Origin of the sequence: Phocaeicola sp. RTP21359st1_B8_RTP21360_211022 (assembly GCF_040911965.1) — a bacterium.
GTDB classification, from domain to species: domain Bacteria; phylum Bacteroidota; class Bacteroidia; order Bacteroidales; family Bacteroidaceae; genus Phocaeicola; species Phocaeicola vulgatus.
Genome location: NZ_JBDFXP010000026.1, coordinates 1 through 57,671, shown reverse-complemented (window position 1 = coordinate 57,671; position 57,671 = coordinate 1). Strand labels below are relative to the sequence as shown.

Genomic DNA, 57,671 nt, shown 5'->3' with positions numbered 1-57,671 from the left:
AGGGTCTCGTAAATGGCTTCTACCAATGTGGTAGTTTTACCGGTTCCGGGCGGACCGTGGACTATAGCAACATCTTTGGCATGCATCACTTTATTTACTGCTTCCTCCTGCGTATTGTTTAACCAGGGGAAACGGGTGAAGCCGAAACTGAAAGTTTCCGCCTTTTGGTTGCCATGAAAAATCTCACGTAACTCTGCCAGACGATTCCCTTTTGCCTTGAGGACTTGTCCCAACGCTTCGAACATCAACCGGTAACTGGTTTCATCAAAATAAAGCTGTACTCCCAATTGTCGCTCGGTTGCCTGTATGCTGAGCAATGCATCTGCCGAGGGGAGAACGATTACCATTCGGTCTTCGTCCACGTAGTTGACAGTTGCCGTAAAATTGAAATAATGTAATTGGCCTGATGCATTTTGCGTAAAAAAGCATACCGGACGGCCGAATTCAAATACATGTTCTATGTCTTTGTCTTCTTGCCTTTCAACTTCTACAACCAATTGATTCAATGAGTTATAATAGCTTCTGCCTGCCGATATAGGATACCAGCACATACCCCGTTTCACTTTGCGCCCGATGCCCATAGCTTCAGTCTGTTGCCTGAAAGTCTCTTTTTCGTAATCATATTCTAATTTTAGTAACAACTCTTTGCGTTGTAGTTTGTTAATTATATTAGAAAGGGGTATATGTTGGTTCATAATGATGCTTTTTTCTATAAGAATTGCAAAGATAATAATAATCCTTTAGGTAGGACTTTATGTTTTATTTTGTTAAACGTATTATAGATTACACAAGAATTCAAATATTATTCCTATATTGCCAAAAATAAAATAGATTTAAAACTGTAATAATTATAAATGGTAAAAGGTATGGTATATGACTTGGACATGTTAAAGGCCTTTTATGCTTCTTTCGAAAAGAAGATAGGTCGGGTAAGAGCCGTGTTGCAGCGTCCGCTGACATTGGCTGAGAAAATTCTGTATACACATCTTTATGATGATGCTCAACTGAAGAATTATGAACGTGGCGAGGACTATGTGAATTTCCGTCCCGACCGCGTGGCTATGCAAGACGCGACGGCGCAAATGGCATTGTTGCAATTTATCAATGCAGGAAAGGATTCCGCTGCCGTACCTTCTACTGTGCATTGTGACCATTTGATTCAGGCATATAAAGGAGCGGGCCCGGATATTGCAACGGCTACGGAAACCAACCGTGAGGTATACGATTTCTTACGAGATGTTTCTTCGCGTTTCGGTATCGGGTTTTGGAAACCGGGAGCAGGAATCATTCATCAGGTGGTACTCGAAAACTATGCTTTTCCCGGGGGAATGATGGTGGGGACGGATTCTCATACCCCCAATGCCGGAGGATTGGGAATGGTGGCAATCGGAGTCGGTGGTGCCGATGCTGTGGATGTAATGACCGGTATGGAATGGGAGTTAAAGATGCCGAAACTGATTGGAGTTCATTTGACCGGAAGCTTGAATGGATGGGCTTCGCCAAAGGATGTGATTCTGAAATTGGCCGGTATTCTGACCGTGAAAGGTGGAACGAATGCCATTATAGAATATTTTGGAGAAGGGACAGCTTCACTTTCGGCAACCGGTAAGGCTACTATCTGCAATATGGGTGCAGAGGTGGGGGCTACTACATCCTTGTTCCCCTATGACGATCGGATGGCTGTGTATCTGAAAGCTACCGGAAGAGAGTCTGTAGCAGAGATGGCCGGAAAAGTGGCAAATGATTTACGTGCCGATGCTGAGGTTGTTGCCAATCCTTCTGCTTTTTACGACCGTGTGATTGAAATTAATTTGTCCGAGTTGGAACCTTATATCAACGGGCCGTTTACACCGGATGCCGCAACACCTATTTCAGAGTTTGCCGAAAAGGTATTGGTTAATGGTTATCCGCGTAAGATGGAAGTCGGGCTGATAGGTTCATGTACCAATTCCTCTTATCAGGATTTAAGTCGGGCTGCTTCCATTGCCCGTCAGGTAGCTGAAAAACATTTGGCTGTGGCTGCTCCTTTGATTGTCAATCCGGGTTCTGAACAGATTCGAGCTACCGCCGAGCGTGACGGGATGATTGATGCTTTCCAAAAGATTGGGGCTACTATTATGGCGAATGCTTGCGGTCCGTGCATCGGACAGTGGAAACGCCATACCGATGATCCTGTCCGCAAGAACTCGATTGTCACTTCTTTCAACCGTAATTTTGCCAAACGTGCCGATGGTAATCCGAATACACATGCATTTGTGGCTTCTCCTGAATTGGTATTGGCTCTGACTATTGCCGGTGATTTATGTTTCAATCCGTTGAAAGATACGTTGATAAATCAAGAAGGCGAGAAGGTGAAATTGAGCGTTCCCGAGGGAGATGAATTGCCGTCGGCAGGTTTCACTCAAGGTAATCCCGGTTATTTGGCTCCTGCCGGTGCACAGGTAGAAATTAAGGTGAATCCTGACTCACAGCGTTTGCAGTTATTGGCTCCGTTTCCGGCATGGGATGGAAAGGATTTTACGGATATGCCTTTACTGATTAAGGCTCAAGGTAAATGTACCACAGACCATATTTCGATGGCAGGCCCGTGGCTGCGTTTCCGTGGTCATCTGGAAAATATTTCGGATAATATGCTGATGGGGGCGGTGAATGCTTTCAATGGTGAAACGAACAAGGTGTGGAACCGATTGACAAATACCTATGAGAGTGTATCGGGCGCGGCTAAGCAGTATAAAGCGCAAGGCATCGGGTCTATGGTAGTTGCGGAGGAAAATTATGGAGAAGGTTCCAGTCGTGAACATGCTGCTATGGAGCCTCGTTTTCTGAATGTAAAGGTTATTTTGGCGAAGAGTTTTGCCCGCATCCATGAAACGAATCTGAAGAAGCAGGGAATGCTGGCGGTGACTTTTATAGACAAAGCGGACTATGACAAGATTCAAGAACATGATTTGATTACCGTCAGCGGATTGGCGGACTTTGCTCCCGGAAGAAATCTGACTGTGACTTTACACCATGAAGATGGCACTCAGGATCGTTTTGAAGTACAGCATACTTATAATGAACAGCAGATAGGTTGGTTCCGTGCCGGCTCTGCTCTAAATGCAAGATAAAAGATGAAAAAGACAGTACCTTATATTACAGGAGACGGAGTGGGAGTAGAAATCACTCCCTCCATGCAAGCCATAGTGAATGCAGCCGTGAAAAAGGCATACGGCAGCGAACACGAAATAGAATGGATAGAAGTGCTGGCAGGTGAACGTGCTTTCAACGAAACAGGTTCCTGGTTGCCGGATGAGACGATGGAGGCTTTCAAGAAATATGGTGTGGGCATAAAAGGTCCGTTGACTACTCCGGTAGGAGGTGGTATCCGTTCCTTGAATGTGGCTTTGCGCCAGACGCTGGATCTGTATGTGTGTCTGCGCCCCGTACGTTGGTTCAGCGGAGTGGTATCTCCGGTGAAAGAGCCTCAGAAGGTGGATATGCATATTTTCCGCGAAAATACGGAAGATATTTATGCAGGTATAGAATGGGAAGCAGGTACGCCGGAAGCTGAGAAGTTTTATCGTTTTTTGCATGATGAAATGGGAGTGGCTAAAGTGCGCTTTCCCGAAAGTTCTTCGTTTGGCGTGAAACCGGTGTCCAAAGAAGGAACGGAACGTCTGGTACGTGCGGCATGTAAATATGCTTTGGAGCATGGCTTGCCGTCAGTGACGTTGGTGCATAAAGGAAATATCATGAAGTTTACTGAAGGCGGCTTCAAGAAATGGGGATATGAACTGGCGGAACGTGAATTCGGAGATGCCATTGCGTCAGGCAAGTTGGTGATAAAAGACTGCATAGCCGATGCATTCTTGCAGAATACGTTATTGATTCCCGAAGAATATTCGGTGGTGGCTACCTTGAATTTGAACGGAGATTACATCTCGGATCAGTTGGCTGCCATGGTAGGCGGTATCGGAATTGCTCCCGGAGCGAACATCAATTACAATACCGGTCATGCCATTTTTGAAGCAACTCACGGTACGGCTCCCAATATTGCCGGAAAGGATGTGGTGAATCCTTGTTCATTAATCCTCTCGGCTGTCATGATGTTGGAACATTTTGGCTGGAATAAGGCGGCGGAGCTGATAGTGAATGCCTTGGAATCCAGTTTTGGCGAGGGACGTGCCACACATGACCTTGCTCGTTTTATGCCCGGAGGTGTCTCGCTTGGCACGTCGGCATTTACAAAAGAAATAATAGAAAGAATAAACTCCTAAAAACTCACGGATATGAAGAAAGAATATATCATTTACAAACTCTCCGAGGAAATGAAGAATGCGACCCGGATTGAGAACGAATTGTTCAAGAAGTTTGATGTAAAGCGCGGATTGCGTAACGAAGATGGCACCGGTGTTTTGGTAGGGTTGACCAAGATAGGCAATGTAGTAGGGTATGAACGTATTCCCGGCAGAGGATTGAAGCCGATTCCCGGCAAACTTTTCTATCGTGGGTATGATTTGGAAGATTTGGCACATAGTATCATTAAGGAGAAACGTTTTGGTTTTGAGGAGGTGGCTTATCTGTTATTGTCCGGTCATTTGCCTGACAAGGAAGAGTTGGCTTCTTTCTGTGAGTTGATTAATGACAATACTCCGTTGGAACAGAAGACCAAAATGAATATCATTGAGCTGGAGGGAAATAACATTATGAACATTCTGGCCCGTAGCGTGCTTGAAATGTACCGTTTTGACCCGCAGGCGGATGATACTTCGCGTGATAACCTGATGCGTCAGAGTATTGACTTGATATCCAAGTTCCCGACCATTATTGCATACGCTTATAACATGTTGCGCCATGCCACGTATGGTCGTTCGTTGCATATCCGTCATCCGCGTGAAAAACTGTCTATCGCAGAAAACTTCCTGTATATGTTAAAAAAGGATTATACGGAACTTGATGCGCGCACGCTTGATTTGCTGTTGGTACTTCAGGCTGAACACGGAGGTGGTAATAACTCTACTTTTACCGTCCGTGTAGTTTCGTCCAGCCGTACGGATACTTATTCGGCCATAGCCGCAGGTATCGGCTCGTTGAAAGGTCCGCTTCATGGAGGGGCAAATATCCAAGTGGCGGATATGTTCCATCATTTGCAGGAAAATATCAAGGATTGGACCAATGTGGACGAAATTGATACTTACTTTACCCGTATGTTGAATAAGGAAGCGTATGATAAGTCCGGTCTGATTTATGGTATCGGCCATGCGGTCTATACGATATCCGATCCTCGTGCTATTTTGTTGAAAGAATTGGCTCGTGATTTGGCAAAAGAAAAAGGTAAGGAAGAAGAATTTGCCTTCCTGGAATTGTTGGAGGAACGTGCCATTGCTATGTTCGGAAAGATTAAGAATAACGGCAAGACGGTGTCCAGCAATATCGATTTCTATTCAGGTTTCGTATATGAAATGATTGGTCTGCCACAGGAAATATTTACACCTTTGTTTGCGATGGCTCGTATCGTGGGGTGGTGCGCACACCGCAATGAGGAGCTGAATTTTGAAGGAAAACGCATTATTCGTCCGGCATACAAGAATGTGTTGGAAGAACTGGAATATGTGCCTTTGAAACAGAGATAACGGTTTAGAGGCACCTCGGTTGGCGATAAGCTTTGGTATTATTGTTTTAGCTTGGCGGCAATGAGGTCTGTATTGTTGTAAAGAAAAGTGAGATATCTTCGTGGACAAAGTAAGATATGTTTCCGAGCAAAGTAACACCACGTACATGTTCCACGAAGATATTTTACTTTTTTCAGTGAGATATGGTCGTTCATAATACTCTATATAGAGTACCTTGAAAAATCCTTCAAATCTTTCAGCATGCTCGCAAATGCCCTGCCCGTCGGCTTTTCGGCTGAAGAATTGGGTTCGGGAATCCTTCAGCCGGGATTGGAATCCTTCAGCCAGACCGGTGTCTTTCCAGTTCTTAGGGAATTGGTTTTTCTGAAGGATATTTTCCGGCTGAAACATTTCACAATGCATATCCTTCAGCCGGAATGCCGACGGGCAGGGCGTTTGCGGAATGGCTGAAAGATCTGAAGTAAAAATAAGGCGTTTCGGCATGTAGATACCGTTATGGGAAAAAACAACAGGTCAAATTTTAAAAAGCTCTTGTTCTTTCAATGAAAACGTCTTGTTCTTTTCTGAAAAGAACAAAGCCTTTAAAAAAAAGAACAAGACGTTTGAAAGGTTAGTAACGTGTATGCCGGAAGGTTAATAACGTGTGGGATGATACGTTACTATTGAATATTTTACAATTATAATTCATTATATTGCATACTATACATATCAAAACCGTCAGCCCAATAATTGCGTTTGATTTCATTCAGTGTGAATCCTTGCTTTTCATAGAATTTATATGCTAATTGCGAGGTTCGGACTGTTATTTTTTTGATACTGGGAATAGCCTTTAAAACCTCAATTCTGTATCTTAAAAGCTTTTTACCTAAAGATTTGCCTTGATAGTCGGGATGCATAATATCCCAACTTATTTTTCCAATGGTTCTTTTTTCTGCGAAATTTATCCCGCCGCATCCAACCACTTTCCCGTCAACGAGCAAGACATAATAGAGCTCTATTCCTTTATCCAAATAATTGCTCAAATCATTAACCTCCTCTTTTGCAAAGAAGTTGGGTGTGTTTAATTTAATTAAATTCATTACAACTTCTTTATCTGTCGTCAAATATTCTCTAATTACAATTGAATTATCTTGTGTCATAGAACTTTCGTTTGAAATTTATTGGTAAAGATAGTGATAAAAACGAGAGTTAGAGCGGATAGGTTCAAGAAGGTTGAAAATAAAGGTTTTAGCGAGAATTTGACTGCAAAGATGAACCCAAGCGAAACCCTTCTCAAAGCCAATTGAAACCGGAGTTGCGTTACCATCCCGTTACTCTGTTCCGAATGGTAAAGGCGGTTTTGGGAGGATTTCAAAACGCTGAATTACAGGCACGATTCGGGAATCTTCGACTGTAAAAACGGTCGGATTTTCGGATTTTGGGCTTGCTGCCGTGAAAAAAGTCTGTTTTCCGCCTCGATTGCACTGATTCGCTGCGGTCTGCATTTCGTCGAACAGCTCTACAAGTAATAATTTTGTTTCATTAAAAATCGTAGAGTTATGAGATCGACATTCAAAGTTTTGTTTTATCTGAAATGCAATGCCCCGAAAAAGGACGGGCTTATTCCCGTCATGTGCCGTATCACGATAAACGGCAAAATAGCCCAGTTCAGTTGCAAGCTGGACGTGGAGGAGAAGTCGTGGAACGTGGAGTTAGGCCGTGTCTCCGGCCGCAGCATCGCTGCACAGGAGACCAACCGTATGCTGGATAAAATCCGTGTAGGTATCAACCAAGCCTACCAGAAGATCGCCGACCGGGATAATTATGTTACCGCCGAGAAAGTGCGCAACGCCTATCTCGGTTTGGGGATGAACCATGAAACACTACTGGCGGTATTCCGTCAGCACAACGAGGATTACGGGAAGCAGGTGGGCAAGCTCAAAAGCCCGCGCAGCTATTGGAAATACTGCACCATGTACAAACACCTCTCGGAGTTCGTCGAAAAGCGGTATAAGGTCAGCGACATCGCGTTCAAAGAGCTTACTCCGGCATTTATCACGGACTTCGAGTTGTTCCTGCGGGTAGAAAAGAATCACTGCAACAACACGGTCTGGTCTTATATGATGCCGTTCCGGAAAATAATCTATATGGCCGTCAATAACGGTTTGTTGCAGCGCGACCCGTTCTTCGCGTACAGCATCACGAAGGAGGAGACCAAACGGGGTTTTCTGACCCAAGAGGAAATCACACTCCTGATCAACGGCACATTCAAAAAGAAAAGCTACGAGCTGATCCGCGATCTGTTCATCTTCTGCACCTTTACGGGTTTGAGCTGGACGGATATGGCGAACCTGACGAAAGCCAACCTGCGCACCTCGTTCGACGGGCATCTGTGGATCGACACGAACTGCCAGAAAACAGGCGTCGAAACGAATATCCGGTTGTTGGACGTTGCCAGACACATCATCGAGAAATACGACGGCATGGCCGAAAGGGACAAACTGCTGCCAGTTCCCTGTTACGCCAACTGCAAGAACGGCATCAAAGCAATAGCGAAGAAGTGCGGTATCGAAAAGAACGTCACGTGGCATCAAAGCAGGCATATTGAATTGCCTTTGTCGCTGAATTTGAATAGATTGCAAAGATTAGTTTCTTGATAGGTAACGATTTGGAAACGAGTGAAGTTCTGTATTTTACCTCGTCTTGCATTAAATCAAAAGAACGCCTTTTTGCAATGCAAAGATAGTGATTAGAATTGATTTACAATAAACTTCATCCTGCAAAATCGCAGATTCCTGTGCATTTTTATTGTTCAAATACTGCTAACTTCACTAAAAATGAGTAACTTTGCAAACTAACAAGTATTGGTTTTGCCATGGTTATAAGAACGATAAAATTGACATCACTATTTGTCAATACGGAAAATTATAGATTTGAGCCTTTATCATCACAAAAAGAAGCAATAGATAAGATGATAGAGGATCAAGGGGATAAATTATATTCTCTTGTGGACGATATTGTAACCAATGGTCTTAGCCCCGTCGATTTGATTATTGTAACACCCAACGAAGACAGCAATAAGTATGTTGTACTTGAAGGAAATAGGCGAATAACGTCATTAAAACTATTAAATAATCCGACACTAATAGATGACAAATACTCTCCTTTAAGGAAGAAATTTCAGAAATTACAAAAAGAAAAACCTAATGCTATTTCTGAATTGAAGAATATTGCTTGTGCTGTTTTTGAAACCCCTACTGAAGCTGATATATGGATAAAACGTAAACACTCTGGAGAACTTAATGGTATCGGAACTGTCACTTGGAACGCTCAACAAAAGCAAAGATTCGAGGAGAAGACAGAAGGAAAATCATCAATTCCATTGCAAATTATCACTTTGCTGAAATCACAAGAAGAGGTTTCTGATACGATTAAGGATTCATTATCTAAATTAAACATTACCAACTTGCAACGTTTGATGTCGGATCCATATGTTAGAGAACACCTTGGCTTGGAAATTAACAATGGAATTTTAGTTTCAAAGGTTAAAGTGTCCGAAGTCATTAAGGGGCTTTTAAAAGTTGTTACAGACATTCTGAATCCGGAATTCAAAGTTTCTGATATCTATAACAGAGAAAAAAGAAAGCAATATATTGATAATTTTGACAAGAGTCAAAAGCCAGATTTGTCTAATGAAGCATCTGAACAATGGAGTGTTCAAGATATTGAAAACAATAAAGAACAAGCATCAAGAAATAGCGAGAAACAAGAAATAAAAGGGGATAAAAACAGGAAAACAAGAAACAGAGGAGCTTTAGTGCCCAAGTCTTTGAATTTACATATCAGTAACCCGAAAATTAATAAAATTTTCGAGGAGCTAAAACATGTTCAGGTCAAGACATGCCCCAATGCATCTTCAGTCCTTTTAAGAGTATTTTTAGAACTATCTGTTGATGCCTATTTGGAGAAATTTGATTTAGTAAGAAACAATGCTATTACAGCTTGTTCTTCTGGTGAAAGTTTGCAAGGGAAAGTTGGTAAAGTCTTAAATCATATGACCCAATTAGGAACAATGAGTAATGACTTATCAAAGGGCATAAGGTCTGAAATAAATGATAAAAATTCAGTTCTTTCAATCGAATCATTGAATGCATATGTTCATAACGAGTTTTTCTACCCTAAAGCAGATAATTTGATTACTGGATGGGACAACATAGAAAGTTTTTTTATCCAATTGTGGGAATCAATAAAAAATAAAGAATAATATTATGGAATTTCTATCACCTTTAAGATACCCTGGCGGTAAGGCTAAAGTTGCTGATTTCGTACAATGCTTAATCAAAGAAAACGCATTGCTCGATGGCACTTATGTTGAACCATATGTTGGAGGTGGTTCCGTTGCATTATCTTTGCTCTTTAATGAATATGTCAGCGACATACATATAAATGATAAGGATATATCTATTTATGCCTTTTGGTATAGTGCCTTAAATAACGTGGATGCTCTCTGCAAGATGATAAAGGATACTCCTTTAAATGTTGAAACTTGGTTTAAACAAAAAGAAATTCAATCCAATAAAGAGAATTCTGACTTGTTAGAATTAGGCTTTTCTACATTCTTCTTGAATAGGACTAATCGCTCAGGAATCTTGAAAGCAGGAGTCATTGGCGGTTATGACCAAACTGGAAATTATAAGATTGATGCAAGATTCAACAAAGAAGATTTGATAAAAAGGATTCAACGTATAGCAGATTATGCAGATAGAATCCATTTAACAAATGAAGATGCTGTTTCTTTAGTACAACGGTTAAAAAATGAATTACCGTATAATACGTTATTTTATTTAGACCCACCATACTATGTAAAAGGTAAAGGACTTTATCTGAATTACTATAATGATACAGATCATCAAAATATAGCTAACACTATAAGTGAGATTGCAAATTGTAAGTGGATTGTCTCTTATGATAATGTACCATTCATAACCAGCCTATATTCAAAATATAGACAGCAATGTTTTGAATTGAATTATAGTGCGAGTAATTCCGGGAAAGGTAAAGAGATAATGGTATTTTGCGATGGCATAGTTATCCCCAAACACAAACTATTTAACCATTCTACAAAGTGAAAATAACGCACATTCATATCGAAAGATTTCGAGGATTTCAAAATGAAGATTTTGAAGTAGGCTCTTTGTTAACAGCAATTGCAGGGCAAAACGGAACTCAAAAGTCAACATTACTTGGTATTATAACACAAACTTTCACTCTTAAGACAGAAGATTCTATGAGAGTTGAAAAGCCCTTGTGTGGTGGTAGTTATATTTCCGCATTCAAAGATAAGTTTAGGTTATCACCTACTTTTGATAAACCAAAAGGTCATGAATGGACTATTTCCTTTGATGCAGGAATGGATGATTTTACTGTTGAAAGTATCAAACGAACAGGAGATCCTAATGTCCGTTTTTGGAAAAAAGGAGCTAGGCAAGAAGGAGATGGATACATTTCCTTCCCCACAATCTTTTTAAGTCTAAAGCGATTAGTTCCAGTGGCAGAGGAAGCTAAAATCATTACAGATGATACATTATTAACGCAAGAAGAACTAAATGAGTTTAAGCAATTGCATAATAAAATTCTAATAGCACAAACTCCCATTTCTTCCGCAACAACAATCACATCAAAAAACAAGCAATCTATAGGTGTATCTACAGAACTATACGATTGGAATCAAAACTCTATGGGGCAAGATAATTTAGGTAAAATTATCTTGGCGTTATTTTCTTTTAAAAGATTACATGACAAATATCCCCGACAATACAAAGGCGGTATTTTGGCCATTGATGAGATGGATGCAACAATGTATCCCGCATCCCAAGTAGAGTTGTTAAAGGTTTTGCGCAAATATGCATCTAAGTTGAATTTGCAAATTTTATTTACAACTCATTCAATGTCTCTTCTTAAGGCAATGGATGATTTAGTTCAAGAAGTAACTAAAAAAGAAGAAACAGCCAATCAAGCAAAGATCCTTTACCTTAAGAAGGTTGATGATAAGATTGCAATTAAACAGGGCGTGAACTTCAAAGGCATTCAATTGGATTTAAATGTTGTTGCAGAAGGAAATAATCGCAAGAAAAATAGAATTACAGCATATACGGAAGACAAGGAAAATATCTTATTTGTAAAAGCTATTTTAAAGAGCAAGGCTTTTGTGTTGGATTTTGTGGATGTAACATTACCATGTTCAACATTAATGGAACTTGTAACCAAAAGAGTGCCTGCTTTTATATATCCATATTCTATTGTTATATTAGATGGGGATGTTAGAATGAATAAAAATGATCTCAGGAAAATCAACAATGCAGATAACATTTTGATTTTACCGGGAAATAAGTCTCCAGAAAGACTATTGGCCTCTTATTTGTATAATCTATCTGATGTAGACCCATTATGGTCTAAGATTGCAGATGGGTACACAAAACAATTCTGTTTCCGAGAGTATTCCATGGAACAAATAAATGCAGGAGGTGAACTGGGGCGCCAAAATGCAAAAAAATGGTTTAATAGCCAATTAGAATATTGGGGGCGAAACGGTTGTAAAGTCCTTAATCCTTTTTTAAGTTCAATTTCTGAGGAGGCACAAGAGTTTAGAACAAATTTTGACAATATGATTAAACAGTATATCCATGACTAAACTTTCGGTGTCCACAATGAAGTGTGGACACCGAAAGTTTAGTCATGAAATTGCTTGATATAAAATCTAGGTACATTTTATGTATCTTATCCTAACTCTTTTTTCTGTGTCTAAGTCTGGGTACAATAAAAAAGCATGTCCAGTTTGCTAATGGCGTTACGAGCTTCCTGTATATGTCTGATGCTGAAATGCAACGTGATGGTACTTTGATGATTGGCGGGGGAGGGAAGTCGGAAATCAATGGAAAACCTGTAGAAAATAGTACATACCTCTCTAAGTAAAGTCTTCTCTGCGATAAAAATCGTATCCTTTTCTTGCAAAAAATCTCTTAATTGTTGCTTTCCTCTGATTTTTCCCTTAAATTTGTTAGTGACTTACTAAATTTAATACAGGGAGGAACGAGTATGGGACAACAGACTTTTGAATTTTTGCTATTGGCAATGTCCGCACTTGCGGTGATTGTATTTGTAGCCCTCTATTATGTACGTGCCGGTTATGGTATGTTCCACACCCCGAAATGGGGACTTTCAGTGAACAATAAATTAGGTTGGGTACTGATGGAAGCGCCTGTATTCCTTGTAATGCTTTATCTGTGGTGGAACAGCAGCGTGCGTTTTGATGCCGCTCCTTTCCTCTTTTTTCTTCTTTTTGAATTACATTATTTCCAGCGCTCTTTTATCTTCCCTTTCCTGATGAAAGGAAAGAGCCGGATGCCCCTTGCCATTATGTTGATGGGAGTGGTCTTTAATGTCCTGAACGGACTGATGCAGGGCGAATGGTTGTTCTATCTGGCTCCGGAAGGACTCTATACAGATGCCTGGCTCGGCACTCCTTCTTTTTGGCTTGGGGTTATTTTGTTCTTTATAGGGATGGGCATTAATCTACATTCCGACAGTGTGATCCGCCATTTACGTAAACCGGGCGATACACGCCATTATTTGCCGCAGAAGGGAATGTACCGATATGTCACTTCGGGCAACTATTTTGGCGAGTTGGTGGAATGGATAGGGTTTGCCGTACTCACTTGTTCGCCCGCTGCATGGGTGTTTGTGCTGTGGACGTTTGCTAATCTGGCTCCACGTGCCAATTCCATCCGTAACCGTTATCGGGAAGAGTTTGGTAAGGATGCGGTAGGAAAAAAGAAAAGAATGATTCCTTTTATTTATTGAATTTGAATAGTATATCGTTTCTGTTTCAGGAAATGATGAAAGCGAAACATAACATATGAATGATGAACTCTAAATTATTTACTTCCGCTTCTATCGGACCGCTGACTTTGCGTAACCGTACGATTCGTTCGGCTGCTTTTGAGAGTATGTGTCCGGGCAATGCTCCGTCCCGGCAATTGAAGGATTATCACTGCTCGGTGGCGGCAGGTGGAGTGGGAATGACTACTATTGCTTATGCAGCAGTTACACAGAGTGGCCTTTCTTTCGACAGGCAATTGTGGATGCGCCCTGAAATTATACCGGGATTAAGGGAAATAACCGATGCGGTTCATAAAGAAGGGGCTGCCGTAAGCATTCAGTTGGGACATTGTGGAAATATGTCGCACAAAAGTATTTGTGGGGTAACACCCGTAGGAGCTTCTTCCGGTTTTAATCTTTATTCGCCTACTTTCGTGCGTGGCTTGCGCAAGGAGGAACTGCCGCAGATGGCAAAGGCATACGGTCAGTCGGTCAACTGGGCGCGTGAGGCCGGATTTGACGCGGTGGAGATACATGCGGGGCATGGCTATCTTATCAGTCAGTTTCTTTCACCTTACACCAATCATCGTAAAGACGAGTTCGGCGGCTCGTTGGAGAATCGTATGCGCTTTATGGATATGGTGATGGAGGAAGTGATGCGTGCCGCAGGTAATGACATGGCCGTTCTGGTAAAAACCAATATGCGTGACGGTTTTAAAGGAGGAATGGAAATAGATGAAGCTGTGCAGGTAGCGAAACGGTTGGTACAGGACGGGGCTCATGCGTTGGTGCTGAGTGGAGGTTTTGTAAGCAAAGCGCCTATGTATGTCATGCGGGGAGCGATGCCTATAAAAAGTATGACACATTATATGAACTGTTGGTGGCTGAAATATGGGGTGCGTATGGTAGGCAAATGGATGATTCCGACAGTACCTTTCAAAGAGGCTTATTTTTTGGAAGATGCATTGAGATTCAGAACAGAAATAAAGGAAATTCCGTTAGTATATGTGGGGGGGCTGGTATCTCGTGAAAAGATAGATGAGGTATTGGATGATGGTTTTGAATTTGTACAGATGGGAAGGGCGCTGCTGAATGAACCTGGTTTTGTGAATCGGTTGCGCACTGAAGAAAAGGCGCGTTGCAATTGCGGTCATAGTAATTATTGCATTGCGAGAATGTATACTATTGATATGGCATGCCACAAACATTTGGAAGAGAAATTGCCCCTTTGCTTGGAACGTGAAATAGAAAAATTAGAGAACCAATGAGTAAATTAGCCATAATAACCGGTGCCGATGGAGGAATGGGAACCGAAATAACCCGTGCGGTAGCACAGGCCGGTTATCATGTAATTATGTTGTGCTACACTCTTTTCAAAGGAGAGGAGCGTAAGAACCAGTTGATTTTGGAAACAGGCAATAAAGAGATAGAAGTCAGACAGGTTGACCTTTCTTCTATGGCTTCTGTGACTAATATCGCAGAAGATTTGTTGGGGCGTGGAAAACATATCGACTTACTGATGAACAATGCGGGAACCATGAGTTCCGGAGGTTTGATTACAACGGAGGATGGTTTGGAATATACGGTAGCCGTGAACTATGTGGCCCCTTTTTTACTGACCTTGAAATTATTACCTCTGATGGGGCAGGGAACCCGGATTGTGAACATGGTTTCTTGTACGTATTCCATAGGGAAGATTACTCCTGAATTTTTTGTTCGTGGAAAGAGAGGAAGTTTTTGGCGTATCCCTGTTTACAGCAATACAAAGTTGGCTTTGTGGCTTTTTACCCGTGAACTTTCTGAAAGGTTGAAAGCAGAGGGAATCACCGTCAATGCTGCCGATCCCGGTATTGTTTCTACCAATATCATCCGTATGGATATGTGGTTTGATCCGTTGACCGACATACTGTTCCGTCCTTGTATCCGTACTCCGAAGCAAGGAGCTGCGACAGCTGTCAGTTTGCTTTTGGATGAGCGATGGAAAGAAGTTACAGGACAGATGTTTGCTTCTTGCAAGCCTAAAAAAGTAAAGGATAAGTTTATGAATCATCCGCAGGCAAGACAGCTTTGGGCGGATACGAAAGCATATTTGGAGAAACTGAAATTGGAAGAGCCAATTGGCTGAGAATTCCTTTAAATACATAAAAGCCGTATCGTTACTCAAAAGTAGAGTGGATACGGCTTTTATGGTCGGTGAAGAGTGTCTGGTTTCGGATTGCAGTGTAGTTGAGGTTATTCTTTCTTGGCTGCTTGTTCTGCCAGCATCTGTTCACGGCTTTTACTTTGGGTTACAATATAAACTCCCGTGAATACCAGTGCCACAGCTATTCCTTTGGCAACACCGAAGGTTCCCATTCCTAACAAGATAGAGACACTGGTTCCTACAATAGGCTGCACATAGTTGTACATACTGATGACAGTAGGGCGCAATGTTTTCTGTCCGATCATCATCAGAATATAGGCAAGGAATGTTCCACCTACAATGACATAGGCTACACAGGCCCATGTGGAAGTGGAAATTTCGTGAAAATGTATGGTCGAGACCTCATGATAGGAAAATGGAATAAAGCAGATGGCTGCATAGGTGAACATCCATTTCATTAAAGTAAATATGTTGTATCTGCTGATCAGTCCTTTGAAAATAGCCAGATAGAATGAGAAACTGATTTGTGCCAACAGGCAAAGCAAATCTCCCGGAATACTTCCGCCTTTTCCATCTGTTGAGCCCTGGCTGCTTAGTATGAGTGTTAAAGCTCCGATGGAACCTAGAAAAATGCCAATCACTTTTTTCCCTGTAACCGGTTCTTTCAGATAAATGGCAGCGACAATCATAGTGGCGATAGGGGCTGTGGTTGTTACAATGGAAGCATCGATGGGGGAAGTCAGTGATAGTCCGAAAGTAAAACATCCCTGATTCAGGACGATACCCAACAACCCTGCAAAGAACAACATCATCAAGTCGTGCGGCTTTACTTGTTCTTTAGGAGCGAAAATAGAAGCTATCCAAAAACAGATAGCACCTCCTGTCATTCGAAATGTAGCGAGGGAAAGGCCTGAAATACCGTTTTCTAACGCCGTTTTACCAATTGGGGACATTAATCCCCACATTATGGCAGCGCCTAGCAATGCCAAATGTCCTTTGTACTTTTGAATAGCCATTCTTTTTACTTAAATAACAGTGCAAATGTAGGAGGTTTTTTTTATATTTTCTATCTTTGCTTACAAGTAAATCTATCAAAAATGAAAAAGCAAGCTGATTATATAAAACGTATCGAGATAAAGCGGCTTTGGGGCCGTAAAGATATCTCATGGGAACTGCGTCCGGATGTCAATATTCTGAGCGGAGTGAATGGTATCGGCAAGAGCACTATCCTGAACAGATCTGTGAATAGCCTGACGGCTTTGGAAGGTGGAGCGTTGAGTAACGGTTCGGCTCCCGGGGTACATTTTGTCTTCTCTCCGGAAGATGCTACCCAGATACACTTTGATGTAATCCGTAGTTTTGACCGTCCGTTGATTCATTCGGAACTTCTCGAAAAGATGGCGGATAAGAATGTTAAGACAGAATTGGATTGGCAACTTTATCAGTTGCAACGGCGTTATCTGGATTATCAGGTAAATATCGGTAACCGCATCATCGAGTGCCTTACCTCCGATGGTCCTGACGGTCAGCTTCGTGCCGCCGAGATGTCTTACCCCAAGACAAAATTCCAGAATCTGATGGATGACTTGTTTGGTGAGACCGGTAAGAAAATCATTCGTAAAAGCAATGAGATTTTGTTTGAACAGGATGGAGATATACTTTATCCTTATCAACTGTCTTCCGGCGAGAAGCAGATTTTGGTTATTTTGCTGACGGTTCTGGTACAAGACAATCGCCGCGGGGTCTTGTTTATGGATGAGCCTGAAGTATCCTTGCATGTGGAATGGCAGCAACGCCTTATTTCATTGATACGGCAATTGAATCCTAATGTACAGATTGTATTGACAACTCATTCGCCTGCTGTGATTATGGATGGCTGGCTGGATGCAGTGACCGAGGTGAGTGATATTACAAAATAAACAATTTCTAACGACGATACTATGGGAAAAAGATTGTCCGAGAATCTGTCCTCCTTATATATTGGTGCGGCCAACAAATTGAAGCCTAAATGTTCGCGACGCAAGATTATTGCATACGTTGAGAGTTATGATGATATTTCATTCTGGCGTACCTTGTTAGGTGAATACGAAAATGAAACTCGTTATTTCGAAGTGATGCTTCCTTCGAAAACCACTTTGGCTAAAGGTAAGAAGTCTGTGCTGATGAATGAACTGGGACCTCGGTTGGGACAAAATATGATAGCTTGTGTAGATAGTGATTATGATTATCTGTTGCAGGGGGCTACCCATACCTCACGTTATATAATAAATAACAAATATGTTTTTCATACCTATGCATATGCAATAGAAAACTATCAGTGTTATGCTGAAGCATTGCATGAGGTTTGTGTCATGGCAACGTTGAATGATCATCCATTGGTGGATTTTGTCGCTTTTATGCGTATGTATTCTCAAATAGCTTATCCGTTGTTCATCTGGTCGGTGTGGTTTTATAGAAAACATAATCTTTCCGAATTCTCTTTGCTTGATTTCTGTTCGTATGTAAAATTAGATAGGGTCAGTGTCTATCATCTTGAACGGAGTTTAGAGAGTATGAGCCGCAGGGTGAGGCGTAAATTATTGGAACTGGAACGCCGCCATCCGAAAGCCTTGGAGGAAATAGAGGCGATGAAGGGGGAATTTGCCAAATTGGGAGTGAATGAGGACAATACCTATATGTTTATTCAAGGACATCACATTATGGATAGTGTAGTGATGAGATTGTTAGTACCTGTCTGCAATGTGTTACGCCGTGAACGTGAAACGGAGATTAAAGAACTGGCAGAGCATAATATGCAGTTTCATAATGAACTGACCAGCTATCAGCGCCGGCAGTTGGGAGTAGACATTGTACTCCGCAAACATACCAGCTATAAGTTATCACCTCTTTATAAAAAATTGGAAGCAGATATAGAACGTTTCTTGAAACATATCTGAATCGGTTATTTCTTATGGGAGGCAAGTGCTTTGGCTATGAAATGATCTAGTGAGAATTTACCCGGTCCTGCTATATACAATAATATGAATACTACCAGATAAATAAAGGCTAATTCTTTAACGGCGAAAGGATCAGAACCATGAACAACAAAGAATGCGATACACATGGTGAAGATCATCGGAAGCATTGCCAAGCGATAAAGGAATCCGAAAATGAAAGCCATCGAACAAACCATTTCACCAAAAATAGCCAGTACCAGTGAAAGTTGGCTGCCTATTCCTAAAGGATCGGGAAAACTGCCGGACATGACATCGTAGTTGGCCCATTTCTGTACACCGTGCGACATGAGTAAAATACCAAACAGGATTCGTAAAGCTAATATCAGAAGTGACATAGCAGTGCCATCGGGCTTGGATGGAAATAAGAATTTATAAATGACTGACATAATACGTTTTTATTTTTTTTGTTTATACTATATTTATATAAACGTAACAAAAGGGTGAAATGTTCAAATCATTCACTGTTTGTTTCTTTGGAGATGGTTGATTCGCTCATATTAATTTTTTATTGTAGAAAAACTCTTGAAACGAATGTCAGGACTTCGTGCAAAAGGAATAAAAAAAGAACAATTATAATAAATATTAGTTCTATATGGTATAATGTTTGTCGTACCTTAGGTAACGATAAAAGCTAACATACGAATATATGAAAACAATTAAATGTATTGGAGTGCTGACATCCGGAGGGGATGCTTCTGGCATGAATGCCGCTATCCGTGCGGTAACCCGGAGTGCAATTTGTAACGGATTTAAAGTGAAGGGTATTTATAGAGGATATGAAGGGCTGATTAATGGAGAAGTGAAGGAACTGACCACCCAGGATGTGAGCAGTGTTATTCAACGTGGAGGAACGATGTTGAAGACAGCCCGTTCTGCTGAATTCCAAACAGTAGAAGGACGCAAGAAAGCATACGATACTATGCAGCGAGAAGGAATTGATGCTTTGGTGATTATAGGTGGAAATGGTTCTATTACAGGAGCCCGGATTTTTGCGGAAGAATATGATGTGCCTTGTATCGGGTTACCTGGTACAATAGATAATGATCTTTATGGTACTGACTTTACCATAGGTTACGATACGGCTTTAAATACGATTGTGGAATGTGTGGATAAAATCCGTGATACGGCAACCTCTCACGACCGTATATTCTTTGTGGAAGTGATGGGACGTGATGCCGGTTTTCTGGCTCAAAACAGTGCCATTGCTTCTGGTGCTGAGGCAGCGATTATTCCTGAAGATCGTACGGATGTGGATCAATTGGAGAAATTTATCGGGCGCGGTTTTCGTAAGACAAAGAATAGCAGTATTGTTATTGTTTCCGAGAGTCCGAAAGACGGAGGTGCCATGCATTATGCAGAGCGTGTCAAGAAAGAATATCCTCAATATGATGTGCGTGTTACCATTTTAGGGCATTTGCAACGTGGAGGTTCGCCTAGTGCTTATGACCGTATTCTTGCCAGCCGTCTGGGGGCGGGAGCTATTGATGCCATATTGGAAGGGCAGCGCAACGTGATGATTGGCATTCATAACGATGAGGTGGTATATGTACCTTTTTCTGAGGCAATTAAAAAAGACAAGCCCCTTGATAAATCGCTTATCAAGGTGCTTGATGAATTATCTATTTAATGAAAATAATCATGAAAGGAGAAGCGGAAGTAATTCTTCTGCTTTTTCTATGATATGTGCCGGATGTAAGGCTTCCAATTCTGTGCGCGGCCGGAATCCCCATGCCACACCTATAGCTGTTACTCCGGCATGATGCGCTGTTTGCATATCTACATTAGAATCACCTACATAAAGTATATCTTCCTGTTTGACTCCTGCTTTTGTCATGATTTCGTTTATGATGGATGGATCGGGTTTTGCGGGGATACCTTCGCGTTGTCCCAATACTTCCACAAAGTTTATTTCAGGAAAATAGTGTGCTATTAACTTTCGGGTAGCTGCCTGGTATTTATTGGAGGCGACCGCTATCATGATCCCTTGCTGTTGCAGTGTTTTTAATAATTCGGAGATACCGGGATAAGGGCGGCTTAAATCGGCATTGTGCTCATCATAATAGGGGATGAATTGTGAACGTATCTTTAATACATTCTCTTCCGTACGTTCCCTTTCAGGCAGAGCACGCTCAAATAATTTATTGATTCCGTTTCCTACAAAAAAGCGGTATGCTTCCATTTCATGTGTAGGATAGCCATAATATTGTAAGGCTTGGTTGGTGGCGGCAGCCAGGTCGGCAATGGTGTTCAGTAATGTGCCGTCCAGGTCGAATATTACAAGTTTCTTCATATTTGTACTTCTTTTATCGGTGCAAAGTTACTATTTTTGTATGCAAACTAATAATAATGCTTATGAACTTTCTAGAATTAGTGAAGGCGCGCTATTCTGCACGCAAATATGCCAATCGTCCTGTTGAGGCTGAAAAGTTGGATTATATCATGGAATGTGTACGTTTTGCACCATCTGCAGTTAATTTTCAACCATGGCGTTTCCGTATTGTTACAGATGAGGCCGTACTGAAAGCGTTGTATTCATGTTATAAACGGGAATGGCTTGCTACGGCTCCTTGTATCATAGTGGCTTGTGTGGATCATAATGAGTCTTGGCATCGCCGTGCCGATAATAAGGATCATGCTGATATTGATATTGCTATTGCAGTAGAACATCTTTGTCTGGCTGCTGCCGAACAAGGACTGGGTACTTGTTGGGTTTGTAATTTTGATGCTCCGCAATGCAGTGAGGTTTTGGGACTGCCGGAAAATTTGGAACCGGCCGTTTTGATTCCGGTCGGTTATGCGGAGGATGAACCTACAGAAAAGAAGCGGAAACCATTAAATGAAATCCTTCTTTAAAAAATCACAAAACCACCTTTCGGAGTGTCATCGGGCAGGTAGATTCAATTTCCTTTTACAGTGGATGAAGGTACTGTTAATTTCTTGACCTGATGACTGTTCCGGATTTTAAGCACATTTCTTTAGACTCTTCTTATTTTCTGATAATTTTGCATATTTTGTATTCCATTTATGATAGAAGTAAAGCCGAAATGGCTAAATTTGAGCACTTTTTAGGCTTTGAATAACCTATGAGTGTAGTAAGTACTATTAATAACACTGAAAATTATGGAGAACATAGGAGTTGGATTGATGTTGATGGTGGTCGGTATGGCGACCGTCTTTGTCATTCTCCTCATCGTTATCTATCTAAGCAAGTACCTTATTACTGTTGTCAACAAAGTGGCCCCCGAAGAGACCCCCAAAAAAGCACCTGCTGTAGCACCTACGGCAGATACTGGTGCTATGGATGCTATTAAGGCGGCAGTTGAGATTTTGACAGCAGGTAAAGGTCAGGTGATAAAGATTGAGAAGTTATAATCCAAAAAAAGAAAAACACATTTATCAAAAATGGAAAGAGAAGTAAAATTTAGTCTGGTCTTCCGCGATATGTGGCAGAGTGCGGGTAAGTACGTGCCTCGTGTAGACCAGTTGGTTAAGGTTGCCCCGGCTATTATTGAAATGGGCTGTTTCGCCCGTGTGGAAACAAATGGTGGTGGTTTTGAACAGGTAAATTTATTGTTTGGTGAAAATCCGAATAGAGCTGTGCGCGAGTGGACGAAACCCTTCCACGAAGCAGGCATCCAGACTCATATGCTGGACCGTGCGCTGAACGGTCTCCGCATGAGTCCCGTCCCGGCAGATGTCCGTAAATTATTCTATAAGGTTAAACATGCGCAAGGAACAGATATTACCCGTACTTTCTGCGGATTGAATGATGTCCGCAATATTATCCCTTCTATTGGCTATGCTCACGAAGCCGGAATGATTTCACAATGTTCGCTCTGTATCACTTTTTCTCCGATACATACTGTGGAATATTATGTGAATATGGCCAAGCAGCTTATAGAAGCCGGAGCTGATGAAATCTGTATTAAAGATATGGCCGGCATCGGACGTCCCGTTTCATTGGGAAAGATTGTTGCCGGAATCAAGAAGATTAAAAATATTCCTATACAGTATCACTCTCATGCGGGGCCCGGATTCAATATGGCTTCTATTTTGGAAGTATGCCAGGCTGGTTGCGACTATATTGATGTAGGTATGGAACCATTGTCATGGGGAACCGGCCATGCTGATTTGATTAGTGTGCAAGCCATGTTGAAAGATGCCGGATTTAAAGTGCCCGAAATTAATATGGAAGCGTATATGAAAGTGCGTTCCATGATTCAGGAGTTTATGGATGATTTCCTTGGTTTATATATCAGTCCCAAAAACCGTCTGATGAATTCTTTACTGATTGCTCCGGGATTGCCGGGCGGCATGATGGGAAGTTTGATGGCCGATCTTGAAACGAATCTGGAATCTATCAACAAGTACAAGGCAAAACGTAACCTGCCGTTTATGACTCAGGATGAATTGTTGATCAAGCTGTTCAATGAAGTTGCTTACGTATGGCCGCGTGTGGGTTATCCTCCTTTGGTAACTCCGTTCAGCCAGTATGTGAAGAACCTTGCCATGATGAATGTAATGGCTATGGAGAAAGGTAAGGAACGTTGGGGAATGATTGCCGATGATATTTGGGATATGATTTTGGGTAAAGCGGGACGTTTACCGGGTAAACTGGCCCCTGAAATTATTGAAAAGGCAGAACGTGAAGGCCGCAAGTTCTTTGATGGCAATCCGCAGGACAATTATCCCGACCAGTTGGAAAAATATCGCAAGATGATGCTTGAAAAACAATGGGATAAAGGACAGGATGACGAAGAACTGTTTGAGTATGCCATGCATCCGGCCCAGTATGAAGCTTATAAGAGCGGGAAGGCAAAAGAAGACTTCTTGGCAGATGTGAAGAAACGTCGTGAGGAGAAAGCGAATGCCACTACTCCTGTCGAAGCTGAAAACAAGACCAAGGTATTGACGGTGGATGTGAACGGGCAACCTTATCGCGTTACAGTAGCATATGGTGCTGTAGATCCTGCTACGCTGACAGCTGCTTCGGGTGCAGTTCCTGCACAAGCTGCTCCTGCTCCGGTAGGGGAAGGGAAAGATGTGCTTTCTCCGTTGGAAGGTAAATTCTTCCTGGTAAAGAATGCCCAGGAAACTCCGAAGAAGGTGGGTGAAAAGGTTAATAAAGGTGATGTGATTTGTTACGTCGAAGCAATGAAGACCTATAATGCGATCCGTGCGGAATATGACGGTACTATAACTGCTATTTGCGCTAGTTCGGGTGACACGGTTTCAGAGGATGACGTATTAATGAAAATAGTATAATGGAAGATATATTTGAAAGACTTTATGATATGACTGCTTTCAGCAATATTATTGCTGAACCGCAATTCTTGATAATGTATGCCATTGCGTTCATCTTACTTTACTTGGGGATCAAGAAAAAGTACGAACCGCTGCTGCTGATTCCGATAGCTTTCGGAGTGTTGCTGGCTAACTTTCCCGGTGGTGAGATGGGGGTTGTCCAGGCCGATGAGAACGGCATGGTAATGGTGAATGGAGCACTGAAGAACATCTGGGAAATGCCGTTGCACGAAATTGCGCACGACTTGGGCCTGATGAACTTTATCTACTACATGTTGATTAAGACCGGTTTTCTTCCGCCTATCATTTTTATGGGGGTAGGTGCTTTGACAGACTTTGGTCCGATGTTGCGTAATTTGCGGCTTTCTATTTTCGGAGCTGCTGCACAGTTGGGTATTTTCACAGTATTGTTGGTAGCTATCTTGATGGGGTTCACTCCGAAAGAGGCGGCTTCATTGGGTATTATTGGTGGAGCAGACGGTCCTACCGCTATCTTTACCACTATTAAACTGGCTCCCCATTTGCTAGGGCCGATTGCTATTGCCGCTTATTCGTATATGGCTCTGGTACCCGTTATCATTCCGTTGGTTGTGAAAATCTGGTGTACGAAGAAAGAATTGAGTATCAATATGAAGGAACAGGAAAAGAAATATCCTTCTTCGGTAGAAATCAAGAATCTTCGTGTGCTGAAGATTGTATTTCCGATTGTAGTGACTACGGTGGTCGCTCTGTTTGTGCCAAGTGCAGTGCCTTTGATTGGTATGTTGATGTTTGGTAACTTGATTAAGGAAATAGGTAGTGATACTTCACGTTTGTTTGATGCAGCTTCAAATAGTATCATGAATGCGGCAACTATCTTCTTGGGGTTGTCAGTCGGTGCGACAATGACTACGGAGGCATTTTTGAATTGGACTACTATCGGTATTGTGATAGGTGGTTTCTTGGCGTTTGCCTTGTCTATTTCCGGTGGTATCTTGTTTGTGAAGTTGGTGAATCTTTTCACTAAGAAGAAGATCAATCCACTGATTGGGGCTACAGGTTTGAGTGCTGTGCCCATGGCCAGCCGTGTGGCTAATGAAATTGCTTTGAAGTATGACCCCAAAAATCATGTGCTTCAATATTGTATGGCAAGTAACATTTCAGGAGTTATCGGTTCTGCCGTGGCTGCCGGTGTGCTGATTTCATTCCTACAATAAAAATCATCGTATTTAAATTGTTCGGGCACGAATTATACGGAAATTACAGGTGTTTTAGACAATACTGTAAGATCTGTATAGTTCGTGTCTTTTATTCTCTTTCTGTATCGTTCTCCTGGCTAAAACAAATAGAATAGGCCCTCTCCTCACGAAGAAAGCCTATCGTTAGATTAATGTTTAATATAAGAGAGAGTTTTATAGTCCTAACAGTTCATTGAACTTCTCTGCTGTCTTGGGATCTGACGGACGGGTCATATTGGCAGAGATGATTTTGCCATCCCGATCCAGCAGGATAAAACGGGGAATGCCGTTGATGAGGTAAGCATCCATAAAGGTCCTGTCTGTTCCCATGTGTAACTGGATCCCTTTTAGTTGATCCTTTGTTACCATGTTCTCCCATGCCTTTTTGTTCTTGTCGCATGACAGGCTGACAAAATGAATATCCTTTCCTGCATATTTCTCTTCCAATTCCTTTAACGCAGGAAGTTCTCCACGGCAAGGGCCACACCAGGTAGCCCACACGTCAATATAGATATATTTCCCTTTCAAATCTGCCAAAGATACTGTTTTTCCATTGATATCCGGATAGGAGAAGCTAGCTGCTGAGGGATTGCCTGATCTTAATTTTTCCCACTTGGTACAAAGTGCGTTGAATTTTTCTATGGACTTTGCATCCTTCACATGTTTGCGGAATAGGACAATCAGCCCGTCTGCTTCATCCAGCCCGTTATTGTCTACAAAGTTATAAACAAATTGGTCAATCAGAAATTCTGCAACCTTTTCATCCTGTATGGTTGCATCTACAACAAGTCGTCCATCGAGGCGAATTTTGGGAATTTTTCGGGAAATACGAGAAGGAGAAGAAGCTCACCAGTTCCGGCAGCAGCGATGGCGGCTGCAATTCCAGCGTGACTATCAGTACACAGAAGGAAGAGATATATGAATCAAAGGACTTCGCCTCATTGTAACTGGGGGAATTTATCGGAATGGAAAACCGTTCAATATCAAAGGGCATTTCAGGAAGAAGTTTAGGCTGTTTGAACTGGAAGAGGAACTGCTGCCGGTAAGGAAATATCTGACAATTATGCCGGAATATTGAGAGATATCGAGAGGGGCCTTGGAATGGAAGAGGCAGAGGAGAATATAAACTCTTTATTCTCCGGCTGGTAGAAAAATAGGCTGTATATGTTCACATTTTCAAAAATTGCAATAAAAAATGAAAGTAGAAAATACATTCTTCTTTCTTTGTACTTGGAATTAAGTAATTAGAAAGACTTTATGGAAAAGAATAAAACTTGCGAACGTAATTGGATAAACAAAGGCTCTTTTAAACAGTATTCAGTTTGCAGTGCAATAATTCAAAGCCATATTTTCGCACGAATAAATGGCATTGCAATTGCTTAAAATATCAGCTTCTTGATATTACCGAATAATAAGCAATAGGGAAAAGGCATATACATGTAAACCTTTTTAGGGGGTGATATTATGTTGTCTCTTCTAGATAGATAAAATAAATATTTAAAGAATTATGCCGTCAGATTGTAACTTTTGCAAAGATGAACTATTTTTGCAAATAGTTTATCTTAAAAATAAATGAAATGTCGACACATGGTAGTCTTTCGGAAGTGGAACTATTTAATCTTTTGTATAAAAGTTCGTTCAATAAGGTTTGCAACTTTGCATGCTTTTATGTGCGCAATAAGCAAGTTTCTGAAGACATCACTATGGACGCCTTCCTGCAATTGCTCGAAACTATGAAGGTGGAATCAGTTGATAACCCCATGGCTCTCCTTATCACCATCGTGAAACATAAATCGCTGGATTATCTCAAAACACAAGTACGACGAGAAAATACCAAGGATGATCTTATACAATGGAAACAGCACGAACTGGCTATCCGAATCTCAAACTTGGAAGGCTGTAACCCCAGCTATATTTTCTCACAGGAAATCAAATCTATCATGATGAAAACTCTTAACCAATTACCGAAACAAACCCAAAAGGTATTCATCATGAGTCGCTTTGAAAATAAATCGGGAAAGGAAATTGCCCAAATGCTAGGTATTTCGGTCAAAGGGGTAGATTATCACATGAACAAGGCCCTTAAAGAACTTCGTATTGCTCTCAAAGACTACCTTCCTATCTTAATCTGGCTCTGTTTGACGGATCTTATCAATAAAGGATAAATTTGTTAATATAGGTTATTTTTTTTAGATCGACACTATAGAATCCCTTCTTTCAGTCGCCATTATTATAAACAATAAAAAATTATGGACGACGAATTATTAATGGCTTATTTCAAAGGAGAGGTTTCGGATGAAGAAGCTCAGCGAATTACCGAATGGATAGAAGCGAAGATAGAACACCAGCGTTACTACCAACAGCTTTGTCGTCTGTTTGAAATGAGTTATTGGATTGAAGACATACCCGAACAGACAGAGGTTGCTTTCCCAAAAAAAACTAAAATCCTCCCGTGGAAACATTATGTTATATCTTTCATGAAAGTAGCAGCTATCTTTGTGCTGGGCTTTGCCTTGCACTTTTTTTTGAACTGGCAGAAAACAACTCACCACGAACTACAACATCAAATTCATGTACCAACCGGCCAGCATGTAGAAATAATGCTGGCCGATGGATCCAAGGTATGGCTGAACTCCGGCAGCACTCTGACCTTCCCCTCGAAATTTAACGGAAAAAAACGCTTGGTAGAACTTGACGGCGAAGGATTCTTTGAAGTAAAATCAGACAAGGAACATCCCTTTATCGTTTCTACTTCTAAATATCAAGTAAAAGCAGTAGGTACTTCCTTTAACATATATGACTATCAGGATTCTCCTCAATTTGAAGCGGCTCTATTGAACGGTAAAGTGGAAGTCACTACCAATGCAAAAAAATCATCGGTTGTAATTCTTACCCCCAACCAGCGTGCAGCGCTATGCCAAGGGGTATTGGAGGTTAAACCGATTAAAAATGCTAATAATTATCTGTGGCGCAAAGGAATACTCTATTTCAACGAACCTCTATTGGAAGTGTTTGACAAACTGCAAGAATACTATGATATTGAATTCCAAATCAGAAATACTTCTTTAACTAGAGAATCACCCTACTGTACCGGTAAGTTCCGTGCCAAAGATGGACTGGAACACATCATACGAGTACTGAAAGAAACCAATCACTTTGACTATCAAATTGATTACGAAAGTAAAAAAATTATCATCTTATAAATTGTGTAACTTATAAATTATAAAATGCCTATGTAAAACAACTTATTGTAGCGTAATGTAGGGCAGTTCTGGAAATAATACCGCCCGTGGCTTGAAGTCATCTGATCTTAAATAAAATACTAATGATTAAATTAAAGTAAATTATGGATTTTAATTCCTACAAAAAAGTTATTTCAAACTGTAACCATATCGTTAAGGTTGGTATGGTTTCGGCTTATGCTCTTTTTTTAGGCGCAAACACTGCCCTAGCGAGTGTAACCGAGTACATGGATCAAAAAGTATCCCTTAAGACACAGAATTGTACCATTGAATCTGTGATTCAACAAATTGAAAAACAAACAGATTATTTGTTTGTATATGACAAAAACGATGTGGACGTAAAACGCACCGTATATGTAAATGGGAGCAATACCGATGTAATAGAACTGTTGAAAGGTATCTTTGCCAACACTGATATTGACTGCAAGGTATTAGGTAACAATATAACTCTCTCTAAAATTTCTAACGTAGCGACTAGAATTGCTCAACAAACAAGACAAGAAAAGAAAACAGCTAAAGGTAATGTTATCGATTCGACCGGTGAACCAGTAATCGGTGCTTCAGTAGTAGAGCAAGGTACTACCAACGGTACAGTGACCGACATCAACGGTAACTTTACACTGAATTTGAGCACTCCAAATGCCAAAATAGAAATTTCTTTCATCGGCTACAAAACTCAGGTACTGGCTGCCCAATCTGGCAAGCTGATGGCTGTGAAGCTGGTGGACGATACTGAATTACTGGACGAAGTTGTTGTAGTAGGTTACGGTTCGCAGAAGAAAGTGAACATGACCGGTGCTGTTGCTACTATTGATTCTAAAACATTGGCTTCTAGGCCGATTTCCAATATATCTCAGGGCTTGCAAGGTTTAGCACCGGGTGTAACTGTAACTAATGCTGGTGGTCAGCCAGGTCAGGATACCGGTAAAATTTTAATCCGTGGTTTGGGTTCATTCAATGCTTCTTCTCCAATGGTTTTGATTGATGGTGTAGAAGGTGATATGAACGTGGTTGACCCGAATGATATCGAAAGCATCTCTGTATTGAAGGATGCTTCTTCAGCTGCCATTTACGGTTCTAAAGCTGCTAATGGTGTAATCTTGATTACTACTAAGCGCGGACAGAGCGGTAAGCCCAATTTGACTTACAGTGCTTTGTTCGGATGGTCAAAACCTGCCGATTTGATGGACCGTACCACCTCTGCTGAATTAGCAGAATTGACTAATGAAGCTGAATACTGGGATGCTATCTCTCAAGGCGCTTCTCCTGAACAAGCTGAAAAGAGAAAACCCTACACTCAGGAAGACATCCGCAAATATGCTGAGGGTTCTGATCCATACGGTCACCCCAATACTGACTGGTACGACTTGTTTTATACCGGCTCTGGTTTCATGAACCGCCATAACATAGGTATGAGCGGTGGTTCTGAATGGGCGAAGTATAGAGCGTCTTTGGGTTATGTAAAACAAGAAGGTATCGTTGAAAACGCTTCTAACAGACAGTTCAATGTTCGTACCAACTTAGATCTGAAGTTAACTGAACGCTTGAAATCAAGAATCAATCTGGACTTTGCCAATACATTGATGAAAGAACCGACTGACCCGATTTCTTGGTCAAATGGTGATGCTTATCAAGTATTCAGACAAGTAAATCGCATCTCTCCGATGGTTCCTTATAAAAATGAAGATGGTACTTATGGTGCCATTGCTGATGGTAACCCCATTGCATTCCAAGACTTGGGCTCTACTGGTGATACAGACAAAGACTACTTGAATGCTTTCGCTGAATTTTCATACGATATATGGGATGGTTTGAAAATTACCGCCAACGGTTCTTACAACATAGTGAATAGGAGTTACAAGCTATATAGAAAAGATTTGCAATATAATGCAAACAAATACGATGGTCCAATCCGCCTGACTAAGAGCCACACTAAGGAAATCCGCAGACAAGGTGATATCTTGTTGAACTACGACAAGACCTTTGCCCAAAAGCACACCGTAAACGCTTTGGCTGGTTTCCACACAGAACTCTATTCTTATGAATATGATGATGCTTACAGACAAGATTTTCCATCATCAGACGTAACTGATATGAATGGTGGTTCAGTAGTAGGTATGAGAAATTCTGGTTATACTCGTGAACTAGCAATGAATTCTGTATTCAGTCGCTTAAAATACAACTATAGGGACAAATATTTGTTCGAAGCTAACGTGAGAGGTGACGGTTCTTCCCGTTTTGCAGAAGGCAACCGTTGGGGGTGGTTCCCTTCATTCTCAGGTGCTTGGCGCATAACTAACGAAGACTTTGTATTAGGTACTGCTTTCAATGAAGTAGTAACCGACATGAAAGTAAGAGGTTCTTGGGGAATGCTCGGTAACCAACAAATAGGTAACGACTACTATCCGTACATCAATACATATGCCACCAATGCGAAATATCCATTCGATAACAAGGTAAGCGGTGGCGCTGTACAAACTGAAAATAAAATCCAGGATATTTCTTGGGAAAAGACTACTACTTGGGGTGCAGCTGTAGACATGACTTTATTCAACGAACTGCAGGTTACTTTGGAATACTACAACAGAAAGACAACTGGTATCTTGATGCAGGTAAATGTACCGAATACTTATGGGTATCCTGGTTACTGGGACAATGTGGGCGCTATGAGAAACCAAGGACTTGAGGTTTCTTTGGCTTGGCATAAAACATTGGGTGAAGTTCAACTGAACTTTGCTGGTAACTTTACTTACAACAAAAATGAAATTTTGTCACTGGGTAATGTAGACGTTCAGAAAGACAGCCGTACTATTCGCATGGTAGGTAAGGAATTTAATGCTTTCTATGGTTACAAATCAGACGGTATCTTTCAAAGCAAGGAAGAAATAGCAAATGCTCCGAAATACACAATGATCAGCAACGACCGTTTAATTCCTGGTGATATCAAATTGGTTGACATAAATGAAGATGGTGAAATTAACCCTGACGATAAGGTAATCCTGAGTTCAGAAAACCCGAAATATACTTTCGCATTCAATCTGGGTGCTAGGTGGAAAATGTTTGATCTCAACTTGTTCTTTCAAGGTGCCGCTGGCGTATCACGCTACTTCACTGATGAATTCTATGGTGAATTTAACGGTGACTCTGGTCACCCTTCAAATCACTGGTTAGGCCGCTGGACCCCAGAAAAGCCAACCAACAAATGGCCTAGAGCTTCTAAATTCAGAACATATAACTTACCGGAAACTACTTGCTCAGACTTCTGGTTGGTAAATACCAATTACTTGCGTCTGAAAGATATTCAAGTTGGTTTCAATGTTCCTAAAGAATGGCTGCAAGCTGTACGTCTAGGATCTGCTAGAATTTACTATAGCGGTACTAACCTGCTGACATTCAGTAAAACTCCTCAGGGTATCGACCCTGAAGCTCCGGCTGGATGGGGTGCATATTATCCGCACGTGAAGACTCACTCTATTGGTATTAATATTACATTATAATTTAGCAATTATGAAAAATATATATTTGTCACTTATTTCAGGTTTCTTATTTACAGCTTGTTCACTGGATAGAGTGCCGTACGATGCCTTATCTACCGCTACTTTCCCAAAAACAGAAGCAGATGTAGAAATGTTAGCTGTTGGTTGTTATGATGGCTATGCCAACCAAGATTATACTATATACAATGACGTGTTTAGTGATAACGGTTATTGTGCCATCAATACTAATTGGGCTGTTTTTGCCAATGGTACAGCTACTCATGCTGTTCCAGGCATCAACTGGTATGATTACACCCTGATTACTCGTTGTAACAACTTCTTGCATCAGGTTACTACCAAAGAAATTCATTTCAATGATCCCAAACGTTTGGAAGTCTTGAAAAACGAAGTTCGCTTTCTACGTGCTTGGCGTTACTACATGATGGTAACTGCATATGGTGACATCCCTTTGATAACAGAAGTAGTTCCTTCTTTGGAAGATGCCAAACTGCCAGCTACTCCAGAAGCTGATGTAGTGAAATTCATCCTTGATGAACTGAATGATATCACTAAAGACGGAGCATTGGATGTAAGTCCGAAACAGAAAGGAAGAATTACACGCGGTGCTGCTTTGGCCTTGAAGGTAAGATTGTGTCTGTTCTACAAGAAATATGATGAAGTGATTGACGCTGCCAATGAAATCAAGAGCTTGGGTGTGTATAATCTGTACCAAGAAGGTGAAGTTCCTTATTCTGAATTGTTCAAAGAAGCCAATGAAGACAACTGCGAAATCATTCTGGCTGTAAAGAAAGTAATGAACGACTACAAAAACCAAACCATTATTGAATTTTGTAACGTGATTGACGGTGGTTGGTCGGCATTCGTACCCATTCAATCTCTAATTGATGCATATGAAATGAAAGATGGTCTGACAATCGAAGAAGCTCAGGCTATAGGTAAGTATAATCCAGAACATCCTTACAAAGATAGAGATCCCCGTTTCTATGCTACAATCCTTTACTCGGGTGCTGATTGGATGGATAACAAGGGTAGAAAGAGAATCTATAATACGCTGGACAGAAACATTAACGGTGAACCTAACAAAGATCATCGTCTTGATTCTAGAAATGCTTCTCAAACTAGCTATTCTGTCTGTAAATACATGAAACCACTGACTCAATATTCAGATATAAACAATACTGGTCTGGATATGATTGTGTTCCGTTATGCTGAAATCTTACTCTCAAAGGCTGAAGCTATGATTGAAAAAAATACAGACCTTTCAGATGCTACTGACTTGATTGACCTAATCAGAGAAAGAGCTGGCATGCCAAAAGTAGACAGAGCAAAATATAATACACAAGCTAAACTGAGAGAATTGCTCAGAAGAGAACGCCGCGTAGAATTTGCTTTCGAAGGCTTAAGAAGAGATGATATCATCCGTTGGGACATTGCCAAAGACGTACTGAATGGTCCAATCTATGCTTCTAACCAAGGTACCGTAGATATGGACCCAAGCATTCCACAAGAAGAGCGTGCTACAATTTTCCAAGGTGAAAAGAACCAGGTGGTACTCGAAATCCGTAAATTCAGGAACCGTTACATGCCGATTCCACAAGCTGAATTGGATAAGAACCCGAACTTGAAACAAACTAACTTTAAAATATAATCTTATTAAGTAGTTCTAATATTTGTTGGGTCCCTATGTTATGATGGATGCTTGGTGTCGTCATCGAGGATAGGGACTTACTTTTTAATTGTATACCATGAGAAAAAGATTAATTTTAATTGCAGCCTTACCCCTCAGCATAAGCTTGAAACCACTTGCCGCTCAGAATGAAAAGATTTTTATCATCGATAAACAGACAGTCTATCAAGAAATAGACAACTTCAGCGCCTCAGACGCTTGGCGCTGCGCTTTCATTGGTAAAAACTGGCCTCAAGAAAAAAAAGAAAAAATTGCCGACTTACTATTCAAACGTGAATTTGACAAAAAAGGCAACCCCATCGGGATGGCCTTGACTAACTGGCGCGTAAACATCGGAGCCGGAAGCTATGAAAACCGTGAAGCAAAGGAGGTGGATAACTCTTGGAACCGTACCGAATGTTTCCTCTCACCCGATGGTAAGTATGACTTTACCAAGCAGGCAGGACAACAATGGTTCATGAAAGCGGCCCGTGAACGAGGCATGAATAACTTCCTGTTTTTCACGAACTCAGCTCCCTACTTTATGACTCGTAGCGCTTCTACTGTTTCTGCTGACCAGGATTGCATCAATCTGCAAAATGATAAATTCGATGACTTTGCCCGTTTCTTGGTGAAGAGCGCTCAACATTTCCGTGAACAAGGCTTTCACGTAAATTACATCAGCCCGAACAATGAGCCAAACGGACAATGGCATACCAATTCCTTCCAAGAAGGCAGCTTTGCCACTAAAGCTGACCTTTACCGCATGGTAGAAGAATTGGATAAAGCAATCAGCGAAGCTCAAATCGACACAAAAATTCTAATTCCAGAAGTAGGTGACATGAAATATCTATTTGAAATTGATTCGATAACTAAAACTCCAGATGATATCATCCACTCTATGTTCTACAAAGACGGACAATACAGCGTGCTGAAGTTCAAAAATCTTTTTAACTGTGTAGCAGCACACGACTATTGGTCAGCCTATCCCGCTACTTTGTTGGTGGATATACGTAATCGAATTCACAAAGAACTCTCAGCCAACAGTCACAATACCAAATTTTGGGCATCAGAATACTGCATTCTGGAAAAGAATGAAGAAATTACTATGCCAGCCTCTCCGAAACGAAGCATTAACCTAGGCTTGTATGTAGCCCGCATCATTCATAATGATCTAACTTTGGCCAATGCTTCGGCCTGGCAATGGTGGACTGCTGTATCATTAGGCGAGGATGTGCCCATTCAGCTATTGCCGCTTGAAGGTTCAAACGGGTTGTCGTTACAATATGACGGTGAAATTTCTACCACCAAAATGCTGTGGACTACTGCCAACTACAGTTTCTTTGTGCGTCCGGGCATGAGACGTATCTCCGTAAAACCGACCTATAAGGTAAGTGATTTGGAAGCTGCTACTTCACTGATGATTTCATCGTATACTGATGGGAAAGAAGTGGTGACCGTAGTAATTAACTATTTAGAGGATAATCAGGTGATTACCCTAAACTGTGACTATGCCCAAAAAGGAAAAGTTTATCTGACTACAATCGACAAGAATCTGCAATACATGGGTGAACAACCGCTGAAAAAACTGCAGTTGCCAGCACGTTCGGTAGCTACCATTGTAGTAGAAGACAATTAATTAAACCCGTTGGTGGAATTAACTTAATATATATTTAACTCTACCAACGGGTATCTTAAATAAAATAGAATAACCTGTTGGTTGAATTGAATTAGCGAATATTTTATCTTCCCGATAGAATAATTGTTAATATATTACATGAATGTCATTGTGGTGATTTTACCTGTCATTCGGGTAAAAAGCCCGTATGACTGCTTTGCATAGTTGCGTATCGTTATGAGATTGTCATTGAGTTGAGAGAATATAGTTTCAATACATTTTCTGAAGCGTTTATAAGTTCGAGAGAGTGTTCGCCTATTTTTCTAATTCATCCGGTATGGAACTTACAGCGTAATATTTGCTATATCGAAGAGGGTTTATTGCATATGTACACTGAGGTATTCCTTATTTCTAAACATCATGCAGCCATGAAATTCTCATTGCACATCTTTGAAATAATGAAAGTTGTAGATGCTTGCCGCTACCATATCGTAAGAATGAATCATACCTTGCATTTCGCAGACAGCATGGAGTTTATAATCATAATAATGCACTCCCTGCGAAGCATAATAAGCCTAGTTAGATATAGCGTCCGGATTGTCCCGCTTCATGACGTATCGTTTGATGCTTGCGTTCAAGCAAACCTTTACCGGTTTGGAATCAATACGGCCCCGTCAATCGCAATTACCACAATCTTTGTGGATTTCTTTGGCAAGGAGAGTTGTCAGTTTGCGCCGGGCGTTGAACTGATGTCAGCTATCAGGCTTGGCTAATCGTTTTTGTACTCACTATGAGAGATGAAACAAGAAATTTTCACTGTCGAATCCGAAAGCTTCTCTCGTTATGCTGAGAGCGACAACTTTCAGGTCGGAGAACTTTAGAATAATGCTACATCTGGGTATATTTCCAAGTTCGTTTAGGGACATTTATAAATGTCATAAAAAAGTAAGATGGCATATGCAGAGGATTTCCTACTGTCATCTCATATGTCATTTTTATTGTATGTTTTTTCTTTAACCTCAAATCTTATCCGTTTGGGTATGCTGTGTTCCGAAAGAAGCCTGGCAACTTCCTCTAATAGAGTCTTTATAATCCCGCTATGCGGCTTTCTTTTGTCTGTTTTTGATTTATAACTGATCCCACCTTTCTCAACTTCTCGTCCTTTGCCCCTTTCCCTTGCGTACGAAAGAAGTGGATATCCTATCTTTTGTGCAGAACTTCCTGTTGGCATTATTAGTATATGGAATTGGTAGCCACGCATCTTACCCTAACACTCATAAGCTTCTGCTGTATATGGACAACATAAAGGGAGATAATAAGTATCATACAGTAGACGAAAGGCCTTTTCTTTGTTTTCTGCAAAGAGAGCTAGTATCCTTTCGTCTACTTCATTATATCTATTGTATTTTCTTGCATTATTGTTCATGGATGCCTTTTGCGGCACAAAATTAGGAATTTAACCGACACGATATACGACTTTCATGGATTAAAAATGCAAAAAGTACAATGTATTATGAATATTTTCTTTATTTTTCAATTCTGAACCAGTCAGCGTCCGTCCATCCTCCGTCATTGGTTACAATAGCGGGGCGCGTACAGAAGATACCTACCTTGGCTCCTATCCATTTACCTTCTTTTACTTGGAAAGTTTCTCCTAATGGCTGGAATTTCTTGCCGTCCGTACTGTAACTGAGGTTACATTTCACTAATAAGTCGTGACCGCCTTCACTGGCTTTAATCTTGTCTCCTTTTGCGGAAAATTTAGCGCGAAGATAGATTGTGCCGTCTTTTAAGGGAACGGAAGCATTTACTTTTTCAGTAGCTCCCCGATCGGCTTTCAAGCATTCCACTTGTGACAGGACAAGTCCGTTGTCTGTGTTTTCAACAACTAATCCGGCATAATCCATTCCCATTACAACCATTCCCGTACGTTCACCTTTATATTTTTCTGTCGGCTTGAAAGTAAGTTTGGTGGTGGCAGTAAAATTGGGAGCCGGGGTTTTTTGTAGCATCAGATTAGAAACATCCCATAAACTTTTATAATCTTCGGGAACTGGGTAGGAGTATAGACGTACAAATCCTTCTCCTCCGTTGAAATAAGCCCATTTTTCATTGATGTTAGCCTGCCATTGCCATTGAGGAGACAATGTATAACCATCAAACTCGTCACTTTCTTGCGGGGTACAAATAGGATAGTTCTTACCTACATTAGGCTTTTTATAAGTCAGAACAGGTTCGCCACAACCATCGCCGTCTTTATCAACACCTATAACGGGCCAGTCATCAACCCATTTCATAGGTTGCAGGTGGACTAAGCGTCCGTAAGCTCCTACGTCTTGGAAGTGCATAAACCAGTCTTCTCCCGTAGGGGTGTCTACCCAACCGCCTTGATGAGGCCCGTTGACGGGAGAGTTGCCTTGCGCTAATACTGTTTTCCATTCGTATGGACCGTATACGTTTTTTGAGCGAAGTACGACTTGCCATCCTGTAGGAACGCCGCCTGCCGGATGGAAGATGTAATAGTATCCATTACGTTTATAGAATTTGGGCCCTTCACAAGTCTGATGTGCTTCATGACCATCGAAAATGATACGGGATTGTGTGATAGCTTTACTTGCATCAGCACTTAGCTCACAAATTGTAATTACACTTTTCAGTCCGGCCCGGCTTCCTGCATAAGCGTGAACCAGATATACACGACCGTCATCATCCCATAATGGAGTCGTGTCGATGATGCCCTTTCCGGCTTTCACCAAAACTGGCTCGCTCCAGGGACCTTTCGGATCTTTGGCTTTCACCATGAATGCTCCTTGGTCCGGGTCACCCCAGAATATATAGAATTCACCGTTATGGTGGCGGATACTGGGTGCCCATACACGGTTGCCATGTTCAGGACGGACATCGGTAACAGGGGGCAGTGCGTAGGGTACAGCCGCACCTATGATAGTCCAGTTGACAAGGTCTTTGGAGTGTAATATTTGTAAACCGGGCAGACAGTTGAAACTGGATGAGGTCAAATAATAATCGTCTCCTACACGGCAAACGTCCGGATCGGAGTAATCCGCATACAGGACTGGATTTTTGTAGGTTCCATTGCCTTGGTCGGCCACCCAGGCTTGGGATACATAATTCTGTGCGGGAGCAGATAAAAAACAGCCTCCTAGCAGACAGAGAGTGATTAGTCGTTTCATGGTTTTAGATTTTTTATTTAATCGTAATTTTGCAAGGATGTTCCAATTCTTTTCTCCATTGGGGAAGATAATTGAACCAGTCTTTCATATCTTTAAATCCGAAACTTTCTTTTTTTGAGGTGAAAGTAACGTAATAGTGGAAATGCTGTTGCCCCGGTGCTTGTAAGGTATATAGGTAGTTTGAACCGTCTTGTACTTCTTTACCGATATATTTAGGAATGAAAGTTCCCATACCTGTTGTTTCCTTCACATAGCCTATGGTGTCTGTGACGGGCCAGTCGGTTCCCCAGCTTCCAGTCAGTCCTTTATGGTCGCTCATGTGACCTCCTTCTTTCAGAATCTGTACACCTGCTGCAAAGACTTCCTGTTTAAGCGGACGGTCAAACAGGACATCTACCTTCATGTCCCGATGACCGCCATAGATGGTATATCGATTGATCATGTTCAAATCGTTCCCTTGATATTCCCAACCGATGACTTCTGCTTCGACGATGGCACGTACAGGACCGGAGGCTAGTACACGTTCCGTGCGGTTTACTACTGGTTTTATGTGGGTCGCTTCAGTACCATTCCAACCTTTTAATGCACCTACACCACCACTATTGTAAACACGTAGCGCATCATCTCCGTAGCCGTTGGCACGTTGCGCTTTGGTAGGGTAGAAACAAGTCTCTTTTATTTCCAGTCTTTTATTTACTTTGCTATATGGATCTACCGTCTGTTTTTCGTTGAAATAGATACGATAGGCAACTAATTCACTCTCTATAGCCGGTCCGTGATGGTAAACAAAACTATATACATTCTCGGTTCCTGCCGCTGAAAATCCCGTAATATTGGCGAATTTGTTGTTATGTCCGTAAGCTTTCATTTGGGCATAAGTACGTGCCGGATAGTTTTTTTCACTTTTTTCTGAAGAGAGAATTATACGGAAACTTTTGTTGCTTTTGGCTGGCATATCGATGAGGAAAGCCAGTTCGTCAGCACGTGCGTCACCGTTCAGATCGTCCAGTTGGGACGGAATTTCTTTATTACCTTCCCATACAGTGGCGGATTTGATGTTGAAACCTGCTTTCAGGTTATTTAAATCTATCACTATCGGTTCGTCGGTCTTATTTTGAATCCATTCATTGCTGACTTCTACGGTCAGTGTCTTTTCGCCTTTTTGTGCAAAAGAGTTGGTAAAGCATCCTGCTAATAATGTGAGGACAATAATTGAGCGCTTTTTCATAATGATGTATAGTTTATTATTTTAAGCACGGATCATACGGATTACACAGTGTTAGTATGAAAACCGTGTTTATCCGTGCAATCCGTGCTTTACTATTTTTATAAATTAAGTGGAGAAATGCACTAATGGGTGTAAGAATTAGAAATTGAGTTCTTCTCCTTGTGCCCCGATTTCAGCATGATTCTTTCCGTCTATCGTTACATTGGAAACATTTTGCATCTTCAAGTTCTTTCCACTTTTTACTAACTCTATTTTGATATTTTTCATATTAACTTCGTCGGCTTCGCTTAATACTACACCTTCTTTAGCATTAGATACGATGATATTCTCCATATTGATATTCTTGATTCTCATCTCAGGCAAGCCATTGAAGAACACAGCCCTGCCTGCTCCGTTACAGGTTACATCTTTGATAAAGATATTACGGAATATCGGAGTTTCTTCTGTTACAGGAGGGATGGTAGTTTCTGCTTTCTTTTCATCCTGATTAGGATCTTCACCACGACCTTTTCCACCATAGTATAAATTGAATATTAATGCTTCGTTCGGAATATTAATCATGTTGATATTGCTGATGTAGATATTCTCTACCAATCCGCCACGCCCACGATTACTTTTAAAGCGTAAGCCAACATCTGTACCCATGAAAGTACAATTGTCTACATATATGTTGTTTACACCTCCTGACATCTCACTACCTACAACAAAACCTCCATGTCCATGTAATACGGTGTTGTTCATAACGATAACATTTTGACAAGGTTCACCGCGTTTGCGCCCTTGTTCGTCCTTTCCTGACTTTATACAGATACCATCATCTCCTGCATCAAATGAGTTGTTTATAATCAATGCTTTATTACATGATTCCAAATCAAGAGCATCTCCGTTTTGTGAGTACCAAGGATTAGAAACTGTAACTTTATTAATTGTAATATTTTCACATGATAGCGGATGTAAGCACCAACTGGGTGAATTTTTGAATGTCGCTCCTTCCAGCAATACCTTATTACATTTGATGAAACTTAGCAATACAGGACGTAACCAGTCGCGCATGTAGTCCCAGTCAGAATCGGTAAGTTCTCCACGAGGTACGTTGAAGTTGTCTTTTGACAGGATAGCACCTTTCAATGCACCTTCACTGGGATACCAGATTCTTCCGTCGGTATCTACCACACCACCGGAGGCGACCAATTTTTTCCATTGGCCTTCAGTCAGTTTATCTTTCTTGGTCGGACGCCATGTGTCTCCATTACCATCAAATACTCCGTGGCCTGTAATCGCTATATTTTCAGCATTACGTGCTGAAATAGGAGACTGGCAACGACGGGTTTCCAAACCTTCAAAAGAAGTGTTTATAATGGGATATAGTGAATGGTCTGCACTGAATAATACTAACGCATTCTTTTCTGTATATAGATTCACATTGCTCAATAGTTCGATGGGACCGGTCAGCCACAAGCCTTCAGGGATAATGACTTTACCACCGCCTTTGGCATTAACCTGTTGGATTGCATCATTAATAGCCTTTGTGTTTAAAGTAATACCGTCTGGCTTGGCACCGAAATCTATGATGTTTACCGAATAGTCTGGAAAAGTAGGTTGTTCAACTTTATCCATCTTGAAAGGGAGGCTTGTATAGATGGCGGGATCTATAATATCTTCTACAATAGTCGTAGACGGACAATTATTACATCCGGTCAAAAAAGGAATTAAACATGTGGCAGGAAGTAATAGAATCTTCTTTATTAAAGTAGTCATTGGTATTATATATGTTTAAGATTAATAATTATCTAGTTGATTGTTGCTTTAAGAAGTCTTATCACTCTCCCGTAAAAGACCCTCACGGGCTATTTACGGGAGCAGCAATAATGTTTCATGTTAACCTAATTCTAACCTTAAATAAATATTATGAAAAAACCTCTTAATTCGATGGCAAATATAGCTGAAAGAATTGTCCTTTATGTGCACTATTTGATAGAATAAGTGGATTTTTTGTTAAATTCTCATTTAGCTGAAACCTTAAATGGTAAAAATTAGTTTTATAATTGCATTATTTCTTCATTTGTGTGCAAAAAAAGCTATGATTAATTTATTTGTTTGTATCTTTGCAAACTAATTTAACAATAAAGAAGGTATGAGTTACAATTTGTTGAAAGGAAAAAGAGGTATTATTTTTGGTGCATTGAACGAACAGTCTATCGCATGGAAAGTTGCTGAAAAGGCTGTAGAAGAAGGTGCGTCCATTACATTGTCCAATACTCCGGTAGCTGTCCGTATGGGAGAAGTTTCTGCTTTAGCTGAGAAACTGAATTGTGAGGTAATTCCGGCAGATGCAACCAGCGTAGAAGATTTGGAGAATGTTTTCAAACGTTCGATGGAAATATTAGGTGGAAAAATAGATTTCGTTCTGCATTCTATCGGTATGTCTCCTAACGTTCGTAAGAAACGTACTTATGATGACCTCGATTATGATATGTTGAGCAAGACTCTGGATATATCTGCCGTTTCGTTCCACAAAATGATTCAAGCTGCTAAAAAGCTGGATGCTATTGCGGAGTATGGTTCAATTTTGGCTTTGAGTTATGTTGCTGCACAACGTACATTCTATGGATATAATGATATGGCGGATGCAAAAGCATTGCTTGAATCTATCGCACGCAGTTTTGGTTACATTTATGGTCGTGAACATCATGTGCGTGTGAATACCATATCTCAGTCACCGACCATGACTACTGCCGGTTCAGGTGTGAAAGGTATGGATAAGCTGTTTGACTTTGCTAACCGTATGTCACCATTAGGCAATGCTTCGGCAGACGAATGTGCAGATTACTGCATTGTAATGTTCTCTGACCTGACTCGTAAAGTGACTATGCAGAATTTATATCATGATGGAGGTTTCTCCAGTGTAGGTATGAGTTTGCGTGCTATGGCAACTTATGAAAAAGGTCTGGATGAATATAAAGACGAAAACGGAAACATCATTTACGGATAAGAAATAGATGATGCGCAAAATTATATTCATATTAGTAGTATGTCTTGTTGCTCTTTCCTCCTGTCAGTGGGATGGGAAGAGTGGCAATACTGCTGATGTGGATGTAAGAGTTGCCCGTTATGATCGTTTGCAGTATGAGTATGTCACGATGAATAGTTTCTCGGCACTGCAAAAAATGAATACGGACTATCCTCAGGTTACCAAGCTGTTGATAGAAGATGTATTGGCGATAGGTGAGGTGGATGACATGAAGATTAACGACCGGATGTTGGAATATTATTCGGATTCTACTTTATTGACTTTGATGCACGATGCCGAAGAGAAATTTAAGGATCTTGGTTGGGTTGAGGAAAAACTGACCAAAGGTTTCAAACGTTTGAAAAAAGAGGTTCCTACATTGTTCGTTCCTCATTTTTATGCTCAAATAGCTGCTCTGAATCAGTCTGTTGTAGTTGGGGATAGTATTTTGGGTTTTAGTATTGATAAGTATATGGGAGCAGATTATCCTTTATATAAACGCTTCTATTATGACTATCAATGTCGCAGTATGGAGCCTGATCGTATTGTTCCGGATTGTTTTACCTTTTATTTGCTGAGTCAGTATCCTTTGCCATGGCAGCCTGGTCGTACTTTATTAGATATGATTATGCATCGTGGAAAGATAAATTGGATAGTGGCTCATATTTTAGGGTATGAATCTTTTGAGAAAGAGATGGGATATAGTGAGGATGAGGCTGAGTGGTGCAGGAAGAATAAAACAAGTCTGTGGAAGACAATGGTTGAAAATGGTCATTTATATGCTACCGATCCCCTTGTTGTACGTACTTATATACGCAAGGATCCCTTTATTTCTATTATGGGTGAGAAAACTCCTGCAAGTATTGGAGTATGGATGGGGATTTTGCTGATTGATGAATATATGAAAAAGCATCCTGATATGACAATAAAGGATTTGTTGGCTAAGACGGATTATCATCAGATGTTGGCTGGAACAGATTTCAAACCTTGATATTTTGATTGATTAGTAGTATGATGGAAGTTGCTTTGTATCTATTGCCTGTCACATTAGGCGAAACTCCTGTGGAAAATGTGTTGCCTGTGTATAATAAAGAGGTCATTCTCGGCATCAAACATTTTATTGTAGAAGATGTACGCTCGGCACGTCGCTTTTTGAAAAAGGTAGATCGCGGGATTGACATAGATGCATTGACTTTTTATCCATTGAACAAACATACTTCTCCTGAAGATATTTCCGGTTATCTGAAACCTTTGTTGGCCGGACAGTCCATGGGAGTTATTTCTGAAGCCGGTTGTCCGGCTGTTGCTGATCCTGGAGCGGACGTGGTTGCTATTGCTCAGCGTAAGAATCTTAAAGTGGTGCCTTTGGTAGGACCTTCCTCTATTATTATGTCTGTTATGGGATCGGGTTTTAATGGACAGAGTTTTGCTTTTCATGGTTATTTGCCTATTGAGCCTGGTGAGCGTGCGAAACGTATTAAGGTATTGGAGCAGCGTGTTTATGCAGAAGATCAGACGCAGCTTTTCATTGAAACTCCTTATCGTAATAATAAGATGGCGGAAGATATTCTTAAGAATTGCCGTCCGCAAACCAAACTTTGTATTGCTGCCAATATTACGTGTGAAGGAGAATATATAAAGACTAAGACAATAAAGGAGTGGCAGGGGAAATTGCCGGATTTATCGAAGATTCCCTGTATTTTCTTGATTTATAAGTAATGCGATAACAGATATTCATTTAAATTCCTCCCACATCTGTGTCACTATGTTCAGATGATCTATTTCTTCTTTTAGAAAAGAACTATATTGGGCAGAATTCATTTCTATTTCTTCGGGAGTTACAAATTTTCCTCCGGTAAAATGTATCTGTTCTTCATCGTTTAAAGGAAGAATATATAGCATGATGGTTTTTTTAACTCCATTGGTTTCTTTTACCAAATGTTTCAAACTGAAGCGTGGTTCCGGTTGTCCGGTAATATGGTTGCTATATTTATTTTCTACTTCTTTGGCATATTTATCCGTATCTGTCTTGCAGGCATAAATGTAGTCTTCCATAGGTATGTCCAACTTGCCGGGTTCTTCACCTTGATAACTGCGGGGAGCAACATAGATCTTTCCATTGCAAATAGGGGCGATACGTAAAAAAGGCATTTTTTTATAGGTTAAACTGATTGTTTTCACAAATGCATGATTGACAATAATGCAAATGACATATATCAAAGGAGGGATGATGTGGGTCATAGCGTAAAGGGTATTATAAGATAGTGGACTGAAAAATAAATAAATTATGCAGGAAGCAAACAGGTGAATGCCGGATAAAACAGCTATAACCTGTGTGGCCCAACAGTTCAGAATAGATATCTTATAATGAAAGTAGGAGAATAGTTTTGTATAAAAATTGGGGACCATGAGATAGAGTAGTGAAAAACAGAGTATCAGTATTTCTAGCGTAATGGGAACTGTTCGGTCCGGAATAAGCATATCTCCGCTTATGCCTTTTATGATGGATGCAATGATTAATGCCAAAGTTCCATGTAGTAATACTAGATTTGGCTGATAAACAGGAGGTTTGACAAGTCTGTATAGGATATAAATAATGCTAGCCAAACTACAGACATACAAAACAACTGCATCTTGAAAGAAAATGCAGAAAATCATGCATACAATGGCTGGTATTAACCCTGTGGACATGATTAAATTCTTGTATTCCAGTAACGATTTCATTCTCTCTATCTCTATTTATATCTTTATAACAAAAAAGATATAAAGTTGGTTTACTCGTTACCCTTTAAATTTTATATGTTTTTCTGCATGATAGGAGGAACGTACCAAAGGTGCGCTTTCCACTTCTCGGAATCCTTTCTTTAATCCAATTGTTCTATACTGTTTAAATTGATCGGGAGTAATATATTCCGCTACCGGATAATGGCGGTGGGTAGGTTGTAGATATTGGCCAATAGTAAGTATCTTGCAGCCTTGTGCCAATAAATCGTCCATGACTTCTTCTACTTCTTCCGGGCGTTCTCCCAAACCTACCATAATACCGGATTTAGCTGTAATACCATTATTGGCTATTTGTTTGATGACCTTTAAACTGGTTGCATAGTTGGCTGCGCTTCGTACCAGGGGACTGATGCGGCGTACAGTTTCCATATTGTGTGAGATGATGTCTGGTTTGGCGTCAATGACTAGCTGAATCAGTTTGCTATTTCCTTGAAAATCAGGGATTAAAACTTCGGTTGTGGTTTCCGGATTCAAGCGCTTGATTTCTGAAATCGTTTTAGCCCAATGGGCAGCACCCAAATCATCTAGATCATCACGGTCTACAGAGGTAATAACGGCATGAGATAATTTCATGAGTTGAATGGACTCTGCTACATGGGTAGGTTCTTCAGGGTCTAACGGAAGAGGCCGTCCGGTCTGTGTGTTGCAAAATTTGCAGGAACGGGTACAAATTTCGCCACCTATCATAAAAGTGGCAGTACCTTTTCCCCAGCATTCTCCCATATTGGGACATCGTCCGCTACTGCAAATAGTATGTAGTTTGTGGGAATCTACAATATGTTTGGTTTCGGTATATCGAGCATTTGCCCCTATGTTTATCTTAAGCCAGTCTGGTTTTTTAACGTGATTCATGATGATATTAGATTTATAATTCACCACAGATTATACCAATGCAAATTGTTTTCATTCGGTTTTTATGTAAAATTGTATAATCTGTGGTGAATGGTTTTTTATTTTAAATTATCAATAAAGAAATTGGCTACGCGAGTCAGTAAATGTTTAGTTGTGTTGCCTCCACTGATTCCATGGTTGCGGTTGGTATAGATTTGCATGTCAAATTGCTTGTCGGCCTGTACCAATGCTTCACTGTATTCTGCGTTGTTACGTAAGTGTACATTATCATCTGCTGTGCCGTGGATCAGCAACAATTCACCGTTCAGTTTGTTGGCACGGTTAATAGCAGATGCAGCATTGTAACCTTCCATGTTTTCTTTGGGGGTACGCATGAAGCGCTCTGTATATACCGAATCGTAGAAACGCCAGTCTGTAGGAGCTGCAACAGCTACTCCAGCTTTGAATATCGGTGTTCCTTCACTCATGGACATTAATGTATTGTAACCTCCATAGCTCCATCCCCATATACCGATACGGTTACCATCTACATAGGGTAGTGTACTTAAGTATTTGGCGGCTTCTACTTGATCTTTCGATTCTTTTACTCCTAAACTCAAGTAGGTGCATTTTTCAAAATCAGACCCTCGGCCACCGGTTCCGCGTCCGTCTACACAAGCCATGATGAAGCCTTGACCGGCCATATAAGCTTCGAACATGCCGCCATCTCTACGGGCTCCAATTCCCCATTTGTCTGCAACTTCTTGTGAACCCGGTCCACTATATTGGTGCATGATAACAGGATATTTTTTGTTCGGATTGAAATTTGCGGGTTTCATTATCCAACCATTCAATTCCACACCGTCATTGGTCTTGAAACTAAATAGTTCTTTACTTGGCATATTCAGACGTGAAACTTGGTGTTTCAATGTGTTATTATCTACTAAAGTTGCCAATTCTTTACCATTATTGTCATTAAGGGTAATGACAGGAGGGGTGTTGATATTAGAGAAAGTATTGATGTAATACTTCATATTGTTACTGAAAATAGCTTCATGAGTTCCTTCCTGTTTGGATAGTTTGGTCTTTTTACCTTTGCCGTCCACTTTGTAGATAGCGGTGCGTAGCGGACTACCTTCATTGCTTTCAAAATAGAATGTGTTGGTAGCTTCATCCCATCCCAGGAAATCTTTCACTTCGAAGTTCCCTTTTGTGATTTGCTTAACCAGGTTTCCTCCGCTAGTGTAAAGATAGAGATGGTTATAACCGTCTTTTTCACTCATCACCACAAAGTTTTTTGGATAGAAAACGATGTTGGAGTAGGCTTCTTCTTTAATGTATTGGGGAGCTTCATCACGTACCATCAGTTTACACAATGTACTTCGTGGATTGGCAAAATAGAGGTCGAAACGGTTTTGATGACGGTTCAAAGTCATGATTGCCAACGCATTCTCATCATCCGTAAACTTGATGCGAGGGATATAACCGTCTGCATCTAGAGGCAAGTTCATCTTGCGGGTTACCTTACTTTTTATATCAAAAGTATGAACGGTTACTTTGGAATTGTTAATTCCTGGCATAGGGTATTTGTATTCATATTCTCCCGGATAAGTGCTGAATTTCTCTAATGCGGGAACCATACCTTTGTATAGTGGAAAAGAATACATAGGTACTTGACTCTCATCAAAACGGATATAGGCAAGCATCTGGCTGTCTGCACTGAAGTCGAAAGCACGGTTGAAGCCGAATTCCTCTTCATATACCCAGTCGGGAATACCATTTAGCACTTCGTTGAATTTGCCGTCTTTGGTTACTTGTGATTCACTGTTGCCAAACAATAATTTTACCAGATAGATATTATTATCACGTACAAAAGCTATCTGATTGCCATCCGGCGAGAATAAAGGAACCTGTTGTGGACCGTTTTCTGAGAGCGGTTCCATTTTATTGTTTTTTACGTTGAAAATATAGTAATTGGCGGTAAACGAACGACGATAAATAGGTTTGGTTTCAGTCTGTATTAGAATCAGTTTTTCATCGGGTGACATGATATAGTCATCAAATGACTTGATGCTACAGTCACGGGCCGTATTTACATCGAAGATGGTACCTGTTTCTTTGCCGGTCTTGAAAGAATACTGTATGATTTTTTTGCCATCGGCACTCATTTGGGTATAATGTTCTCCATCCAACATCGGTTTGATACCTCTGATTCCTTCGGCACGATACGTTCTGTTTGCTACGTCTTGCAAGCTTACTTGTTGGGCTCCGACTGTCAGCAAGCAGAAGAATAAAATAATAAATATACTTAATTTTCTCATAATAGATAAATTCTTTAAATGATAATCAAAGACAAAGGTAAAACTTTTGTTTGAAAATACGTATCTTTGTCCCGCAAAATAAGTTCATGAACAGAGAGATGCTTTATAACGACTTATCCGGCTTTTTAGCTATGCACTTTCCTTGTAAAGTGCAGAAGATTTCTATTAATGCCGGATTTACTTGTCCTAACCGTGACGGCTCGGTAGGATACGGAGGTTGCACTTATTGTAATAATCAAACATTTAATCCGGCCTATTGCCATACGGGAAAGTCTGTTGCTCAGCAGTTGGAAGAAGGAAAGCGGTTCTTTGTACGCAAATATCCGGAAATGAAATATCTGGCCTATTTTCAGGCTTATACCAATACGTATGGGGAACTGGAAGAGTTGAAAAGAAAATACGAAGAGGCGCTGATGGTAGAGGATGTGGTAGGACTGGTGATAGGAACTCGTCCGGACTGTATGCCGATATCATTATTGGATTATTTGGAAGATCTTGGTAAACGCACTTTTGTATTAGTGGAGTATGGCATTGAAAGTACGGATGATGAAACGTTGCGCCGGATAAACCGGGGACATACTTTCGCCGTTTCTGCGGAGGCTGTTCGGAAGACTGCAGAGAGAGGGATTTTAGTAGGAGGGCATATAATTCTTGGTTTGCCCGGAGAAGAAAGAGAAATGTTAATCAGACAGGCAGGAGTACTTTCACAATTACCTCTGACTACTTTAAAGCTGCATCAGTTACAACTTATTAAAGGTACGCGCATGGCGAGTGAATATGTGAAAGAGCCTGAAGCTTTCCATCTTTATACAGCTGATGAATATGTTGATTTGGTTATTGATTATATAGAACATCTTCGTCCGGACATCGTACTGGAGCGTTTTGTTTCCCAATCACCTAAAGAATTGTTGATAGCTCCTGATTGGGGATTGAAAAATTATGAATTTACGGATAAGGTGAAAAAACGGATGAGAGAAAAAGATGCCTGGCAAGGCAAATACTATAAATATTAAAAGAAGAAAACAGATATGGAAATCAAAGGAAAAGTACATTATGTGGGAGTGAATGACCGTAACAAGGCTTTGTTTGAGAACTTGTGGCCGTTACCTTATGGTGTGTCTTATAACTCTTATTTGATTGACGACGAGATGGTCGCTTTGGTGGATACAGTAGACGTATGCTATTTTGAGGTTTATTTGAAGAAAATTCGTAGCATTATCGGTGATAAACCTATCAATTATTTGATTATAAATCATATGGAACCAGACCATTCCGGTTCTATCAGTTTGATCAAGCAATATTATCCTAACATTGTGATTGTCGGTAACAAGAAGACTTTCGAAATGATTGAAGGGTATTATGGTGTAGGCGGTGAGCGTTATGTAGTGGGTGAAGGAGATTTTCTAGCTTTGGGACATCATAGACTGCGCTTTTCATTGATTCCGATGGTTCACTGGCCCGAAACGATGGTTACTTTTGATGAAACGGAAGGTATTTTGTTTTCCGGTGACGCTTTCGGTTGTTTTGGTGCATTGAATGGTGGTGTGGTTGATACAAATATTAATACAGATATTTATTGGAATGAAATGGTGCGCTATTATTCTAATATTGTAGGCAAATATGGTGCGCCGGTACAGAAGGCCTTACAGAAATTGCAAAACTTGAAAATAACGACTGTTTGTTCTACTCATGGTCCGGTATGGACAGAGGAAATTCCTCGTGTGGTACGTATTTATGACCGTTTGAGTCGTTATGAGGCCGAAGAAGGGGTTGTAATAGCTTATGGCTCGATGTATGGTAATACAGAGGAGGTGGCAGAAGCTATTGCAGAAGAACTGAGCAAGCAGGGAATTCGTAATATCGTGATGCATAATGTTTCTCATACCAGTCATTCTTTTATTATTGCGGATGTATTCAAATATAAAGGACTGATTGTGGGATGCCCCACTTATAATACTCAGATGTATCCGGAAATGGAAGCTCTGCTGAGCAAGCTGGCTTCTCGCGAGATAAAGGGACGTTATCTGGGATATTTTGGCTCATTTACATGGGCTAGCGCTGCTGTGAAGAAAATTGCAGAGTTTAATGATAAGTTGAAATTTGAGCCTGTCGGAAATCCTGTAGAAATGAAACATAGCATGAAGGCCGAAACTAACACTCAGGCAAAGGAGTTGGCTAAGGCTATGGCTGATCGTTTGAAAGCGGATAGAAAATAAATCTTGTGATAGCATACAAATGACGCAAATGACACATGATTGATAAGATCAAGCTTGTGACAATTGCGTCATTCGTGTTCTAAAGATTTCTGACGTTAGGCTTGATGTACAGTAAGCTGTGGGAATGGGAAGTTAATTCCTTCTTTATTAAAAATAGTATAGACAGTCTGATTCATACTGAAAAATACGTTCCAGTAATCCGAACTATTCACCCATACGCGGATTTTTATATTTACACTGCTGGCGGCAAGTTCTCCTAATTCAATAAAAGGGGCAGGACTGGTGAGAATACGTTTATCATTGGCAATGATTTCGCGCAATACTTTTTCTACTTTATTATAGTCTTCTCCGTAGTCCACGCCAAAATTCCATTCTATACGGCGGGTGTCCAGTTTGCTGTAATTTGTAATGACCCCACTACTCATGGCTCCATTAGGTACATATATCATCTTGTTGTCTGCAGTGATAAGAATAGTATGAAAAATCTGTATTTCTTTTACTGTTCCCGAGGCACCGGTAGAAGCTTCGATAAAGTCCCCCACTTTATAAGGCCTGAACAATAAGATAATCAGTCCACCGGCAAAATTTTGTAAGTTACCAGACAGTGCCATACCGATGGCAACACCGGCAGAAGCGAGAAGTGCGGCGAATCCTGTCAGCTCGATACCTAATTTCCCTATCACAGCAAGAATCAGCATGATGAGCAGTAAGATATTCACCATACTCTTTAGGAATGACTGGATACTCGGGTCCACTTTTCTTTTTTCCAAAATACGTGCAAAAAGTCTATTCAGCCAATTTACGAGGAACTTTCCGATTATAAAAATAATAAGTGCTCCTAATACTCTTTCTCCTAATTGAATGCCGGAGTCGATAAGTTTCTCTAATGCATTGGTTAATTGAATACTTGTTTCAGATGCTAATAACATGATAAATTTACTTTAATTTGACATTTCTAATATATAAAACAATTCAGATTAAAAATCGTTCAGAATACCTTTACCTTGACGTACAATTTCTGCTTCTCCGTTTGTACAGTTCACAATGGTAGAAGGTTCTATGCTTCCGATACCTCCATCAATAATTAGTTCTACCTCTTTGCCGAATTTTTCTTCTATCAGTTCTGGAGTGGTAATATATTCTATGTCTTCGCCGTCTTTCAGAGGCAACGTGGTGGTCATGATTGGTGCTTTTAGTATATGGCATATTTCCCTGATGATGTTGTTGTCTGGTACGCGTATACCTACTTCTTTACGGTTCTTGAATATTTTGGGCAGACGGTTTCCCGTATTCAGGATAAAAGTGAACGGTCCGGGAAGATTGCGTTTCATTAGCTTGAATGTGCTGTTGTCTACTTTGGCATATTCGCTGATATTGCTTAAGTCGTAACAGATAATGGATAAATTGTTTTTACGTGGATCAATGTTTTTCAGTTTGCAGATACGTTCTATTGCACGTTCTTTCAGACCATGACATCCTATGGCATACATCGTATCGGTAGGGTAAATAATTAACCCTCCCTCTTCCAATATCCGGATTACTTCTTCCAGATCTTTGGGATTATTATTCTTATTATAAAGTCTTAAAAGCATGTTATTTTAATTTTTAGATTTTTTTTCACGCAAGCGTTCCGCAATAGCCCATTGTAGGGCGGCTTCCTCTTCTTTTCCGATTCTCATCAATGCGTCTCCGAAATATTCATGGGCCTTCGGATGTTCCGGCTTTAAAGAAACAGCCCGGTCAAAATCTCCCAAAGCTCCTTCTATATTATCTAATGCCAGTCTGTTTTTTCCTCGATTGTAAATAGCTTTGAATAAAGCGGGACTAAGGCGTACCGCTTCATTCAGACAAACTTCGGCTTCGTAGTATTCCTTGTCATTATGTAATGTGATACCTTTACGTATCCAAGCGTCCGTATAAGAAGGATTCAATTCAATCGCTTTGTCATAATTGGCAATAGCAGCACGTGAATCATGTGCCTGGATGATACATTCATTTCCCATTAAATAATATTCGCGGGCATATTTTTCAAGATTTTTGCGTTGTACATGGAATTGGTCTTTTAGCCGTTTGTTTTCGACTTTCAAATTGTTGATGATTCCCAGCTTCTTACGTATAAATCTTTTGATCAAAGGCTTTTCGATATCATAACGTGAATGGATGGCAAGAAAGAATTGTTCTAGAAATCTTTCAAAATCACCTTTGTCGAAGTGTTGTACCGCTTCTACATATTGTACATCAGCTTGTGCCTGCTTCAATGCTTTTTCAATGGACTGGCGGTTATTGAATCGTTGCGAGAACTTTACTATTTCCGGGCGGACAAAGATATCTCCACGTGTAATTTGCTTTTTTAGTTGGATGCCGTCTAGTGAAGTACAGCGGCTCAATGCTACGTAGGCTTGTCCACCGGCAAACACCCCTCCTGTAAAATCAATAACGACCCTGCTGAAAGTCAATCCTTGGCTTTTGTGTATCGTGATGGCCCATGCCAAACGGATAGGATATTGTATAAATACTCCTAATTCTTCTTCTTCTATTTTTTTTTCTAGTTCATTATATTTATATCGTATATTGCGCCAACTGTCTTTTTTAACGTCAAATTCCTGTCCGTCTTCTGTGATAACATATAATGTATCCCCTTCGTCTATACCTGAAATGGTGCCAATCGTACCGTTCACCCAACGGTGGTCGTAATCGTTTTTTATAAAAATAATTTGTGCTCCTGGTTTTACTTCCAGTTCCATTTGGGTGGGAAGGCTGCTTTCTGGAAATTCTCCGTGTATCTCACCGGTCAGAATCGTTGATTCTCCAGGTAGTTCAGATAATTTCTTTTCATTGATAAAGTCTACGGTGTCTCTCCGGGTAGCAAGTGTGATATACATATCACTTTCATTTTCTTCTATGTGAGTGTTGTAACGGGTGTTCAGTAGTTGCAAGTCGGCTGCTCCGGCAGTATTGGTCCGGATATGATCCAATACGTTAACAAAAATTTTGTCCGACTGGCGGTATACTTTTGTCAGTTCTATGGATACCAGCTCCATTTCCTGAAAGACCCGTGCCGAAAAGAAATAAGGGGTGGGATAGAAGCGGTTGATTATCTCACGTTCGTCATTTTTAATGACTGGTTCAAGTTGAAAAACATCTCCTACCAGCAATATTTGCTTGCCTCCGAATGGTTCACGCATATTTTGTGAATATACCCGCAATATTTTGTCTATAAAGTCAATAATGTCTGCCCGAACCATGGAAATTTCATCGATGATCACTAATTCTACTTCTTTTATCAGTTTTCGATGAGCGGAAGTATATTTTAGAAAGCTATGTAACTTTCCATCTTTCAAACTGAATTTAGGATCATCCGGTAAAAGTGGATAGAATGGTAATTTGAAAAAACTATGCAGTGTGCTTCCGCCGGCATTGATAGCTGCAATACCTGTGGGAGCCAGTACTATATGTTTCTTTTTGGTTACTTCGCAAACATATTTTAGAAAAGTAGATTTACCTGTACCCGCCTTTCCAGTGAGGAATACTGACTGACGTGTATATTGGATAAGGTTCAAGGCATCTTGAAACTCTTTATTATGGGTGTCTACTTGCATTTTGTCCATACGTTTGAAAATGAATGGACAAAGATAGTGGAAATCCCGTAAAAGGGCATAAAAAAGACGGTTAAATAACCGTCCTTTTTTATAGTCCTACAGGGGGTTGCCCTGTATTGGTTCTAATTTACTTTGTTTCGTTCAACATAACGTAACCCCAAATCATAGGATCAGCGTTAGCAATTTTGTGAAAAATGTTTTTTACCTTTTTCATAATGTTATCCTTTCTTTTTTTAATTAATACCTAAAAACACTCATAAATAGCAGGCGCACCTCCCGGTTGGCCTTCTTTAAACAATCTTTCTTTTTACCTTAGTAGCTACTAAAAAAATATCTTTTTATGTTTTACAACACAAAGATAAGGAGTTTGTTCGTTATAATATATGTTTTACAGCATATTTTTAATCGATATCTCAATTTTATTGATTTAGGTCAAAAAAAGTAGGAGTTTCTTATTGCATTTTGGTGAATATTTTGTTTGCTTCTGTCGTATAACATATAAATCAGTTTGTTTATCTCAAGAAGTATTGTTTGATTTGTGATATCATAATAATATCAAAAATAAATCATTATGGAAACAAAAGAAATGTCTTACAATGAGCTGGTAATTAATGGGTTTATGGCTTTGTTTTTTAACTTGGTTATGTTGCCTGCACTAGTATTCCTGAACTTTTTGATTTTTGGGCAACTACCTTGGTTATCTATTCCTGTTTTGTTTATGCTGGTATTGTTGTTTGTGCTGATGCTTCCGGGATATTTTTCTCAAGAACCTAATGAGGCACGTGTGATGGTGTTTTTCGGTGAATATAAAGGCACTTTTAAAAACACAGGCTTCTTTTGGGTAAACCCTTTCATGAACAAGAAGAAGTTGTCTCTTCGCGCCCGTAATCTGGATGTGGAGCCGATAAAGGTGAATGATAAGATTGGCAATCCTATTCTGATAGGGCTGGTTTTGGTCTGGAAATTGAAAGATACTTATAAGGCGATGTTTGAGATTGACGCGCAGACGATGGCGGACAGTAAAGGGACAGGGACGGCAAGTGTCAGCGTGGCAGGGCGTATGAATGCCTTTGAGGATTTTGTACGTGTGCAGAGTGATGCGGCCCTCCGCCAGGTGGCCGGACAGTATGCTTACGATGACAATGAGCATGATACGAATGAGCTGACCTTGCGTGGCGGAGGTGAGGAGATTAATGACCAGCTGGAACGTCAGCTTAATGAGCGTCTGGCTATGGCAGGTATGGAAATAGTAGAGGCCAGAATCAATTATTTGGCTTATGCTCCGGAGATTGCAGCGGTGATGCTTCGTCGTCAGCAGGCAAGTGCTATTATTACCGCGCGCGAAAAAATAGTGGAGGGGGCTGTTTCTATGGTTAAAATGGCTTTGGATAAATTAGCCGAGGATGGAATTGTAGAACTGGATGAAGAAAAAAAAGCCGCTATGGTCAGTAATTTGTTGGTGGTACTTTGTGCGGACGAGCCGGCACAGCCGGTAATTAATTCCGGAACGTTGAATCATTAGTGTAGGAGATGGCAAAGAAAGAAACGATAAAAAGCTTTGTGCTCAGAGTGGACGCGGAAATCATGGAAGCTATCGAGAAATGGGCGGCGGATGAATTCCGTTCCACGAATGGACAGCTTCAATGGATTATAGCGGAAGCTTTGCGCAAGAGTGGCAGAATGAAGAAAAAGAAGACAATAATCAAAAAGGAAGAAACAGAATGATACAGTTTATCTAATGGAAACAAAGTGTTTCCTACTGTTTGTAAAAGTAGAAAAATGATTAATAATCAAATAGTTATGGACTTTTATCTTGGCTGGCGGTAGGTAAATCGAGTATTATGGAGCATATTTTTCTGCGAATTCCGTTACTTACCCGTTGTTTTGCAAATGCGGATAGTCAGAAAATGGTAAATGATTTTTCTTTCAATGTATTGCGTTACTTTTCATAACTTCAAAAGGCTCGATGTTCATTAATTTTGTAGCTAAAAGAAGCGAGTAATAACAATAGAAGTTGTCAACAAAATCTCGGTAGACATCTGTGAAATTATTCTCTTCCAAAAGATAAGGACACTTTTAAAAAAGATCAAGAGCTTTTCAAAAAAGAACAAGAGCTTTTTTGAAAAGATAACGGGCTTTTTTAAAAGTGTCTTGGCCTTTTTACCACTACCGGGGATACTATTATATTTCGTGGAGATATGCACACTGTTTGCGAGCAAAAAAACGAGAACACCCTATTTTACATCAAGTTGGAATAGTCTAAAAAAGAAGTTTATATAACTGAAAGTAAGCATGTTATACAGAAATCAGCTTCAAAACGTAGTGAGGGCATAGGGTATAAGTGAGGGCAATAATTTTTACTATAACTACATAAGTTGCTTATAATGAGTTTGTTGTGTACGAAGTGAGGTCATGAGGGCATAAATGCTCCCAACTTTTTTTGAATGATGCGTCAAGAAGACTTTCGGAAATTGTTCGAAGAAGAAAATGATACTTTAAGAGCGCCCCCCTTCCTATGATTTTGCAGGTGAGCCGATGTTTACCCAATATTCATTTTAGTCTGTCGCGCGCGATAATATAATATGGTGTATACTTTTTGATATTGTAAAATGGATTATCGAAATAAACATTACGTATAATCTGTAAATCAGATGTTTATAAATATAATCACAAAAAAAATAGAAAAAACAGTAGATATATTTGGATAAAGAAATGAAATCAACTACTTTTGCATCCGCTTAGCAAGAGAGGTAAGTTTAAAACTGACAAGATGATTTGAAGAACATAGATGAAACAAAAAAGTTTTAAAAAAGTTCGATAATTTTTTGGTAGTTTGAAATAAACGCTTTATCTTTGCAAAACATTTCCGGGAAAAACGGAAATAAACATAAATGAGAGTTCTTTGAAAGATTTAAGATAAACAAACAAGTAGTACAAGCCGGTGCACCGTATGTAATATATATATGGTGTACGGAAAAAACAAGAACCGTCAATATTGATATTGATAGATTTGGAATCCTTGAGCAGATTATCAACTGAATAGTTGGAAAAAGATATTATTACAATGAAGAGTTTGATCCTGGCTCAGGATGAACGCTAGCTACAGGCTTAACACATGCAAGTCGAGGGGCAGCATGGTCTTAGCTTGCTAAGGCCGATGGCGACCGGCGCACGGGTGAGTAACACGTATCCAACCTGCCGTCTACTCTTGGACAGCCTTCTGAAAGGAAGATTAATACAAGATGGCATCATGAGTCCGCATGTTCACATGATTAAAGGTATTCCGGTAGACGATGGGGATGCGTTCCATTAGATAGTAGGCGGGGTAACGGCCCA

Annotated in this window: 45 protein-coding genes, 1 rRNA gene and 2 pseudogenes (1 of these 48 running past the window's edge); 31 read left to right on the top strand and 17 right to left on the bottom strand. The window is 40.5% G+C overall.

The window, feature by feature from the left end; translation table 11 throughout:
- Positions 1-695, bottom strand: partial view of an AAA domain-containing protein gene (locus AB5062_RS14055; protein ID WP_032945817.1) — the beginning only. 1,198 nt of this gene lie to the left of the window's left edge; the window shows 695 of its 1,893 coding nt (coding positions 1-695); it begins with the start codon at positions 693-695; its stop codon lies beyond the left edge, outside the window.
- A gap of 171 nt (positions 696-866) precedes the next feature.
- On the opposite strand from AB5062_RS14055, the gene AB5062_RS14050 reads away from it, so the two are divergent.
- The 4 genes from AB5062_RS14050 (at position 867) to AB5062_RS14035 (ending at position 6,065) form a co-directional block, all read left to right on the top strand.
- Positions 867-3,110, top strand: coding sequence for an aconitate hydratase (locus tag AB5062_RS14050; RefSeq protein WP_032945951.1), 2,244 nt, complete (start codon positions 867-869; stop codon positions 3,108-3,110).
- 3 nt (positions 3,111-3,113) lie between these two features.
- Complete coding sequence (icd, locus tag AB5062_RS14045; RefSeq protein WP_022508534.1) at positions 3,114-4,259, top strand: NADP-dependent isocitrate dehydrogenase; 1,146 nt, start codon at positions 3,114-3,116, stop codon at positions 4,257-4,259.
- Between the two features lie 12 nt (positions 4,260-4,271).
- Positions 4,272-5,615 carry a citrate/2-methylcitrate synthase gene (locus AB5062_RS14040; protein ID WP_032945816.1) on the top strand — a complete coding sequence of 448 codons (1,344 nt, stop codon included), beginning with the start codon at positions 4,272-4,274 and terminating at the stop codon, positions 5,613-5,615.
- A gap of 240 nt (positions 5,616-5,855) precedes the next feature.
- Complete coding sequence (locus tag AB5062_RS14035; protein ID WP_032939084.1) at positions 5,856-6,065, top strand: hypothetical protein; 210 nt, start codon at positions 5,856-5,858, stop codon at positions 6,063-6,065.
- Positions 6,066-6,292: 227 nt separating this feature from the next.
- On the opposite strand, the gene AB5062_RS14030 is transcribed toward AB5062_RS14035, so the two are convergent.
- Entirely contained in the window at positions 6,293-6,754 is a 462-nt protein-coding gene (locus AB5062_RS14030) for a GNAT family N-acetyltransferase (RefSeq protein WP_032945815.1), read from the bottom strand.
- 399 nt (positions 6,755-7,153) lie between these two features.
- On the opposite strand from AB5062_RS14030, the gene AB5062_RS14025 reads away from it, so the two are divergent.
- The 7 genes from AB5062_RS14025 to AB5062_RS13995 all read left to right on the top strand — a co-directional run bounded on the left by AB5062_RS14025 (position 7,154) and on the right by AB5062_RS13995 (position 15,597).
- Positions 7,154-8,251, top strand: a complete 1,098-nt coding sequence (locus AB5062_RS14025) for a site-specific integrase (protein ID WP_032945814.1) — start codon at positions 7,154-7,156, stop codon at positions 8,249-8,251.
- A gap of 218 nt (positions 8,252-8,469) precedes the next feature.
- The gene (locus AB5062_RS14020; RefSeq protein ID WP_032952316.1) at positions 8,470-9,858 is read left to right on the top strand and encodes a hypothetical protein; all 1,389 of its coding nucleotides are present in this window, start codon (positions 8,470-8,472) and stop codon (positions 9,856-9,858) included.
- A gap of 4 nt (positions 9,859-9,862) precedes the next feature.
- Positions 9,863-10,723: a DNA adenine methylase gene (locus AB5062_RS14015; RefSeq protein WP_007836183.1), complete on the top strand. Its 861-nt coding sequence runs from the start codon at positions 9,863-9,865 to the stop codon at positions 10,721-10,723.
- Positions 10,720-12,285, top strand: coding sequence for an AAA family ATPase (locus AB5062_RS14010; RefSeq protein ID WP_007836180.1), 1,566 nt, complete (start codon positions 10,720-10,722; stop codon positions 12,283-12,285). Before AB5062_RS14015 ends, AB5062_RS14010 begins: the two co-directional genes overlap by 4 nt.
- A gap of 404 nt (positions 12,286-12,689) precedes the next feature.
- On the top strand, positions 12,690-13,454 hold the full coding sequence (locus AB5062_RS14005; RefSeq protein WP_032945812.1) for a DUF1295 domain-containing protein: 765 nt from the start codon (positions 12,690-12,692) through the stop codon (positions 13,452-13,454).
- A 59-nt stretch (positions 13,455-13,513) separates the two neighbouring features.
- Positions 13,514-14,740, top strand: coding sequence for an NADH:flavin oxidoreductase (locus AB5062_RS14000; protein ID WP_171030621.1), 1,227 nt, complete (start codon positions 13,514-13,516; stop codon positions 14,738-14,740).
- A complete protein-coding gene (locus AB5062_RS13995; protein ID WP_005845883.1) occupies positions 14,737-15,597 on the top strand; it encodes an SDR family NAD(P)-dependent oxidoreductase in 861 nt (286 codons plus the stop codon). The genes AB5062_RS14000 and AB5062_RS13995 overlap by 4 nt, the downstream gene beginning before the upstream one ends.
- A 107-nt stretch (positions 15,598-15,704) precedes the next feature.
- On the opposite strand, the gene AB5062_RS13990 is transcribed toward AB5062_RS13995, so the two are convergent.
- Positions 15,705-16,631 carry a DMT family transporter gene (locus AB5062_RS13990; RefSeq protein ID WP_005848963.1) on the bottom strand — a complete coding sequence of 309 codons (927 nt, stop codon included), beginning with the start codon at positions 16,629-16,631 and terminating at the stop codon, positions 15,705-15,707.
- An 81-nt stretch (positions 16,632-16,712) separates the two neighbouring features.
- Here AB5062_RS13990 and AB5062_RS13985 point away from each other — a divergent pair, with 81 nt between their 5' ends.
- Together AB5062_RS13985 and AB5062_RS13980 are read left to right on the top strand one after the other, a co-directional pair.
- Positions 16,713-17,534, top strand: a complete 822-nt coding sequence (locus tag AB5062_RS13985; RefSeq protein ID WP_032945811.1) for an AAA family ATPase — start codon at positions 16,713-16,715, stop codon at positions 17,532-17,534.
- A gap of 21 nt (positions 17,535-17,555) precedes the next feature.
- Positions 17,556-18,551 (top strand): DUF4435 domain-containing protein, encoded by a 996-nt coding sequence (locus AB5062_RS13980; protein WP_005848961.1) that lies wholly within the window; start codon positions 17,556-17,558, stop codon positions 18,549-18,551.
- 5 nt (positions 18,552-18,556) lie between these two features.
- Here the strand turns inward: AB5062_RS13980 and AB5062_RS13975 are convergent, their stop codons facing one another.
- On the bottom strand, positions 18,557-18,997 hold the full coding sequence (locus AB5062_RS13975; RefSeq protein ID WP_007836156.1) for a DoxX family protein: 441 nt from the start codon (positions 18,995-18,997) through the stop codon (positions 18,557-18,559).
- 260 nt (positions 18,998-19,257) lie between these two features.
- Here AB5062_RS13975 and pfkA point away from each other — a divergent pair, with 260 nt between their 5' ends.
- Complete coding sequence (pfkA, locus tag AB5062_RS13970; protein ID WP_005845888.1) at positions 19,258-20,238, top strand: 6-phosphofructokinase; 981 nt, start codon at positions 19,258-19,260, stop codon at positions 20,236-20,238.
- 9 nt (positions 20,239-20,247) lie between these two features.
- On the opposite strand, the gene AB5062_RS13965 is transcribed toward pfkA, so the two are convergent.
- Entirely contained in the window at positions 20,248-20,901 is a 654-nt protein-coding gene (locus tag AB5062_RS13965; RefSeq protein ID WP_032952315.1) for an HAD family hydrolase, read from the bottom strand.
- Positions 20,902-20,963: 62 nt separating this feature from the next.
- On the opposite strand from AB5062_RS13965, the gene AB5062_RS13960 reads away from it, so the two are divergent.
- From AB5062_RS13960 to AB5062_RS13945, 4 genes are all read left to right on the top strand, one after another.
- Complete coding sequence (locus AB5062_RS13960; RefSeq protein ID WP_005845890.1) at positions 20,964-21,464, top strand: nitroreductase family protein; 501 nt, start codon at positions 20,964-20,966, stop codon at positions 21,462-21,464.
- Positions 21,465-21,731: 267 nt separating this feature from the next.
- Positions 21,732-21,983: an OadG family protein gene (locus tag AB5062_RS13955; protein WP_005845891.1), complete on the top strand. Its 252-nt coding sequence runs from the start codon at positions 21,732-21,734 to the stop codon at positions 21,981-21,983.
- Between the two features lie 30 nt (positions 21,984-22,013).
- A complete protein-coding gene (locus AB5062_RS13950; RefSeq protein ID WP_117829909.1) occupies positions 22,014-23,876 on the top strand; it encodes a biotin/lipoyl-containing protein in 1,863 nt (620 codons plus the stop codon).
- Complete coding sequence (locus tag AB5062_RS13945; protein ID WP_005845893.1) at positions 23,876-25,111, top strand: sodium ion-translocating decarboxylase subunit beta; 1,236 nt, start codon at positions 23,876-23,878, stop codon at positions 25,109-25,111. Before AB5062_RS13950 ends, AB5062_RS13945 begins: the two co-directional genes overlap by 1 nt.
- A gap of 195 nt (positions 25,112-25,306) precedes the next feature.
- On the opposite strand, the pseudogene AB5062_RS13940 reads toward AB5062_RS13945, so the two are convergent.
- A pseudogene (locus AB5062_RS13940) lies at positions 25,307-25,915 on the bottom strand (TlpA family protein disulfide reductase); the annotation flags it as partial.
- 794 nt (positions 25,916-26,709) lie between these two features.
- Here AB5062_RS13940 and AB5062_RS13935 point away from each other — a divergent pair.
- The 5 genes from AB5062_RS13935 (at position 26,710) to AB5062_RS13915 (ending at position 35,176) form a co-directional block, all read left to right on the top strand.
- A complete protein-coding gene (locus tag AB5062_RS13935) occupies positions 26,710-27,297 on the top strand; it encodes an RNA polymerase sigma-70 factor (protein WP_032952309.1) in 588 nt (195 codons plus the stop codon).
- Between the two features lie 84 nt (positions 27,298-27,381).
- Positions 27,382-28,335 carry a FecR domain-containing protein gene (locus AB5062_RS13930; protein ID WP_032952308.1) on the top strand — a complete coding sequence of 318 codons (954 nt, stop codon included), beginning with the start codon at positions 27,382-27,384 and terminating at the stop codon, positions 28,333-28,335.
- 143 nt (positions 28,336-28,478) lie between these two features.
- Positions 28,479-31,871, top strand: a complete 3,393-nt coding sequence (locus tag AB5062_RS13925) for a TonB-dependent receptor (RefSeq protein WP_032952307.1) — start codon at positions 28,479-28,481, stop codon at positions 31,869-31,871.
- Positions 31,872-31,881: 10 nt separating this feature from the next.
- Positions 31,882-33,519, top strand: a complete 1,638-nt coding sequence (locus tag AB5062_RS13920) for a RagB/SusD family nutrient uptake outer membrane protein (protein ID WP_032952330.1) — start codon at positions 31,882-31,884, stop codon at positions 33,517-33,519.
- A gap of 97 nt (positions 33,520-33,616) precedes the next feature.
- The gene (locus tag AB5062_RS13915; protein ID WP_032952304.1) at positions 33,617-35,176 is read left to right on the top strand and encodes a glycoside hydrolase; all 1,560 of its coding nucleotides are present in this window, start codon (positions 33,617-33,619) and stop codon (positions 35,174-35,176) included.
- A gap of 961 nt (positions 35,177-36,137) precedes the next feature.
- Here the strand turns inward: AB5062_RS13915 and AB5062_RS13910 are convergent.
- From AB5062_RS13910 to AB5062_RS13890, 5 genes and pseudogenes are all read right to left on the bottom strand, one after another.
- A complete protein-coding gene (locus tag AB5062_RS13910; protein WP_172685072.1) occupies positions 36,138-36,386 on the bottom strand; it encodes a hypothetical protein in 249 nt (82 codons plus the stop codon).
- 69 nt (positions 36,387-36,455) lie between these two features.
- Positions 36,456-36,581 (bottom strand): annotated as a pseudogene (locus AB5062_RS13905) (RNA polymerase subunit sigma-70); the annotation flags it as partial.
- Positions 36,582-36,681: 100 nt separating this feature from the next.
- Complete coding sequence (locus tag AB5062_RS13900; RefSeq protein ID WP_032952299.1) at positions 36,682-38,346, bottom strand: glycoside hydrolase 43 family protein; 1,665 nt, start codon at positions 38,344-38,346, stop codon at positions 36,682-36,684.
- A 13-nt stretch (positions 38,347-38,359) separates the two neighbouring features.
- A complete protein-coding gene (locus tag AB5062_RS13895) occupies positions 38,360-39,574 on the bottom strand; it encodes a DUF4861 domain-containing protein (protein ID WP_005848935.1) in 1,215 nt (404 codons plus the stop codon).
- 138 nt (positions 39,575-39,712) lie between these two features.
- Positions 39,713-41,332 (bottom strand): glycoside hydrolase family 28 protein, encoded by a 1,620-nt coding sequence (locus AB5062_RS13890; RefSeq protein ID WP_032952297.1) that lies wholly within the window; start codon positions 41,330-41,332, stop codon positions 39,713-39,715.
- 376 nt (positions 41,333-41,708) lie between these two features.
- On the opposite strand from AB5062_RS13890, the gene AB5062_RS13885 reads away from it, so the two are divergent.
- From AB5062_RS13885 to AB5062_RS13875, 3 genes are read left to right on the top strand one after another with little or no spacing between them, the layout of a single operon-like run.
- Entirely contained in the window at positions 41,709-42,566 is an 858-nt protein-coding gene (locus tag AB5062_RS13885; protein ID WP_005845903.1) for an enoyl-ACP reductase, read from the top strand.
- Between the two features lie 7 nt (positions 42,567-42,573).
- Positions 42,574-43,575: a gliding motility protein GldB gene (locus AB5062_RS13880; protein WP_032952292.1), complete on the top strand. Its 1,002-nt coding sequence runs from the start codon at positions 42,574-42,576 to the stop codon at positions 43,573-43,575.
- A gap of 23 nt (positions 43,576-43,598) precedes the next feature.
- Complete coding sequence (locus AB5062_RS13875; RefSeq protein ID WP_032934791.1) at positions 43,599-44,303, top strand: SAM-dependent methyltransferase; 705 nt, start codon at positions 43,599-43,601, stop codon at positions 44,301-44,303.
- A 15-nt stretch (positions 44,304-44,318) separates the two neighbouring features.
- On the opposite strand, the gene AB5062_RS13870 is transcribed toward AB5062_RS13875, so the two are convergent.
- The 3 genes from AB5062_RS13870 to AB5062_RS13860 all read right to left on the bottom strand — a co-directional run bounded on the left by AB5062_RS13870 (position 44,319) and on the right by AB5062_RS13860 (position 48,520).
- Complete coding sequence (locus AB5062_RS13870; RefSeq protein ID WP_008667743.1) at positions 44,319-45,308, bottom strand: hypothetical protein; 990 nt, start codon at positions 45,306-45,308, stop codon at positions 44,319-44,321.
- 57 nt (positions 45,309-45,365) lie between these two features.
- Positions 45,366-46,220: a lipoyl synthase gene (gene lipA, locus AB5062_RS13865; protein WP_022508124.1), complete on the bottom strand. Its 855-nt coding sequence runs from the start codon at positions 46,218-46,220 to the stop codon at positions 45,366-45,368.
- Between the two features lie 98 nt (positions 46,221-46,318).
- The gene (locus AB5062_RS13860; RefSeq protein ID WP_032952290.1) at positions 46,319-48,520 is read right to left on the bottom strand and encodes a S9 family peptidase; all 2,202 of its coding nucleotides are present in this window, start codon (positions 48,518-48,520) and stop codon (positions 46,319-46,321) included.
- Between the two features lie 86 nt (positions 48,521-48,606).
- Between AB5062_RS13860 and AB5062_RS13855 the strand changes: the two genes are divergently transcribed.
- Positions 48,607-49,533, top strand: coding sequence for a TIGR01212 family radical SAM protein (locus tag AB5062_RS13855; RefSeq protein ID WP_008667739.1), 927 nt, complete (start codon positions 48,607-48,609; stop codon positions 49,531-49,533).
- Between the two features lie 15 nt (positions 49,534-49,548).
- A complete protein-coding gene (locus AB5062_RS13850; protein ID WP_005845911.1) occupies positions 49,549-50,736 on the top strand; it encodes an FprA family A-type flavoprotein in 1,188 nt (395 codons plus the stop codon).
- 95 nt (positions 50,737-50,831) lie between these two features.
- Here AB5062_RS13850 and AB5062_RS13845 read toward each other — a convergent pair whose 3' ends face one another.
- The 3 genes from AB5062_RS13845 to AB5062_RS13835 are packed head-to-tail and all read right to left on the bottom strand — an operon-like array spanning position 50,832 to position 54,335.
- Positions 50,832-51,665, bottom strand: a complete 834-nt coding sequence (locus AB5062_RS13845; RefSeq protein WP_011965404.1) for a mechanosensitive ion channel family protein — start codon at positions 51,663-51,665, stop codon at positions 50,832-50,834.
- A 48-nt stretch (positions 51,666-51,713) separates the two neighbouring features.
- A complete protein-coding gene (locus AB5062_RS13840; RefSeq protein ID WP_005848917.1) occupies positions 51,714-52,328 on the bottom strand; it encodes an L-threonylcarbamoyladenylate synthase in 615 nt (204 codons plus the stop codon).
- Between the two features lie 6 nt (positions 52,329-52,334).
- On the bottom strand, positions 52,335-54,335 hold the full coding sequence (locus tag AB5062_RS13835) for an AAA family ATPase (RefSeq protein WP_032946303.1): 2,001 nt from the start codon (positions 54,333-54,335) through the stop codon (positions 52,335-52,337).
- A gap of 571 nt (positions 54,336-54,906) precedes the next feature.
- Between AB5062_RS13835 and AB5062_RS13830 the strand changes: the two genes are divergently transcribed.
- The 3 genes from AB5062_RS13830 to AB5062_RS13820 all read left to right on the top strand — a co-directional run.
- Complete coding sequence (locus AB5062_RS13830) at positions 54,907-55,857, top strand: SPFH domain-containing protein (RefSeq protein ID WP_005845921.1); 951 nt, start codon at positions 54,907-54,909, stop codon at positions 55,855-55,857.
- 8 nt (positions 55,858-55,865) lie between these two features.
- Positions 55,866-56,060, top strand: a complete 195-nt coding sequence (locus AB5062_RS13825) for an Arc family DNA-binding protein (protein WP_011965406.1) — start codon at positions 55,866-55,868, stop codon at positions 56,058-56,060.
- A gap of 1,336 nt (positions 56,061-57,396) precedes the next feature.
- Positions 57,397-57,671, top strand: a 16S ribosomal RNA gene (locus AB5062_RS13820); the annotation flags it as partial.

Bases quoted from the DNA above. Each gene is read 5' to 3' on its own strand.
- AB5062_RS13860 (WP_032952290.1), bottom strand. From the start codon at position 48,520: ATGAGAAAATTAAGTATATTTATTATTTTATTCTTCTGCTTGCTGACA.
- AB5062_RS14015 (WP_007836183.1), top strand. From the start codon at position 9,863: ATGGAATTTCTATCACCTTTAAGATACCCTGGCGGTAAGGCTAAAGTT.
- AB5062_RS13895 (WP_005848935.1), bottom strand. From the start codon at position 39,574: ATGAAAAAGCGCTCAATTATTGTCCTCACATTATTAGCAGGATGCTTT.
- AB5062_RS13890 (WP_032952297.1), bottom strand. From the start codon at position 41,332: ATGACTACTTTAATAAAGAAGATTCTATTACTTCCTGCCACATGTTTA.
- AB5062_RS13930 (WP_032952308.1), top strand. From the start codon at position 27,382: ATGGACGACGAATTATTAATGGCTTATTTCAAAGGAGAGGTTTCGGAT.
- AB5062_RS14020 (WP_032952316.1), top strand. From the start codon at position 8,470: ATGGTTATAAGAACGATAAAATTGACATCACTATTTGTCAATACGGAA.
- AB5062_RS13945 (WP_005845893.1), top strand. From the start codon at position 23,876: ATGGAAGATATATTTGAAAGACTTTATGATATGACTGCTTTCAGCAAT.
- AB5062_RS13955 (WP_005845891.1), top strand. From the start codon at position 21,732: ATGGAGAACATAGGAGTTGGATTGATGTTGATGGTGGTCGGTATGGCG.
- AB5062_RS14000 (WP_171030621.1), top strand. From the start codon at position 13,514: ATGATGAACTCTAAATTATTTACTTCCGCTTCTATCGGACCGCTGACT.
- AB5062_RS14040 (WP_032945816.1), top strand. From the start codon at position 4,272: ATGAAGAAAGAATATATCATTTACAAACTCTCCGAGGAAATGAAGAAT.
- AB5062_RS14035 (WP_032939084.1), top strand. From the start codon at position 5,856: ATGCTCGCAAATGCCCTGCCCGTCGGCTTTTCGGCTGAAGAATTGGGT.
- AB5062_RS13880 (WP_032952292.1), top strand. From the start codon at position 42,574: ATGATGCGCAAAATTATATTCATATTAGTAGTATGTCTTGTTGCTCTT.
- AB5062_RS13925 (WP_032952307.1), top strand. From the start codon at position 28,479: ATGGATTTTAATTCCTACAAAAAAGTTATTTCAAACTGTAACCATATC.
- AB5062_RS13960 (WP_005845890.1), top strand. From the start codon at position 20,964: ATGAACTTTCTAGAATTAGTGAAGGCGCGCTATTCTGCACGCAAATAT.
- AB5062_RS13875 (WP_032934791.1), top strand. From the start codon at position 43,599: ATGGAAGTTGCTTTGTATCTATTGCCTGTCACATTAGGCGAAACTCCT.
- AB5062_RS14025 (WP_032945814.1), top strand. From the start codon at position 7,154: ATGAGATCGACATTCAAAGTTTTGTTTTATCTGAAATGCAATGCCCCG.
- AB5062_RS13975 (WP_007836156.1), bottom strand. From the start codon at position 18,997: ATGTCAGTCATTTATAAATTCTTATTTCCATCCAAGCCCGATGGCACT.
- AB5062_RS13995 (WP_005845883.1), top strand. From the start codon at position 14,737: ATGAGTAAATTAGCCATAATAACCGGTGCCGATGGAGGAATGGGAACC.
- AB5062_RS14030 (WP_032945815.1), bottom strand. From the start codon at position 6,754: ATGACACAAGATAATTCAATTGTAATTAGAGAATATTTGACGACAGAT.
- AB5062_RS13855 (WP_008667739.1), top strand. From the start codon at position 48,607: ATGAACAGAGAGATGCTTTATAACGACTTATCCGGCTTTTTAGCTATG.
- AB5062_RS14050 (WP_032945951.1), top strand. From the start codon at position 867: ATGGTATATGACTTGGACATGTTAAAGGCCTTTTATGCTTCTTTCGAA.
- AB5062_RS13935 (WP_032952309.1), top strand. From the start codon at position 26,710: ATGTCGACACATGGTAGTCTTTCGGAAGTGGAACTATTTAATCTTTTG.
- AB5062_RS13965 (WP_032952315.1), bottom strand. From the start codon at position 20,901: ATGAAGAAACTTGTAATATTCGACCTGGACGGCACATTACTGAACACC.
- AB5062_RS13835 (WP_032946303.1), bottom strand. From the start codon at position 54,335: ATGCAAGTAGACACCCATAATAAAGAGTTTCAAGATGCCTTGAACCTT.
- AB5062_RS13900 (WP_032952299.1), bottom strand. From the start codon at position 38,346: ATGAAACGACTAATCACTCTCTGTCTGCTAGGAGGCTGTTTTTTATCT.
- AB5062_RS13825 (WP_011965406.1), top strand. From the start codon at position 55,866: ATGGCAAAGAAAGAAACGATAAAAAGCTTTGTGCTCAGAGTGGACGCG.
- AB5062_RS13830 (WP_005845921.1), top strand. From the start codon at position 54,907: ATGGAAACAAAAGAAATGTCTTACAATGAGCTGGTAATTAATGGGTTT.
- AB5062_RS13910 (WP_172685072.1), bottom strand. From the start codon at position 36,386: ATGCCAACAGGAAGTTCTGCACAAAAGATAGGATATCCACTTCTTTCG.
- AB5062_RS13985 (WP_032945811.1), top strand. From the start codon at position 16,713: ATGAAAAAGCAAGCTGATTATATAAAACGTATCGAGATAAAGCGGCTT.
- AB5062_RS13845 (WP_011965404.1), bottom strand. From the start codon at position 51,665: ATGTTATTAGCATCTGAAACAAGTATTCAATTAACCAATGCATTAGAG.
- lipA (WP_022508124.1), bottom strand. From the start codon at position 46,220: ATGAATCACGTTAAAAAACCAGACTGGCTTAAGATAAACATAGGGGCA.
- AB5062_RS13840 (WP_005848917.1), bottom strand. From the start codon at position 52,328: ATGCTTTTAAGACTTTATAATAAGAATAATAATCCCAAAGATCTGGAA.
- AB5062_RS13920 (WP_032952330.1), top strand. From the start codon at position 31,882: ATGAAAAATATATATTTGTCACTTATTTCAGGTTTCTTATTTACAGCT.
- AB5062_RS14005 (WP_032945812.1), top strand. From the start codon at position 12,690: ATGGGACAACAGACTTTTGAATTTTTGCTATTGGCAATGTCCGCACTT.
- AB5062_RS13885 (WP_005845903.1), top strand. From the start codon at position 41,709: ATGAGTTACAATTTGTTGAAAGGAAAAAGAGGTATTATTTTTGGTGCA.
- AB5062_RS13980 (WP_005848961.1), top strand. From the start codon at position 17,556: ATGGGAAAAAGATTGTCCGAGAATCTGTCCTCCTTATATATTGGTGCG.
- AB5062_RS13850 (WP_005845911.1), top strand. From the start codon at position 49,549: ATGGAAATCAAAGGAAAAGTACATTATGTGGGAGTGAATGACCGTAAC.
- AB5062_RS13915 (WP_032952304.1), top strand. From the start codon at position 33,617: ATGAGAAAAAGATTAATTTTAATTGCAGCCTTACCCCTCAGCATAAGC.
- AB5062_RS13950 (WP_117829909.1), top strand. From the start codon at position 22,014: ATGGAAAGAGAAGTAAAATTTAGTCTGGTCTTCCGCGATATGTGGCAG.
- icd (WP_022508534.1), top strand. From the start codon at position 3,114: ATGAAAAAGACAGTACCTTATATTACAGGAGACGGAGTGGGAGTAGAA.
- AB5062_RS13870 (WP_008667743.1), bottom strand. From the start codon at position 45,308: ATGAAATCGTTACTGGAATACAAGAATTTAATCATGTCCACAGGGTTA.
- AB5062_RS13990 (WP_005848963.1), bottom strand. From the start codon at position 16,631: ATGGCTATTCAAAAGTACAAAGGACATTTGGCATTGCTAGGCGCTGCC.
- pfkA (WP_005845888.1), top strand. From the start codon at position 19,258: ATGAAAACAATTAAATGTATTGGAGTGCTGACATCCGGAGGGGATGCT.